The organism is Hymenobacter monticola, from assembly GCF_022811645.1.
GTDB classification, from domain to species: domain Bacteria; phylum Bacteroidota; class Bacteroidia; order Cytophagales; family Hymenobacteraceae; genus Hymenobacter; species Hymenobacter monticola.
The window spans coordinates 2,869,030-2,926,110 of the sequence record NZ_CP094534.1; the positions used below are offsets into that span (position 1 = coordinate 2,869,030).

The following is a 57,081-nucleotide window of genomic DNA, read 5'->3' on the forward strand; positions in this document are numbered from 1 at the left end:
GAGCATTCTTTCCATGCCCCAAACTACCAATCACTGTTAACACTTCCTAGTACATTGGTTTCTCGTCTCCAGCAGCTTTGGCAGCAAAACCTGCGCGCCCTGCGGCAGCCCGGTTCGTTTACCCGAAACCTGGCCGTCACGTTTTCAGGCTCGGCGGCGGTGACGGTCATTGGCTTTATGCTGACGCCGGTGATGACGCGCATCTACCTACCGGAGGCGTACGGACTATTTGCCCTCTTTGGCTTCGCCGTCAGCAACATTGCGCTGATAGCCACGCTCGTTTATCCAGCGGCATTTGTGTTGCCTCGCGAGCGTCCCGACTTCCTGGCCCTGGTTCAGCTCACGCTGGTATTGGCGCTGGGTACATTGGTGCTAAGCAGCGTGATAGTAGGCATTTGGGCCGATGAGCTGATGGGCTGGCTGCATGCCGAAAAGCTGGGCCGCTGGTTCTACTTTGTGCCGCTGCTGGGCTTCGTCGTTAGCCTCAATGGCATCATGGCCAGTTGGTACCTGCGCACCAAGGAGTTTGGCAAGCGTGTGAAAGTGGACGTGGCTACCAACCTAGCCGGCCGGGGCCTCACCATCGGCTACGGCCTGCTGACAAGCGGCTCGGCTACGGGCCTGTTGCTGGGCGACATTTTTGGCAAGCTGGTCAACTTTGCCGGTTTGCTGCGCGGGGGCATGTACAATTCGCTGGGCGAGTTGTGGCGTACTTTCAATTGGAGCCGCATCAAGGCGCTGGCCTACGAGTACCGGGAGTACCCGTTCTATCAGCTGCCCACGTCTTACATCGGCATCGTGGCCGCACAGGCCCCCATTCTTATTCTGACCACCAAGTTTGATGCCGGCGTGGCCGGGCTACTGGCCTTTTGTGCAGGAGTAATTGCCCTGCCCAGCACCCTGATGGGCAACGCCATTGGGCCGGTATTCCTGCAAAAAGCCAGCGAAACCGACATTGAGCAGCCCGAACGAGTGCCGGGTATGGTCGTAGACCTGTATTACAAGCTGTTCTACGTTGGGTTGCTGCCGTTCACCTTCCTAACCGTGTTCGGCGATGTGCTGTTCCGGTACGTATTCAGCGCCCGCTGGGACGAGGCCGGCATATATGCGGGCTATATGGCTTATGGCTACTTGTTTCAGTTCATGGCCAGCGCCACGGCTCCGGTATTTGCCATCCGGCGTCGGCAGAACATGTACCTGCTCGTCATTGTGGTGGCCTCGGCGGTGCGGGTAGGGGGGCTGGCCCTGGGGGCGCTAACGTTCAGTAACGCCCGGCTGGGCATTCTGCTCATGTCGGTTGGCGGTACTGTGGTTATGTTCTTGTTCGACATGTACTTGCTGCGCTTGGTGCGGGTGGCTGTACTGCCCGTTATTGTGCGCGTGGTGGTACTTTGCGCGGTAGCGCTGGTGCTGTTTTACGGCCTGCGCCTGGGGCTGGAATCCTACTGGCCGCTGTTCAGGCCACGGGTGCCCGGCCTGCTTTTCTAAGCCTTCGCTTCAACCTGCTTTTATTTTTTTACGATGAAGGCCACCTTTTATGTCTCCGACGACGGACCGGACTACCTGAACAACAACGTTTTTACGGCCACCCATTTCAGCAATGGCCTGAAAAACTACCTGTTCATGTTTGCTGACTTGCGCCAGCAGCTAGCGGCCGCCGGCATCGACCTGGCTACGCAGGACATTCATCCGGTCGAGGAGTCGGAATTAGTTATTGCGATTGACCAGGTAGCTTTTTTTCAAACCTACGCGCGACGCCCGGGCCAACGGCTTTATTTGATTATCAACGAGCCCGCGACTTACTTCCCGGAAGTGTGGCGGCGTGAAAACCACACCGTATTCGACCGGGTGTTCACGTACGACTATACTCTGGCAGACGGGCACAAGTACATCCACCATTACTTTGCGCTCGACCTAGCCGATTATCCCCCTTTCGAACCCGTTTCAGCGGCTGAGTTTGAACAACGCAAGTTACTGGTTCTCATGGCCGGTATGTTGGAATTGAACAAGCCCCGGGCGGGGTCACCTTCTCTGCTCTATCCCCGCTACCGCACGCTGGCATGGTTTGGGAGGCACTGGCCCGACCGTTTTGACTTTTTTAGCCGGGGCATTGAAGACAAAATATACCGCAGTTTTCCTGGATTGGGGTTATTACAACGGGTATTGCCCGCCAGCATCGCTGGCCTTATAGCCGATAAGGTGGCCAGTCGGCGCCGTCGCTTTGTGGAAAGCCTGAACCGTGGCCCCGTTCCGGCCAATGCCAAGCTGCGCACCATCAGGCAGTACCGCTTTGCCGTGTGCTATGAAAACAGTCGCTTGCCGGGCTACCTGTCCGAAAAAATATTTGATTGCTTATTTGCCGGTTGCGTTCCCGTTTACTTAGGTGAGCCCGATGTCGGGCGGTTTATTCCGGAAGGGTGTCTGGTAAACCGGGAAGCGTTTAGCAGCGATGCCGAACTGGCCGATTTTCTAGAACGCATGCCGTACGCACAGTACCAGAAATACATGGTGGCCATCGAGCAGTTTTTGCAAAGTCCGGAAATAGAGAAATTTAGTTCAGCCGCTAATGCCCAGATAATTACGTCGGCTATATTGAAAGACGCCGGGATTGAAGGAAACAGCTAGGTGCGCATCAGGAGGTTGGAAGTGGTATCAACTCCGGGTAAATCGAGAGTTATAGTTGTAGGGGCCTCACCGATTCGTCCTAGGAGTTATTGTGCGGAAAATAGCAAGGCCTTTATCGTTTATAGGCATATAGTGTCTTTTACTTGACTTATTCCCGGCTTTGGCTGGATGCTCGTTTGCTTTGCTAGGTGAATACCTGTATTATCTGTACTTTTGCCCTTATTAACGGAGAGAAACCAGCGTCTAATCAGAACACGCAGATTAAATACCACATTTATGAAAGTTGCCCTTATTACGGGAATCACGGGTCAAGATGGCGCGTATCTAGCCGAATTGCTGCTTGAGAAAGGATATCAAGTCCACGGTCTGAAGCGTCGCTCGTCGTTGTTCAACACCGACCGCATTGACCACCTGTACCAAGACCCGCACGAGAAGAATGTACGCTTCAAGCTTCATTATGGCGACTTGAATGATTCAACCAACCTGATTCGCATCATTCAGGAAATTCAGCCCGACGAGATTTATAATCTTGGGGCGATGTCGCACGTGAAAGTGTCGTTCGATACGCCCGAATACACGGCTAATGCCGACGGAATAGGCACCTTGCGCCTGCTCGAAGCCATTCGCATCCTGGGCCTTACCAAGAAGACGCGCATTTACCAGGCCAGCACCTCGGAACTGTATGGCTTGGTGCAGCAGGTGCCCCAGAGTGAGACTACGCCTTTCTACCCGCGCTCGCCCTACGCCGTGGCCAAGATGTATGCCTACTGGATTACGGTGAATTACCGGGAGGCTTACGGTATGTTTGCCTGCAACGGCATTCTCTTCAACCACGAAAGCCCCCTGCGCGGCGAAACCTTTGTGACGCGCAAAATCACCCGCGGGGTGGCTCGCATTGCGCTGGGCCTGCAAAACAAGATTTTTCTGGGCAACATCGACGCGAAGCGTGACTGGGGCCACGCACAAGACTACGTAGAAGCCATGTGGCGCATCCTGCAGCAGGACGAGCCCGAAGATTTTGTTATTGCCACGGGTGTAACCACCACCGTGCGGGACTTTATCAAGATGGCCTTCGCGGAGGTTGGCATTGTGGTAGAGTTTACGGGCGAAGGTGTTGACGAAAAAGGCCATGTTGCCAGCTTCACCAACCCCGACTGCAAATTGGCCGTGGGCGACGTAGTAGTGGAAATTGACCCCCGCTACTTCCGCCCCACGGAAGTGGAACTGTTGATTGGCGACCCCACCAAGGCCAAAACCAAGCTGGGTTGGCAGCCCAAGCACGACTTGGCTTCGCTGGTGAAAGACATGATGCACGCCGACGTGGAACTGTTCCGCCGCGATGCCTACCTGCTCGAAGGTGGCCACAAGGTGTATAACTACCACGAATAACGAGCCAGTTACCCCAAACAACATCAATAGGTAATTGGGGGCGATATGAAAGGGCGGGGCCAGAGGCTCCGCCTTCTTTTTACGTCCCATTTGCCCTTTGCTTCTTTTCCTGATGGACATCATCATCAAGTCGTTCAACCGGCCTTATTACCTCGAACGATGCTTGCGTAGTATCTACCAGTTCATCCAGGGTGACTTTCGCGTCCGGGTGCTCGATGATGGCACCCCGCCAAAGTATCTGGACCGCATCCGGGAATTGTTTCCGCAGGCTGCCATTTTTACTTCAGCACTTTATGAGGCAAAGGTGGCGGCTTTGCAGGCCCACGTGGCCGGTGAGCGCCCGTTTGACCAGCGCACCATCCCCACTGCTCTTTGGCACAAGCACGTAGCCGAGGGGTCAGAGGTGTTTCTGTTGTTGGAGGACGATATTTGGCTCACAGGCCCGATACAGCTTGATGAGATAGCGCGGCACATGATTAGCCAGCACCTGGACTTGGTGAAAATAAGCTGGCTGGGAAATGACCAAGTCATTACCGGAAAAAAGGTGCCGCTGAATGAGCAACTGGAAGAAATCATCCCGCACATTCCGCTGGCTTCCGAGTTGCTGGTGCTGAACCGGTTTGGGGTGCGCTCGACCTTGCAGCGACTGGGCCTGATGCGGCTGGTGCGCCGCGACTTTCAGTTGCAGTTGCCCGTTTACACGCTCTACGGCGTGGCCTCGGCCTTTTTCAGCCGCGCCTATTGGTTGTACTTGTGGGATGACAAGCAGGCCCGTGCAGATGAACTACAGCAGTTGCAAAAGGCTGGCCAATGGTATCAGAACCAGGGCGGGCGCTATGCGAAAAGCCGGGTAGAGCTAACCAAAACGTCCTTCATTACATCGACCACCAACATGTATAAAGGCGTAAACCTGGATATTTTCGCGTTCAACCAGCACCTTAACGATGCTTGGCTCAGCGGAAAATTAGACTCGATGGAAAATTTCCCCAAGGATTTTAGCCAATCGTATCTGGGTGGGTTTTTAACAGCTGCTAACGACCCCCGCACCACCGTGGAAGAATGGGCAAAATGGATTGACCGGTTTAAAGCCCAGTACATCGGCTTCGGCTGCGAAGTGGAATAGCCCGTGAGTCTGGTAATTATGCCTGGTGCCTTGCCCAGCCTCATTTAGTGTTACTGCTCCGTAGAAAGAACCCGTCTTGCCATGCGTCAGTTTAGTACTGAATTCGATGGCATAGTAAAGAGCTTGTGCAATGGCAAGCACTGTGTCGGTATTGGAAGCACGGGTAGTAAGAACCAAAAGCTGAAGCGGTGAAACTATACGCGAGTGGCTTTCGATTCACTATCAACCCGAAGAAAATGCTGAACGCAGCGCACGCGTGCTTACGGCATAGCATGCGCTAACAGAATGCTGAGGCTTGTCGGGATGAACTTGGGATATAGACAACCATCGCTCTAAAGCGTGTTTGCATCATTATGAGGACGAGGGGTTTATCGGACTCACTTACTGTAAATTAACGTAGGCTATGGCTAAGATTGATGCTGTGTTGCCTGCCTCAAATGCCGCTACGTTGCTGACCGACAAAGCCATTTCAATGTTTGCCACATTTGTGCACCCCACTGCCTCGCAGCGGGTGGGAGCAGTGCTGGCCAGTGGCTTTCTGAGTGAAGGCAAGTTGGTGAAAGATTTTGAAGCACAGTTGGCGGCTGAGTTGGGAATGGTGCATCCGACTGCGCTCAATTCGGGCACCAGCGCCTTACATCTGGCCCTAGAGGTGGCGGGGGTGGGCACGGGCGATGAAGTTATTATGGCGCCCCAAACCTTTGTGGCGTCGGCCACCACGGTGATACAGGCCGGGGCGCGGCCCGTCTTTGCCGATATTGAATACAACACCGGCAACCTCGACCCGGCCGATGTGGAGCACCGCATTACGCCCCGCACCAAAGCCATTATGGCCGTACACTGGGCGGGGTACCCCTGCGACATGGCCGCCATTCAGGCCATCGCCGACCGCCACAGGCTGGTGGTTATTGAAGATGCGGCGCACGCCCTGGGCGCCTCCTATCAGGGTCGGGCCATTGGCTCGTTGTCGGATTACACTTGTTTTTCCTTTCAGGCCATTAAGCATCTGACCACGGGCGACGGCGGCGCTCTTTGCGCCCGCGACCCGGAAAAGGCCCGAGCGGTCCGTCGCCGACGCTGGTTTGGCATCGACCGGGAGGCCACTGCGGTGTCGGAAGAAGGGGAGCGGGATTACGACTTGGTCGAAGCCGGATACAAGTACCACCTGTCGGACTATGCAGCGGCCCTGGGGCTGGCCAACCTGGAAGGCTTGGGCCAGCGCTTGGCCACGCGGCGTGTTTGGGCCCAGCGGTACCGCGCGGAACTGCAGCAGGTTCCCGGCCTCACGCACTTCGAGCCCCGGGCCGACCGGGAAAGTGCGCACTGGTTGTTTGGCTTTCATGTTGAAAACCGGCTCGGTTTTGTGCGGGCGCTAAAAGCACGGGGCATTGCCGCGTCGGTCGTGCACCGCGGCATCGACCGCAATACGCTTTTCGGCGGCCTGCGGTCCGACCTGTACCAGCAGCGCCGGTTCGATGAAACCCAAATCCACATCCCCATGCACGATGCCCTGACGGATGAGCAGGTTGGCTATGTTATTGATGCAATCAGACAGGGATGGTAGTTGCTGATATAAAAGCCGTCGTGCTCGGGGCCACCGGGTTTGTAGGGCAAAGCGTGACGCAAGTGCTGCGTCGGCAGGGCGTCGCGTACGTTGGTGCCTCGCGCGCCTTGGGGGTGGATTTGCGCGACCCCGCTGCTACGGCCGCTTTATTGCGTCGCGAGCAGCCCACACACATCGTTAACTGCGCGGCCAACGTGGGCAGCCTCAACTACGTAACCGAGCAGGCCGGCACGGTTATTGCCGATAACGTGCGCATGGCCCTGAGCCTGTACGAGGCCGTGGCCCGTGAGTGCCCGCAGGCGATAGTTATCAACCCCATTGCCAACTGCGCCTACCCCGCCGAGGCCGACGTTTTTCGCGAAGAAGACTGGCTGGAAGGGCCGGTTCATCGCTCAGTGCTGAGCTACGGGGCCAGCCGCCGCCTGCTCTGGAATACGGCCGAGTGCTTTGCTATGCAACACGGCGTGAAGAGCATTCATTTGCTCACGCCCAACATGTACGGCCCCTACGACTCGACCGACCCCAACAAGACCCACGCGCTGAACGCGTTGGTGGCCAAGTTTGTGAAAGCCCGGCTGGCTTGCCAGCCGCAACTCGTCGTTTGGGGCACCGGCGCACCCATTCGCGAGTGGCTCTACGCCCCCGATTTTGGCCGGCTGGTGTGGGAGGTGATGCAACACCCGGACCGACCGGGCCTGGAACAGCCCACCAACCTGGCGCAAAACAGTGGCCTGAGCGTGCGGGAACTGGTAACTCTTATGCAGCGCACGTTCAACTACCAGGGACAGATAATCTGGGATGCTGCCAAGCCCGACGGCGCCTTAAAAAAAGTGATGAACAATGCGAGGTTCCGGTGCATCTTTCCAGCGTTTCAGTTCACGCCCATCGACGACGGCATTGCGGCCACGGCCCGGTATTACGAGTCCATTTACCCTTATTAACTTGTAATGAGTTCGGTTGCACCCCTGCATTCGCCCCGCTACGACACTGCCCGGCTGCAGGCCTGTGGCGACGATGTATTCATCAGCGCCAACGTCGAAATCCGGCGGCCGCAGCTGGTGCGGGTGGGCAGCCACGTGGCCATCGACTCGGGCTTGTACCTGACCACGGCCGCTACCATCGGCGATTACACCCACCTGGGGCCCTACCTGACTGTGATTGGGGGGGCGCAGAGCACGTTGCTGGTCGAAGATTTCGTGACCATCGCGGCGGGCAGCCGGCTCATCTGCGGGTCCGACCGTTTTGGAGGCGAGGGGCTGACGAGCGTGACGGTACCTGAGGCGTTTCGCGATGCTGTTGAATTAGGCACGATTCGGTGTGCGCGTTTTGCCGGCATCGGCACCAATGCCGTGGTGCTGCCCAATGTAACCATTGGCGAGGGCAGCGTCATCGGCGCGTGCGCGCTTGTGACGGCAGACACCGAGCCATGGACTATTTATGTAGGAGTGCCAGCGCGGCCGGTTAAGGCACGGCCCCGCGCCAAAATGCAGGAATACGCCCGCCGGCTGGGTTACCTGATAGAGTAACTGCCGCGCTTAAAGGCCATGTCCGATATCTCCCTTTCTTACGTGCTGACGACGTACAACAAGCTTCCCTACCTGCGGCAGGTACTGGAGCGGCTGGTGTTGGCCCGGCAAACCGACGAGGAGATTGTGGTGGCCGACGGCGGTAGCCAGGACGGCACCTGCGAATATCTGCAGGGCTTGTTCGACGCGGGCCTGATTCAACAGTATGCTTCGGAGCGCGATAAAGGCGAAGCTCACGGCTTCAACAAAGCCATGTTGCGCGCCCGCGGTGAACTGCTGAAGCTCATCACCGACGACGATGCTTTCTGCTACCCCGCCATTCAGGAAGCCAAGGCCTTCATGCTGAACCGTCCCGAATTGGACGTGCTCACCGGCCACGCTGCGCTGATGCATGTGGAAGAGCTTGAAAAAGCCACTTTTTACGACGATGTAGCCGATAACTTTCGCCGCTGGCTGACCGACAGGGAGGTGGTTTGGCTGATTGGGTTGCCGCTGATGATTCGGCGCAGTTCGCTGGCCCTGACGGGCTTGTTTCATACCGGCGTGGTGCAAGTAGACGCCGAGTTCACGTATCGCATCACCAGCCTGGGGGTGAACTTGGCCTGGAGCAGCGCATTGCTGAGCGTGCGGCTTGAAAATCCGCAAAGCAACCTCCGGCGCATGAACCAAGGCCCCGGGGGGGATGCCAGCCGTCGGGAAGGCGACCGGATGCGCTTTTACTACGACCCGCGCATTGGCAACGGCCTGTGGGATTATTTTTTCCATAAGTCGGGATGGGTAGACCAGGTGAAGAAGCCCCTGCGTCCGGCTTGGCGGGCCTTGCTCACCGCCCTGAAACGCCCGGTATACCACGGCAACTCCTCCCAACCCACGGGCTATGTGCCCGGTGCCGGGCCGCTGGACCCCTCCACCCGCTTGGCTACCGCCTTTGCCGTCGCCCACCAGCTGATGACCGATTATAACGCGGCGCGGCCCACCCAATTTTTGTTCCGCCAAAACAGCCTCACCAAAACCCTGGGCTGACCCCTGGGCAGCAGCGCATGCCGCGTTGCGCACCTCGCCGGCCCACGGCGACCGGATAAGGCAATACATTTGGCGGCACTGTTGCCGTCCTGGCTTCGCTGCTCACGGGGCGGGGCCACGATTGTTGCTACTGGCAGCGCCGGACGGTACTTTTGTTGAAACTAACCAACTTGAAGCAACGCATTTTCCGGTTCGCGCAGCAGTACCTGCAGCCTTTACGGCAAAACGGCTCCTTCGCCCGGAACTTCGTCCTGACCTTGTCGGGGTCGGCTGCCGTAACGATGCTGGGTTTTTTGCTGACGCCGGTGATGGTGCGCCTCTACGCTCCGGCGGCTTATGGTCAGTTTGCGGTGTTTACTTCGGTGGTGAGCACGCTAAGCACCGTCACCATGCTAAGCTACCCGGCGGCGTTGCTGCTGCCCGAGTCGCCCGGACAGTTCCGGGCCTTGGTGCAGCTGGCCGTGGTGCTTGCCTGCGGGGGCGCGCTGCTGGTGTTGCTGAGCGTGGCGCTGGGCGGTTCGTGGCTGTTGCGGCAGTTGCCGCCGGCCGCCGGCACGGGCGGGCTGTTGTACGCCCTGCCGCTGTTGCTGCTGTTGGCCAATCTGAACATCATCCTAGGGGGGTGGTATGTGCGTACCAAGCGGTTTGGGTCGCGCAGTTCCATCGAGGTAGCGGCGGCGCTGGGGGGGCGGAGCGTCACCATTGGCTGGGGCTGGTGGGGGGGGGGCTCGGTAGGCGGCCTGTTGCTGGGCGAAGTCACCAATCGGTTGGCCGCTACAGTAAGCATGACGCTGGGGCCGTTGCGACGAGAGTTTAAGACTCTATGGGAGGCTTTTTCCTGGAGGCAGCTGCGGAGTGTGGCGCGCGAATACGCAGAATTTCCGCTCTACGTGCTGCCTTCCAACCTGATTAGCCTGCTATCGGCGCAATTGCCGGTGTACCTGCTCGGCCTGGGATTCGGCGCCACCTCCGTCGGGCTGTACGCATTCTCGGCGGGACTGCTGGAAATCCCCGTCAACTTGCTGGGCGGGGCCGTGCTGCCGGTATTTTGGCAGAAAGCCAGCGAAATGCAGCGGCAGGACCCCGGGCGGCTACCGGCCCTAACCCTGCGCCTCTACTACCAATTATTGTACCTGGGGGTGCTGCCGTTCGGCATCATCACCGTTTTTGGAGATGTAATCTTTAAATTTGCCTTTGGAGTACGCTGGGAATTAGCGGGTGTTTACACCGGTTACCTGGGCTACTACTACGTATTCAAACTCATGTCGCAGGCGACTTCGCCCATCTACAACGTCATCGGCAAGCAGCGCTATTTGCTCCTGTCGAACGTATGCCTGCTTCTGGCACGGGCGGTGGCCTTGGGACTAGGGCTGTGGCGACACAACTTAAACCTGGCGTTGCTGCTCTTTGGAGTTGGCAGCCTGACTGCCACCTTCCTCACCGACCTGCACATCTTGTCGTTGTTGAAACTACCGGTAGGGCGCATCGCAGGGCACAGCCTGCTGTTACTGGCCACCGCCTTGGCTGTGTTGGTGGCCAGTCGTTGGGGGCTGGAGCAGTTGTTTCCTGCTTTAGTCGGCCACAGTACTCTCCGTTTTCTCTGTTTCTAATTTTACTATGGTGCCCTTCTTTTCCATCATTATTCCTACCTACAACCGAGCGGCCCTCATTGGCCGCACCATCGACTCTGTATTGGCGCAGAGTTTTACAAACTTTGAAATATTGGTGGTAGACGACGGCAGCCGCGACAATACCGCCGAAGTAATGGCTCGGTACACCGATTCCCGGTTTCATTACCTGCCCAAAATCAACGGCGAACGCGGGGCCGCCCGCAACTATGGCTTGGCCCACGCCACGGGCGATTTCTGCCTGTTTCTGGACTCAGACGATTTCTTTTACCCAAACCATCTGGCAACCATTCACGCTGCCATTCAAGCAGAAGCTACCTTGCCCAACTTTGTGGCGACCAAATATGATGTGGAGCGTGATAATCACCGGCGCCCCTGCGACATTGCGGCGCTGCCGGGGGGGTATTACGGGCTGGATTTTTTCTTGAATGGCAACGGCTTGGCGTGTAACATTTGCGTCCGCCGCAACAATCCCGGCCTCCATCGCTTCGAAGAGGACCGCCGCTACGCCTCAGTAGAGGACTGGATGTTTATGCTGCAAAATATGCAGCACGACCGCCTGCTGCTGATTGATGCCGTGACGCTGACCATGGACGACCACGACGCCCGCTCGATGCGGGTCGACAACCAAGCCTTGGTTCAACGCTTGGAATTAGCCGCAGGCTGGATAACGCAGCACGTCCAGTTATCGAATGCGCAGCGGCGACGGCTACTTGGGCGGCTCTACCACTTATGTGCAATCCATATGCACGTTGATGGACATTGGAGAAAGGCTTTGGGGTACGCGCAACGAGCCGTTGGAGGACTGCCGGCCCGTAGTGCGACCACCCTGCTGATGCGCACGCTGCTGCCGCCAAAGGTTGTGCGCCTGCTCAAACGACGGCTTAATTAGTTGCGCTTCAGCAAGCAGTAATACATCATTGCCTGCCGATAATAAGCTTCTACGCCTCGGCCTCAGGATAAAATTACAGGGCGTCGTTGTCGTAGGCATTGATGGCCCAGGCATTGGCATTGCCAATGTCGTCCATGGTGGCCGTGTCGGCATACAAAATAAAGGGGATGGTTTCGCGCAAAGGACCTTTCGAAAAAGTGTTGCGAACGAACCAGTTGCGAGTCAAGCTTTGAGAAAAACGCTGCCCGGGCTGGCACAGGCTCACGATGCCGCGCAGCGAGCCATCGGCCCGCAACAACGCTTTGAGGGCGCCAAACAGCGCCCGCTCGGCCTGCCTCGATTCGGCAAAGCCATCAAACAGGAAGACCTTCTGGTCCTCTACATAATACACCACGTAGCCAGTGAATTTGCCGCTTGCATCGGCGTAGGCCAATGTCTGGTAAGCGTGGCGGGGGTTGGCGAGCCGCCACGAAAATTGAGCCACTTCCTTTAGCGCATGCACCGCCGTGCCCCGGTTGCTCTTGAGCAGCAAGTCGGCAAGCTGCGCATGGTCGTGCACCGGAACTACCTTGTTAGCGTTTGCAAATAGCTGAGGCAGGTCTAACAAGCGCATTTGGCGCGGGTAGAAATAGTAGGCAATATCAAAAATGTGCCGCCAGCCAAACTTGATGAAGCCGGGTGTGGACTGTCCTCCTCCAAAACCGTACACAAAAAGCTGCCCGTGCGCGCGCAGGTAGTTATAGCAATGCACGGCCAGCAACTGAAATAACCCGCGTCGGCGGTGCCGCGAGTGCGTCATCGTATCGCAGGACTGGTAGATGACCTGGCGCTTCCCTTGCACACTGAACAGCTCAGGAATCACTCCGTAGTAGGCCCCAATTTCGCCCGTAGAATCGGCCACCGCCACAAAGCCAATGAAGTTGCCTGCCGGATTTTGAGTATACTTCCAGTGGAAATACGACACGTTGGTGTCGATACCGAAACAGTCTTGCATGAGCGGCAGCAACACATCGAAGTTTTCAGGCGCTACCTGCTGGATGGTGTAGGTTTCAGTCGTACTCATTTGTGAGACAAGGATTGGGGTAGGTTTTTTTTCATGGCCAGCACTTCCAGCCGCAATTGGGCCAGCGACGGAAGTTCATCCACAATATTGATGCGGTGCAGGCATGGCGGTGCGGTTGCGGATGCCAGCGGCAACGCATTGCCACGGTCGCCTACTTCCAACACACACGTGTAGCCCGCTTCGCGGATGCTGGCCTGCAGGTGGGGGCTGTTCTGCCCATTTGGCAAACCCAACACGTCAATGGGTTGCTGAAGGCGCTCAGCCAGAACCCGGCGCGAATCGACCAACTCCTGATGCAGTTGCGCCGGGTCGTGAATAGTGGAAACGACGTCGTGGTAATAGGTGTGGCTGCCCACTTCAATGTTGTGGTTGGCCAAGGAGCGGGCATCGGCCCAAGTCATCATGCGCGGTGCGGGCGGGCGCCCTACAAGCGTTTCCAGCTCGGTCAAAACTTCCTCACGCATCAACCTAGGACGTTGGAGCAGGGCTTTGAATACCGCCAAGTAAAACGGCATCCACTGGTTGTTGTAACGCTGTAAGTCATACCGCGCTTCACCAATCGTCAACTGCAGGTGCACTTGCTGTTGGCGGGCCTGATTGAAGGCGGCGTTCAGCCGCTGCGTCCAGATGGTGTAGTCCCCATTCAGGCAGGCCACTACCAGGTTATGGTTGGCCGGTAAATTATGCCGCACCAAGACAGGAAGTGCAAATTCCATAAAGTCTTGGTAACCATCGTCAAAGCTTAGTACCAACTGGGGCCGTTGGGGAGCCGCCAGTAAATTCAGGTCGCGAAGGTTGACTACCTCGTAATGACGCTTTACGTAGAGGCACAGAGCCTCAAAACGGTCGGGGTGAAGCGGCTGCCAGAAGTAGTCTTCTTCGGCTGAAACGCGGTGTAATGACAAAATCGTAAGCGACTGAGGCCCCCGTAAATGTCGTAACACCGCTGGCACGCCAGCCATTGAGAGAAAAGTTGCAAGCGCTTTAATCATGGACCGCTAGCAGCCTGAAAAAAGAGGCCCCTGCAACAGCAAATGTACACGGCTGATGTGGATTCGGCCCAATACTCACTGATTGACCAGCGGGCCACATAGCCTTCTGGCTTTGAAGTGCAGCAGTTGGCGGCTGAAGTTATTGCCGAGGCCGAAAAGAGGCGCGTGATGAAGACGCGGTTTGCGACGCGGAAAGGCAATACAGTGACGACAATGCCGAAGCGTTGAGCATCGACGACAAAGGGCAAGCGTTTCCACGGGTTTATCTTTGCAAGACTGCCGTTTTCTTACACAATACTATCGCTGTGATGCGCATTCTTTTTCTGGGTTATTGGGGCTTGAACGATGGCCTGACCGCCAGCACCGTTTTCCCGCACCTGCAGATTTTACAAGCGCGCCCCGATGTAGCCGCCATTCGGCTGGTGACCATTGAGCGCGGGGCGGAAGCACAGGCCGACCTGCGGTTTGCCCCGGGCTTTGAAACCGATAAAATCAGTTTTGAGCCGTTGCGGTCCAAGCCTTCCGGCAACATTATTCTAAATAAGATTGAAGATTTCACGCGCTTCCCGAACGAACTGGTGAAGCAGGTGGCGGAATTTCGGCCGGACTTCATCTTGGCGCGGGGCGCCCCGGCGGGTGCGCTGGCGTACTTGGTGTGGAAGAAAATCAAGCTGCCTTTTTACGTCGAGTCCTTCGAGCCGCACGCCGACTACATGCTGGAGTCTGGCGTATGGCGGCGCTACGACCCGCGCTACCTGTTTCAAAAGCACTGGGAGCGGCGGCAAAAACAGCTGGCATTGGGCCTGATGCCGGTGGCCGAAAACTACCGGCAGCAACTGGTGCAGGAAGGGGTGCCGGCCGGCCGCGTCGTGACGGTGCCCTGTTCGGTGAATGCCCGTGATTTCGCCTTTAGCGCCGAAGCACGGGCGCGGGTAAGGCAGCGCCTGAATTGGGCTGCCGAGGCCGTGGTAGGGGTCTACGTGGGCAAGTTCGGCGGCATTTATTACGACGCGGAGGCCTTCGGGGTGTTTCGGGCCGCAGCCGACCATTTCGGACCGGGTTTCCGCCTGCTCGTTCTCACGCCCGACCCCGTGGCCGAAGTGCAGCGCAAGGCGGCGGCGGCCGGAATAGCGGCCGGTGCGGTGTTCGTCATCAAGGCGCCGCATCACGAAGTGCCGGACTACCTGGCGGCGGCCGATTTTGCCTTCGCCACCATCAAGCCAGCGCCATGCCGCCGGTTTTGTTCGGCCATTAAAATTGGCGAGTACTGGGCCAGCGGCCTGCCGGTGTTGGTGCCGCCTGGTGTGGGCGACGATTCGGCCATCGCCGAGGCCGAAGGCGGCGGAGCCGTGTTCGACCTGGGTTTGCCCGCCAGCTTGCCCGCGGCATTGGGCCGCATCGGCGCGGTGCTGGTGCGGCCTGGTTATCGTGCGGCCATCCATGAACTGGCCGTGCGGCATCGGAGTGTAGACCGGGCGCGAATTGCTTACGCGGACTTGCTGCCAGTAGTGTAACTTTGCAGCCATTCAACGCCCGAATTAACCGCTCCTTTCTTGCCGGATTCTCTCCCTGTCTTTTCCATCGTAAGCCCCGTATACAAGGCCGAAAACCTGATTGCGGAGCTGGTGCGCCGTATTCAGAACAGCATGGTCGCGCTCACCGACAACTACGAAATTATTCTGGTCGACGACCGGGGACCGGATAACTCCTGGGACCGCATTGCCGAGCAAGCCGCGCTGGACCCACGAGTCCGCGGCGTGCGCCTCTCGCGCAACTTTGGGCAACACAAAGCCATCACAGCTGGGTTGGAGCAAGCCCGGGGCGAATGGGTGGTGGTGATGGACTGCGATTTGCAGGACCAACCTGAGGAGATTCCGGTCTTATACCGCTACGCCATAGCAGAGAAGTACGACCTTGTCTTTGCCCGGCGCGTGGAGCGTCAGGATTCGTGGCTGAAGCGGGCGGGGTCGCGGGCATTCTACCAAATGCTGGCTTACCTAACCGACACCAAGCAGGACCCCGCCATTGCCAACTTCGGTATCTATCACCGCAAAGTGATAAATGCGGTGCTGTCCATGCGCGAGAGCATTCGTTACTTTCCCACCATGCTACGCTGGGTAGGTTTCCGAGCTGGCGCGGTGGCGGTGGCCCACGCCGAACGCCAAGAAGGCAGTAGCAGTTACAACCTGCGCCGCCTGATTAATCTGGCCTTAGATATCATCCTTGCTTATTCAGACAAGCCGCTGCGTCTGACCGTTAAGTTGGGGCTTCTGGTATCAGCTTCGGCGTTTCTGATGGTCCTCGTTACGTGCTTCCGCTTTTTGATGGGAGAAATTCTGGTGCTAGGTTATACCAGCCTCATTATTTCGGTGTGGTTTTTTTCGGGTTTGATACTTTCCGTGCTTGGCATGGTCGGCTTGTATTTGGGCAAAACCTTTGAACAAGTAAAAAACCGCCCCATCTACTTAGTAGATGTTGATACCGCTCAATGAGTTCGCACGCCAACATCTGCCAGCCCCTGGCCTGGGATAGCGACTATTTGGGCTTTGAAGTTGCCCGGCTCGAACTGAGTAGCATCGCCCCCGAGGAATTGGCCCAATGCGTGGCGCAAGCCCGCGGCAAGGGCCTGCGCCTGCTCTACTTGATTGCAGCACCTGATGATGCCGTTAGCAACGCAAGTGCCCGACGTGCCGGCGCATGGCTGGCCGACCGCAAGGTGACTTTTGCCATGCCCGTGGCACCCGCCGAGCAGGCCGCTCCCATTAGCCCGGCCATTCGCCCGACCACAACCTGGATGCCGCAACTCGAAAGCTTGGCTTTGCAAAGTGGGGAGTATTCGCGCTTCCGACTCGATAGCAACTTTGCGCCCACGGTCTTCACCGGTCTTTATAAGCGTTGGCTGCAAAACTCCTTGAGCCACCAGATTGCGCGCGAGGTATTGGCGTTTGATGCCGAAGGCAATGCACAAGCTCAGGGCCTGCTTACGCTGGGCCTGAAAAACGGCCGCGCCGATATTGGCCTGCTGGCCGTGGATGCGCAGGCTCGCGGGCAGCGCATTGGACAACAGCTGGTAGCGGCTGCCCGGCAACGCACCGCCGCGTGGGGTTTGGCCGAGCTGCAAGTCGTCACGCAGCTCGACAATGAGCCGGCTTGTGGCTTCTACCGGCGCTGCGGCTTTAGCGAGTGGCAGGTCGAGCACATCTACCATCTCTGGCTGTAAGCAGGCGGTACCCGCCGCGCTTGCGTACCTTTGCCCCCGCGTTTCGACCGCCTACAACTTCTCATGACTATTTCCACGGCTATTCCGTTCAATAAGCCTTACCTCTCGGGCAAGGAAACTACCTACATCGAAGAAGCGGTTCGCTCCGGCAAAATCTCGGGCGATGGCCTGTTCACCAAGCGATGCCACAAGTTTTTTGAGGAGCGGTTCGGCTTTCGCAAAGTGCTGCTGACCACCAGCTGCACCGATGCGCTGGAAATGGCCGCCATCCTGCTCGACCTGCAGCCTGGCGACGAAGTCATCGTGCCGTCTTACACGTTTGTCTCGACGCCTAACGCCTTCGTGCTGCGCGGTGCCAAAATCGTGTTTGCCGACAGCACGGCCCTGAACCCCAACATCGACGCCGCTTCCATCGAAGCCCTTGTGACGCCGCGCACCCGGGCCATCGTGCCGGTGCACTACGCCGGCATTGCCTGCGACATGGACGCCATTCAGGCGGTGGCCACCCGCCATGGGCTGGCTGTGGTCGAAGATGCCGCGCAGGCCATCGACTCGTATTACAACGGCAAGCCATTGGGCAGCCTCGGCGAGCTGGCGGCTTTCTCCTTCCACGAAACCAAGAACATTATCTCGGGCGAAGGCGGCATGTTGGCCATCAACGACCCGCGTTTCGCGCAACGCGCAGAAATTATCCGCGAGAAGGGCACCAACCGGTCCTCATTCTTCCGGGGCGAAGTGGATAAGTACGGCTGGGTAGACATGGGCTCGTCCTTCCTGCCGTCCGACATTATTGCGGCCTTCCTGTACGCGCAGCTTGAAAACCTCGACCAGATTCAGGACCAGCGCAAAGCCCTGTGGCAGGTGTACTACACGGCCCTGAGTAGCCTGAGCAAGTACGGCGTGGGCGTGCCCAACCTGCCGGACTACGCCACCAACAACGGCCACATGTTCTACCTCACTTGCACGAGCCTGGACGAGCGCACCGCCCTGATTGAGCACCTGCGCGAACAGCAGATTCTGCCGGTGTTCCACTACCTGTCGTTGCACAAGAGCCCCTTTTACGTCGACAAGCACGACGGTCGCGAACTGCCCTGGGCCGACTTCTACACCGACTGCCTGGTGCGACTGCCGCTCTACTACGAGCTGACGCCTGCTTTGCAGCAACGCGTTATAGGCGCTATACTGAATTTTTACCACAGCCGCTAGGCTGCCCGTTGCGGGCGGTCCGGCGGTGCAACACGCTACCGTGCGCATCCTTTTCCTTGTTCCTTACCCGCCCGGCCGGGCCCCTTCGCAGCGGTTTCGCTTCGAGCAGTACCTGGACATTCTGACCGCCGCCGGTCACCAGTACCAGCTAGCGCCCTTCATCTCGGTTGCTACCTGGAACATTCTTTACAAGCCCGGCCAAGCGGCAGCCAAGGCCTGGGGCATTCTGAGCGGCTTTGCACGCCGCATTGGGCTGTTGTTCCAGTTGCCGGCCTACGACTTTGTGTTCATTCACCGCGAGGCCGCGCCTTTGGGGCCGCCGGTGCTGGAATGGATAATTAGCAGGCTGCTGCGAAAGAAGGTCATCTACGATTTTGACGACGCCATTTGGCTGGCCAATACCTCGGAGGTGAACAAAGTAGCGGCGGGCCTGAAGTGGCACCACAAAACGGCCAGCATCTGCGGCTGGGCCCGGCGCAACAGCTGCGGCAACAACTACCTGGCCGCCTACGCCCGGCAGTTTAATCCCGACGTCGTGGTGAATCCCACCACCATCGACACCGTGCATCTGCACAACCAGGTGCGCGACCAAAGCGTCCCCGGTCGCCTCGTCATTGGCTGGACGGGCACGCACTCCACCCTCAAGTACCTAGACCAAGTAGTTCCGGTGCTGGCCAAGCTGGAGGCCGAAGGACTGGACTTTGAGTTTCGCGTCATATCCAATCAGCCACCCCAGTTTCCGCTGCGCTCGTTGGTCTTTTTGCCCTGGCGCAAAGAAACCGAAATTGCCGACCTCCTGGGCTTCCACGTGGGGCTGATGCCGCTGGAAGACGACCCCTGGGCCAAAGGCAAATGCGCGTTTAAAGCGTTGCAGTACATGGCTTTGGGCGTGCCGGCCCTGGTGTCGCCGGTAGGCATGAACACCGAAGTGGTGCAGCATGGCCACAATGGCTTTGTGTGCGCGACGGCCGCCGAATGGGAAGCCAGCCTGCGGGCCCTTCTCGCCGACGCCGGCCTGCGCCAGCGCCTCGGGCAGGCCGCCCGTGCTACCATCGAAGCACGCTACTCTGTGACATCCAATACCGCCAACTTTTTGGGCCTCTTCCGATAGCCGGTAAGAGAATGGAAGTGACCCTTCGCGACTGTCGCCAGCTGTTTAATAGCTAGCCCACTAGTTGAGGCCGGGGCCGCGCGGCGGCCCGACCCGCTGGGGTAGCCGCGCCGGATGCCCGTGCCGTTGCCATGTTCTGGAGAATGTATAGCCCACTGAGGTAGAAGGGAATCATCGGAATTTTGTAACGCACCAGCGTACCGAAGTTGGCGCTGGTAATGCCTACTGAAGCGGCAAACACCAGTGAGAACATGAAGCAGAGGAGCAGAATCGGGTTTTTGCCGATGACGCCTAACGTGCGGAACACCCCCGTGCGCCAAAAAATACGCAAGGTGAAAAACAGGAAGAATCCCGCTTCCAGTGCCGACAGCAGCATAACCGGGTTGTGCGCTTCCCAGATGAAGGGCCGGTAGAGGGACGTGGCAATGGCCTGCGGGGCCAGCTTCACCATGCTGCCAATGCTGCCGTCGAGCTCGCCCAGATGGTAACCCGAGCCTTCTTGCTTCACACTTTGTTGGTAGAGGTAATCAGCCGTAATCTTGCTGCGTTCCCCAATTTTGTCCACGTCGTACTTAGCATCGCCCTTTGTGAGGTTAGTAGCCGCGAAAACAGCAACAACGACACCCAGACCCAGGAACAGTGGACGAGCTACCAAACGCAGCCCCTTGCTTTTGATGCGGTCGTTGGTTTCGTTGAATATCCAAAGCAGGGCCGCCGGCAGGAAGCACAGCAAAATGTATACTTTGATGGATAGCAACGCATAGACGGCGATTGTACCAATGAGCAGGCATTTAATCAGCGCCTGCCGCTGAATGATGCCCCGGTACATGGCGTAAAAGAGCCAGCCCAAGGCCCCAAGGCAGAGCGAGTCTTTGAGCAGGCCTGACCCCCAGAAAAACATGGAAGGCACATAAAACATTGCCCAACCCAACTGTTTGTAAACGTGCGGCCTGATTTTAGCAAAGGCAATGAACATAGCCCAGATGCCACTAAAGCTGATGACGGCAAAAAAGAGCGAAATCACCGTGTAGCTGTTGAAGCACAGCAAGCCTAAAAAGGCAGCAATGCGGCATACTAGGTATTCCGTGGAACCCGGCTCGTGCCAAAACATTTTGGCTACATACGGCGCCGTCGCGGGCGAATTATCGCCGCCGTTGTCGAGAATCAGCTGAAAGCCGGTCGAGAAGGATTTGGCAAAGGCCTCATGGATGATGGTGGAATGCCAGTAGTAGTTAAAGGTGTCGCCTCCCTTGTAGTAAAACTGATAAATCAGTCCCAAGCTGATAGCACCCACGAACTTAAGGGTAAGCGCCGGAATGAAGAACGGCTTGGTGAACTGGTTGGTCACCGACGGGCGAATGGCATACGCCAGCCCATAAAGAATGGCCAGGTAAAGGGGGGCGAGGAAAAGGTCACTGAGTTCCATGCTTAGGCTTTTCCGTTCTTTTTAAGCCAGGTTTTGGCCTCTTTGTATTGCTCCGATTTGTGGTCGGCCTTGTCGGCCACCACGGCGTAGTAGCGCTTCGCGGCGGGCACGTCTTTGTCCTTCACGGCCAGCCGGGCCAGGTTCACGTTGGCAAACAAATAAAAACCGCCGGAAGTGTCGCCGGTGCTCTCCGCAAACACAATGCACCGCTGGTAGTAGTCCTTGGCCTTGGCCATGTCGCGGTAGCGGTTCTGCATCAGGTAGCCCAGGAAATAGCTGGCGTAGCGCCCGCTGATGCCCTCGTAGCCCGGCATGCCCTTGTTAATCTTATCAAGAATTTCGCGGCTCACCCGCTCGCAGTCGGCAAACTCGCCCTGGTCGTAAGCCAGCAGCGCATAGAAACGCTGGAAATAGCCGTTGTCGGGGTAGGTGGTGGCCAGGTAGCGGGCCACTGGAATAGCCTCTTCGGCGTTGTTTTCCTCATTCTTGAGGATGCGCATGAGGAATACCCGCGCCTCGGTACCGGTGTAGAAGCCGTTGGCCGCCACGCTACGCAGCTGCTGCAGCCCCAGCTTTTTATCGCCCTTCGGGAAGAAGAGCAGCACCGGCTTCAGCAACGGGTAGTTGTCGGGAATCCAGACGGCGTAGTAGTTGAACAGTGCCTGGCCAAACTGAAACTCCGGGCTCAAACCATTAGCCTCCTGGCTCTTCTTTAGATAGTTGAGCGCGCGCCGGGCGCCCACGGTAGCTTTGCGCCAGTCGTGGCGCTCGGCGTGCAGGCGGGCATCGAAGCCGTAGGCCGCCGAAAGGAAGAAGCTGGCTTCGTAGTTATTGTTGTCGGCGTCGAAGAGCTTCTGGGCCTTGGTGGCCGCCGTGTCCATGTAGGCGAAAAAGGCCTTGTCGTACTGCTGCGTCTGGAAGTTGGTGGGCATGATTTTCCACCATGTGCTCAAACCCAGCAGAAAGTAGGGCATGGGGTGGTTGGGGTAGCGCCGCCGCAGCGAGCGAAACTGCTTCTCGGCCCGGTCGTACTTGAAATTGTAGATGTTGCGCACGGCGCCGTCCAGTTCTAGCTGAATGTCCTTGTCAAGAAGCAGCCAGCCTTTGGTGTCTACGGCCGAGGGCAGCACGCCCACGGTGTCGAGTTCCACCGTTTTTATCGGCGGAGGGGTGCGAATTGTATCGGACTTCTGGGCCCTGGCCAGGTGTGGCAGCAGGAGCAGGCCCCAACAGATACAAAACAGCGAACGCAGCATAGATAGAAAGTCGAAGGCGGGCCTGAAGCAGGGCTCGGGCAGAAGTTGGCCAAAGCTAAGCGGTCTGCTAAAGTACGGACTTTGGCCTAGCTTTGGTCGAAATCCTCTTCTCTTATGCAACTGCTGCACTCGCTTTGCCGCATCGCGGCCCCGGCCGGCCACGAAGCCCCCCTGTCCCGTTTTGTACTCGACTACGTGCGCCAGCACCAAAGCGGCTGGCGTCACCAGCCCCAAATCATCGCCGACGACCGGTTTCAGGACTGCATCCTGCTGGTGTTTGGGCAGCCGCGCACGGCCGTGTTTGCCCACCTCGACAGCATTGGCTTCACCGTGCGCTACGGCCGGCAGCTGGTGCGCATTGGCGGGCCCCAGGCCGAAGCTGGCTACCGCTTGGTGGGGCACGATTCGCAAGGAGAGATAGACTGCACGCTGACCATAGACGACGAAACCGGCGAACTGGGCTACGCGTTCCACCGCGACATCGACCGTGGCACGGAGCTCACCTTCTACTGCGACTTCCGCGAAACCGAAACCACCGTGCAAAGCTGCTACCTCGACAACCGCCTCGGGGTATGGAACGCCCTGCGCCTGTGCGAGACGCTGGAGCACGGCATCGTGGCCTTCTCGTGCTGGGAGGAGCACGGCGGCGGCTCGGTGGCCTATCTGGCCAAGTACATCAATGAGACTTATGGCGTGCGCCAGGCCCTCATTTCGGACATAACCTGGGTGACCGAGGGCGTACATGCTGGCCAAGGCTGCGCCATTTCGCTGCGCGATTCGCTCATCCCGCGCCGCAGCTACGTCGACCGCATCCGGGCCATTGCCGCGGCATCAGGTATTCCGCACCAGCTCGAAGTGGAAGGCAGCGGCGGCTCCGATGCCAAGGAACTGCAGCACGCCGCCGCGCCCTGGGACTGGTGCTTTGTGGGCGCCCCCGAAGACCACGTGCATTCGCCCGACGAGCTGGTGGACAAGCGCGACATCGAGAGTATGCTGGCGCTGTACCAAGTGCTGATGCGCGAGCTGTAAGCCAGCGGGGCCTGCGTGGGGCCGACGGCAGGTTAAACTGCCTGTCGCTCTGCGAAAAGGAATGGAAAGGAGACGGAAAAAGCCGAATAAGCGGTGGCCAAATGCCGGAAACTTGGATTCGCTCCAATTTCCGCTATTTTGCGAGCCGAAAACCGCTTAACTCACTTTTTCCCACCCATTCACGCCTTATGACGAATTACCTCTACGCAGTGCCCGCGTTGGGCATTTTTGCCTTGCTCTACACTTGGCTGCGCGCCGGTTGGGTGGCCCGGCAAGACGCCGGCGACGCCCGCATGACCACCATCGCCGGCTACATCGCCGACGGCGCCATTGCCTTCCTTAAGGCCGAATACAAGGTACTGGCCTTATTCGGCCTCATCGCCGGCGCCTTCCTGTTCTACCTGGGCAGCACCAGCGGCAATTCCAGCCCCGTCATCGTCATTGCCTTCATCATCGGTGCGGTATTCTCGGCCTTGGCCGGCTTCATCGGGATGAAGATTGCTACCAAAGCCAACGTGCGCACCGCGCAGGCGGCCAAAACCAGCCTCAGCGGCGCCCTGAACGTGTCGTTTTCGGGCGGCTCGGTGATGGGCATGGGCGTGGCCGGCCTGGCCGTGCTCGGCTTGGGCTCCTTGTTTATAGTGTTCTATAAGATGTTCGTGCCCAGTGGCCTCGCCAACGGGCAGGAAATGGAGAAAGCGCTCGAAGTACTCACCGGCTTCTCGCTGGGTGCTGAAAGCATTGCCTTGTTTGCCCGCGTGGGCGGCGGCATCTACACCAAAGCGGCCGACGTGGGCGCCGACCTCGTGGGCAAAGTGGAAGCCGGCATCCCCGAGGACGACCCCCGCAACCCCGCCACCATCGCCGACAACGTGGGCGACAATGTGGGCGACGTGGCCGGCATGGGCGCCGACTTGTTCGGCTCTTACGTAGCTACCATCCTGGCTACCATGGTGCTGGGCCGCGAAGTGACCGTGACCAACGACCAGTTTGGCGGCCTGTCGCCCATCTTCCTGCCGATGGCTATTGCGGGCATGGGCATCATCGCCTCGCTCATCGGCATTCTCTGCGTGCGAGTGAAGGAAGGCGGCAACGTGCAAGGCGCGCTCAACCTGGGCAACTACATTTCGGTCATTGTTTCGGCTTTTGGCGCTTATGGCCTCATCATGTGGATTTTGCCGGCCGGCACCTTCACCATTCGTGGCATCAGCTTCGATGCCATGCACGTATTCTACGCCGTGGTGGTGGGCCTGATTGTGGGCACGCTGATGAGCATCATCACCGAATATTACACGGCCATGGGCAAGCGCCCGGTGATGAGCATTGTGCAGCAAAGCAGCACCGGCCACGCCACCACCGTCATCGGCGGCTTGGCCGTGGGCATGGAATCGACGGTACTGCCCATTCTGGTGCTGGCGGCGGGCATTGTGCTCAGCTTTAAGGCTGCCGGCCTCTACGGCGTGGCCATTGCCGCCGCCGGCATGATGGCGACCACCGCCATGCAGCTGGCCATCGACGCCTTCGGCCCCATTGCCGACAACGCCGGCGGCATCGCCGAAATGAGCGAGCTGCCCAAGGAAGTGCGCGAGCGCACCGACATTCTCGACGCCGTGGGCAACACCACCGCCGCCACTGGCAAAGGCTTCGCTATTGCCTCGGCCGCCCTCACCTCGCTGGCGCTATTTGCTGCTTTCATGGGCACGGCCCACATCGACACCATCGACATTTCGAACGCCGACGTGCTGGCCGGCCTGTTTGTGGGCGCCATGATTCCGTTTATCTTCTCGGCGCTGGCCATTGCGGCCGTGGGCCGCGCGGCCATGGCCATGGTGCAGGAAGTGCGCCGCCAGTTCCGCGAGATTCCGGGCATCATGGAAGGCACCGGCCGGCCCGAGTACGAGAAGTGCGTGGCCATTTCGACCCAAGCCGCCATTCGGGAGATGATTCTGCCGGGCGCCATTGCCTTGCTCACGCCCATCATCATTGGCTTCCTGTTCGGCCCCAAGGTGCTGGGCGGCCTGCTGGCCGGCGTTACTGTTTCGGGTGTGCTCATGGCCATGTTCCAGAGCAACGCCGGCGGCGCCTGGGACAACGCTAAAAAGTCTTTCGAAAAGGGCGTAATGGTAAACGGCAAGATGGAGTACAAGGGCTCCGATGCGCACAAAGCTTCCGTGACCGGCGACACCGTGGGCGACCCCTTCAAAGACACCTCGGGCCCGAGCATGAACATTCTCATCAAGCTGATGAGCATCGTGTCGCTGGTTATTGCGCCCCACATTGCCGCCAAAGACGGCGAGCGGGGCATGGCCCCGGTGCAGTTGGAAAAGGACCGGGCCGAGCTGGTAGCACGCCCCCACGTGCGCTACGCCTTCGCTAACGCTGCGCCGGCCGCCGCGCGCTTCATCTACACGGTGCTGGTGAAGTAATCTGAACCGCAGATTTAATAGATGAAACGGATTGAACGGATTCAACGGTGCTGGCTATTTCCGGCTTCATAAAACGGAAAGGCTGCTGCTCATCGAGCAGCAGCCTTTTTATTGGTATAGCCTCTGCCCAAAAAGTGAGAGCAAGCGGGGGCGTTCGAATCCGTTCAATCCGTTTCATCCGTTAAATCTGCGGTTCAGACATTCCGGCCGTAGCTTTGTACCCAAATCACACCCCTTCGCGCCGCATGGCCCACGCCAACGTTACCATCCATAACAAAGAATTTCAGCCGTATCTGTCGGCTGCTCAACTGGATGAGGCCGTGACCGGGCTGGCCGCCCGCCTGAGCGCCGACTATGCCGGGCGCCGGCCGCTGTTTGTGGTAGTCCTTACCGGGGGCTTCATGTTTGCCGCCGATTTGCTGAAGCACTACCAGGGTGAATGCGAGATTGTGTTCATCCGCGTGGCCTCCTACGAGGGCACGGGCAGCACCGGCGTGGTGCAGGAAGTGCTGGGCCTGCGCGAAGAAGTTGAGGGCCGCGACATCATCCTCGTCGAAGACATTGTGGACACCGGTACCACCATGCACCACCTGCTGCCCACGCTGCAAAGCAAAGGCCTGGCGTCGGTGGAGATTGCCACGCTGTTTTTCAAGCCCGAAAGCCTGCGCCACGAACTGAGCATCCGCTACGTAGCCAAAGAAATTCCCAACGATTTTGTGGTCGGCTACGGCCTCGATTACGACGGGCTGGGCCGCAACTTGCCCGACGTGTACGTGGCCGTATAGCAACAATTCTGCCTTTGATTGCTTAACTTGCCCAACCCACCTTACCACTTGCCATCGCGCAACTCTTCCCGTTCATGTTGAATATCGTGCTGTTCGGCCCCCCCGGCGCCGGCAAAGGAACCCAGAGCCAGAAGCTCATCGCCAAGTACAACCTCGTGCACCTGAGCACCGGCGACCTGCTGCGCGCCCAGATTACCCAAGGCACCGAGTTGGGCTTGCGCGCCAAAAAGCTGATGGACGAAGGCCTGCTCGTACCCGATGAAGTCGTCATCGGCATGATTGACTCGGCCCTCCAAACCCACAAGGCCACCGCCGGCGGCTTCATCTTCGACGGTTTCCCGCGCACCGTGCCCCAGGCCGAAAGCCTTGACCAACTGATGAGTGTGCACGACAGCGGCATCAACTGCATGATTGCGCTGGAAGTGCAGGAAGAAGAACTGGTGAAACGCCTGCTGGAGCGCGGCAAAACCAGCGGCCGCCCCGACGACCAGGACGAAAGCAAAATCCGCCGCCGCGTAACGGTGTACAACACCGAAACCGCCCAGGTGGCCGGTTATTACGCTGCCCAAAAGAAATTTCACGCCCTCAACGGCATCGGCCCGATTGAAAGCATCTTCGGCCAGATTTGCAGCATCATCGACCAGCACCAGGCCACTGCCCCTGAAACGCCGGCCGAAGCAACCAAAGAAGTAAAAGCTTAGGAAGTGTTGAATGTTGAGTTTTAAGTGTTGAATAAACACTGACGAGTTGCCGGGAAGGAGTCTTTGGCTCATTTCCGGCAACTCGTTTTTTAACTACATTCTGCAACTGATGACTCTCTAATCATTCAACACTCAAAATTTAACACTCAAAATCTCAATCCCCCGTGGCTTCTAATAACTTCATCGACTACGTCAAACTCATCTGCCGCTCGGGCAAAGGAGGCGCGGGCTCGCGCCACTACTTCCGGGCCAAGGGCCTGCCCAACGGCGGCCCCGATGGCGGCGACGGCGGCCGCGGCGGCCACATCATCCTCGAAGGAAACTCGCAACTTTGGACGCTGCTGCACCTGCAATACCAGAAGCACGTGTTTGCCAAAGACGGCGAGGGTGGGGGCGAGAACCTGCGCTCCGGAGCCCAGGGCGACGACATTGTGCTGCAAGTGCCACTGGGCACCATTGCGCGCAATGCCGAAACCCAGGAGAAGATGCTCGAAATCACGGAGCACGGCCAGCGGGCCATTCTGGTGCCGGGCGGGCGCGGTGGCTGGGGCAACGACCATTTCAAGAACTCCATCAACCAGGCTCCTGAGTACGCCCAGCCCGGCGAGCCCGCCGTGGAGGCCGTTGTCATCCTGGAGCTGAAGCTGCTGGCCGACGTGGGCCTCGTGGGCTTCCCCAACGCGGGCAAGAGTACGCTCCTTTCGGTGGTGAGCGCGGCCAAGCCCAAAATTGCCGACTACGCCTTCACCACCCTCGTGCCCAACCTGGGCGTGGTGGCCTACCGCGACTACAAGTCATTCGTGATGGCCGACATTCCCGGCATCATCGAGGGCGCGGCCGAGGGCAAGGGCCTGGGCACCCGCTTCCTGCGCCACATTGAGCGCAACTCCATGCTACTCTTCATGATAAGCTGCGACAGTCCCGACATCGCGGCCGAATACCAGATTTTGGTGAACGAGCTGGAGCAGTTCAACCCCGACCTGCTGGACAAGCAGCGCCTGCTGGCCATCACCAAGTCCGACATGATTGACGACGAGCTAGAGGCGGAAATCCGCGCCACGCTCCCGGAAGAGGTGCCGTCCATCTTCATTTCCAGCCTCACGAATAAGAACATCGTGCCGCTGAAGGACATGATTTGGAAAGCGCTGGAAGAAACCCGCCGCGACGCTGCCCCCGTCAAACGTGCGGGATTCGGCGAAGAGGAGGGCAATGAAGAATGGCCGTCCTAGCGTATTAGTAGATTCAAGGGAGAAAATGAAACGCCTTACGGCCTTGCTCTTTCACCCATGAATCAAGCCTTTTCTGTGCATAGCCAGCAACATAAAGATTGGAATTAGCTGCAAGAAGCTTCAGTTTCGCATATGCTTCTTCGTTTCCAATATCAGCCAATGCCCATGTGCATTTCCTTGCCAAACCAGAGTACTCATCATACTCCAAATATGAGTGGTATTCCAATGCAGCTTCGTAAACAGCATCAACTGCGCGAGCGTCTTTAATTCGTTGCAATATGCCAATTATGTCCTCGTGATAATAATGGCCAGGCATTGCCAATAAAGCCAAAAGCCAAGGAACCGCCCGTTTGCCAAAATCTTTATCGCTTTTGAAGCCATTTGCAATTCCTATAGCTTCATCAGCTTCTTCTGCTTTTTCAGAAGCAACAGCACTCTCAAAAAGCGCAATGAGCAAGCTCGGAGTGTCAAGCGGAATAGGGCCCAAGGCTACCTCCAACTCATCGGAAAGGATGTTGCCTTCAATAAATTCGAGAACCAGCTTTTGCTGCTCTTTAGTCAATATTCTCATGGCAATAGGCTTTGAGTAAATGTACTGCAAGCTGTGCCACTATGGCAGCCCGCGCCCCTTTGGCCCACTCCTTGCGCCCGCCACGTGACTAACCGGCTAACCCCGTGAAAAACCCCTTCCGACGAATATTTCCGCAAATGGCTAACGAGAATAACCTGCCGCAGGACGACAACCTGACCGCCGACCCCAACCACGTAGCTGGCGAAATGGCCGATGCCGACGGCGAAACCACCGACCCGAACATGACGGCCACCGGTGCCCCGCAGCCCGAAGCCTCGCGCACCGACGCCGAACTGTCCGACCTCAAAGACAAATACCTGCGCCTGGCCGCTGAGTTTGAGAACTACAAGCGCCGCACCACCAAGGAGCGCATCGAGCTGTTCAAAACCGCCAACCAAGAGCTGATGACGGCCCTGCTGCCGGTGCTCGATGACTTCGAGCGCGCCCGCGCCGCCACGGCCAGCACCACCGACGCCAACGCCGTGCGCGAAAGCATCGACATTATTCAGAACAAGCTGAACAAAACCCTGCAACAAAAGGGTTTGACCCAAATGGAAGCCAAGGGCGGCGACTTCGATGCCGAGCTGCACGAGGCCATCACCCAGATTCCCGCGCCCAGCGACGACCTGAAAGGGAAAATCGTGGACGTGGTTGAGCAGGGTTATTATTTAGGTGACAAAGTAATTCGCCACGCCAAAGTGGTGCTGGGGCAGTAATTTTGTTGATTACAGATAGACGGTATTAAGTAGTCGGTAGTCAGATGAACGTCTGTTGTAGGCGATGAAGAACTGTCTGACTACCGACTACCAATTACCGAATACTAGAAGAAAAAATGGCTACGAAGCGCGATTATTACGAGGTATTAGGAGTTGCCAAAAATGCGGAGGGCGACGTTATCAAGTCGGCCTACCGCAAGATGGCCATCAAGTACCACCCCGATAAAAACCCCGACGACCCCACCGCCGAGGACAAGTTTAAGGAGGCGGCCGAGGCGTACGAGGTGCTCAGCAACGCCGACAAGCGTGCGCGCTACGACCGGTACGGCCACCAGGGCATGGGCGGCGGTGGCGGCGGCGGCCCGCAGAACATGGAGGACATCTTCTCGCAATTCGGCGACATCTTCGGTGGCGGCGGCGGCTTCGAAGGCTTCTTCGGGGGCGGGCGCCAGGGCGGCGGCCGGCGCCAGAAGAAGGGCTCGAACCTGCGCATCAAGTTGAAGCTTGATTTGGAGGAAATCGCCAACGGCGTCGAGAAGAAAATTAAGGTGAAGCGCTACGTGGCCTGCCAGCCGTGCAGCGGCACCGGCGCCAAAAACGGCACCGACCTCAAAACCTGCCCCACCTGCCAGGGCCAGGGCCAAACCAAGCGCGTGGTGAACACCATGCTGGGCCAGATGGTGAGCAGCAGCACCTGCCCCACCTGCCACGGCGAGGGCAAAACCATTGTGAGCACCTGTGACGTGTGCAAAGGCGAAGGCCGCCAGTTGCACGAGGAAGTGATTCCCATCAACATCCCCGCCGGCGTGGCCAACGACATGCAACTGAGCATGAACGGCAAAGGCAACTTCCCCGAGCGCGGCGGTGTGCCCGGCGACCTGCTCATCCAGATTGAGGAAGAGCCGCACGAGTTCCTGAAGCGCGACGGCAACAACATCATGTTCGAACAGTACATCTCGTTCGTGGATGCTGCCTTGGGCGCCAACCTGGAAGTACCCACCATCGAGGGCAAGGTGAAAATCAAGGTGGACCCCGGCACCCAACCGGGCAAAATCCTGCGCCTGCGCGGCAAAGGCATCAAGGACATCAACGGCTACGGCCGCGGCGACCAGCTCATTCACCTGAACGTATGGACGCCTAAGAACGTGAGCAGCCAGGAGCGCGAGTTGCTGGAGAAGCTGCGCGATTCGGACAATTTCACGCCGCACCCCGGCAAGAACGAGAAAGGCTTCTTCGAGAAGGTGAAGGAGTATTTCCAGTAGGCCGCAAGCCTGACCGTTTAAATACAAAAAAGCCCGTGCTGACAGTCAGCACGGGCTTTTTTGTGTCTGAAATAGAGCGATGTAGGGGCGGGGCTTGCCCCCGCCCATCGTTGAACGGTATTGTTGCAGCGGCGCAAACAGCCGGGCGGGGGCAAGCCCCCTCCCTACACCGTTCTAGCCTGCCTTTAGTGGCTCAGGTGATTGACGGCCTGATGCAAGGCCTGGCCAATCTCGACGCCAAACAGGGTGATGGCGGTGCACACCAGCAGCCACGAGCTGTCGCGCCGCCAAGCGGGGAGCGACGAGGCGCCGGGGTGGCTGACCAGGGCGAGGTCGGCGGCGCTGGCCTGACCGGCGAGGGCAAAACCGGCTGCGGCAGTGGCAAACGCCGCGGCTGCTACCCAGTTGCCGGAAAGCAGGGCGGCAATGCCGGCGAAGGAAAAAACAAAAACGAGCGTGGTGGGAGAGGTGAGTTTCATGAAGGAGAAAGTTACTTGATTGCAGAAGCACTGGTTGAATCGCGCCGAATGGGCGGGCATTACGGCGGGTGGCCGGTATTTTTCGTGCGTTTTTTCCTGAATAGGCTGTAATGCCCCGCCGTTGCGGCCGATTCAATCTCCGAAACCCTTACCCGCCGCATGGCCTCCGCTGCCCCTTCTGCTGATTTTGTTGCCACGCTCCACGAGTACCAACCGCTGCTGCGGCGCGTGGCCCGCCTCTACTGCCAGGATTCCGACGACCGGCAGGACCTGTTTCAGGAGATGGTGCTCCAGCTGTGGCGGGCGTGGCCGCGCTACGTGCCGCAGGCCAACGCCAAGCTCAGCACCTGGCTCTACCGCATTGCCCTGAACGTGGCCATCTCGAACCTGCGCCAGCGCACCCGCCGTCCCGCCCCGGTGGAACTCGATGCCGAGGCGCTGGCCGTGGCCCAGGCCCCGGAAACGGGTTTCGACGCCGACGACCGCGCCCAGCTCTACCGGGCCATTGCCCGGCTGTCGGAGGTCGATAAGGCCTTTATTCTGCTTTACCTCGAAGACCGGCCCTATGAGGAAATGGCCGATATTCTGGGTATTACCCAAAACAATGTGCGCGTGAAAATGCACCGCGTGCAGGAAAAACTCCGCGCCCTTTTAGTCCCCACCGCCCGATGATGGAACTCGATGACCTCCGCCGCCAGTGGCAGCGGCCCGAAACCGCTCCGCTACCTGTAAGCGCCGCCGAAATCGGCGGGATGCTCGCAGCCACTTCCCATAACCTGATTGAGAAGATGCGCCGCAATACCTGGTACGAAGCCGGCTTGACGCTGCTCATCATAATAGCCGCTCCCCTTTACGCCTGGCACAGCGGGGCGAAGGCGCTGCAACTGCTACTAATGGCCTCGCTGCTTTTGCTTTCGGGCATTCTGCTGGTGAACTACTACCAGCAATTGCAGCTGCTGCGGCGCATGGAGCAGCCCGAAATACAGGTACGGGCGCACCTGGGGGCATTGTGCGCAGGGTTGCGGCAGCGGCTGCGCTTCTACTACCGTCTTACGCTGGCCACCGCCCCCCTGATGCTGCTGCTGCTGTTGGGCTTTCAGGTGGGCAAGGAGCTGGCGCACCCGGGGCCTTTTCACTGGAAGTATATCCTGCTGCTGGCAGCCGCCTACGCCGCCATGGGCGCTCTGGTGCAGGTGGGCGTGGCGCGCCTGACGCGCTGGTACCTGCAGCGCCTCTACGGCCAGCACCTCGACCGCCTCGAAACCAGTCTGCGCGAGCTCGACGAGCCCGAACAGGTCCCTGCTGGCTAAGGGCACTCTCCATTCATCCGCCTTATTTGCCGTTTGGGGTGGGCTTTGCCGCCGCTCCACGCCAGATTGCTGGCGACTGCTGCAAGCAGCCCATACTTTTACTGCGCGACAATCTCCTACATTTAACCTGCCAATCAACCCTTCTTTCTGTGAAACCAATTCTGGAAGCCATCGACGTGCGCAAGGCGTATGCCAACCACGTGGCCCTTTCGGGCGTGAGCCTCGCCATTCCCGAGGGCAGCATCTTCGGCCTGCTGGGCCCCAACGGCGCGGGCAAAACCTCGCTCATCCGCATCATCACCCAGATTACGGGCGCCGACGAGGGCGAAATCCGCTTCCGCGGCGAGCGGCTGAACCCCGCCCACACGGCCGAAATAGGCTATCTGCCTGAAGAGCGGGGGCTCTATAAAAAGATGAAAGTGGGCGAGCAACTGCTCTACCTGGCCCAGTTGCGCGGCCTGAGCCGCAGCGACGCCACGGCGCGCATCAAGAACTGGCTGAACCGCTTCGAGATAAAAGAGTGGGCCGGCAAAAACGTGGAAGACCTCAGCAAGGGCATGCAGCAGAAGGTGCAGTTCATTGCCACGGTGCTGCACGACCCCAAGCTGATTATCCTGGACGAGCCGTTCTCGGGCTTCGACCCGATTAACGCCAACCTCATCAAAGACGAGATTCTGGAGCTGCGCCGGCAGGGCGCCACCATCATTTTCTCGACGCACCGTATGGAATCGGTGGAGGAGATGTGCGACAACATCGCCCTCATCAACCGTTCGCGCAAGGTGCTGGACGGGCCGGTGGGGCTGATTCGGGACCAGTTTAAAACCAATACCTACGAGGTGGAAGGCAAGGGTAAGCTACTGCTGGTGCACCCCGATTTTGAGGTGCTGGAACAAAAGGAGCGCGAAAATGGCCATTTCTACGCCCGGGTGCAGCTACACGATGGCGTGCGGCCTAACGACCTGCTGCGCTACCTCATCGGGGCGGTGGAGGTGGAAGCCTTCCGTGAGAAAATTCCGAGCATCAACGAGATTTTCATCCGGCGCGTGCGCGAAACCATGCCCGAAACCCTGGTGGAGGAAACCGCCTAGCCAGCGGTGGGCAGCCACCGTTCATGCTTCGCTACGCGCGGCATGAAATTCCTTTTTCTGCATTATTGAACAGCAACCAACATGGCTTCTAAATTTTTACTCGTTGCCCAGCGCGAATACCTGACGCGGGTGCGCAAAAAAGCATTCATCGTCCTCACGCTGGCCGTGCCGCTGCTGCTGGCGGCGTTCGGCTTCATCATTATCAAAGTGGCAAGCTCCGACAACGACACCACCGATGTGGTGGAGGTGCGCGATGACTCCGGCCTCGGCGTGGCCGCTCGCCTCGTGAGCACGCCGCAGCTGCGCTTCGTGCCCGCCACCGGCACGCTGGCGGAAGCCAAAAAGGGCTTCCTAAAAGCGAAGCACGACGGCCTGCTGGTGCTGCCCGCTGGCCTCGATGTAGAAAAACCTGAAGGCGTGCAGTTTTTCGGCAAGGGCAACATCAGCCTCAAAAAGGAGAATGCCGTGAAAAGCGCCCTCGACAAGGCGTTTTCGGACCTGAAAATGCAGAAATCCGGCCTCACGCAGGACCAGCTTGACCGCCTACGCTCGAAGGTGAGTATGCAGGCCGTGAGCCTCGACGAAACCGGTAAGGAGGCCAACAGCAACGCGCTGGCTACCTCGGGCATGGCCTATGCGCTGGCGCTGGCTATCTACATGTTCATTTTCATCTACGGGGTGCAGATTATGCGTGGGGTGGGGGAGGAGAAATCGAGCCGCATCATGGAAGTGATGCTGTCGTCGGTGAAGCCCTATGATTTGATGATGGGCAAGATTATGGGCATCGCGGCGGTGGGCCTTACGCAGTTTCTGCTGTGGGGCGTGCTCTCGTTCGGCGTGAGCTCGGTGGTGATGCCGCTGCTGACGGGCAAGGACAAGCCCAAAAACGAAGTGGCGGTGGGCATCGCAGCTCCCGGCGCCGCGGCCGACAACGACGAGCCCCAAAGCGCTGGCGAACGGTTCGACAAAAGCCTGGAGTCGCAGAAGCAGCAACCCGTGATGACCGGGCGTATCAAGGCTTTCGAGATGCTGGCAGCACTGCCGCTGGGTGCCATCCTGTTCGGTTTCATCGCCTATTTCCTGGGCGGCTACCTCCTGTACGGGGCGCTGTTTGGGGCCGTGGGTGCGGCCGTGGACGACCAGACCGATACCCAGCAGTTCATGTTTCCCATCACGATGCCGCTCATTCTGAGCTACATCGTGGGCGTGTCGGTCATTCTGCGCAACCCCGACGGACCGGTGGCTTTCTGGATGTCGATGTTCCCGCTCACCTCGCCCATTGCCATGGTCATTCGCCTGCCATTCGGGGTGCCGATGTGGCAGCTGGCGCTGTCCATCTTCCTGCTCATCCTGGGCTTCATCGGCACGGTGTGGGTGGCGGCCCGCATCTACCGCGTGGGCATCCTGATGTATGGCAAAAAGGTGACGTATAAGGAGCTGGGCAAGTGGATGTTCTATAAGGGCTAGGAAGCAGTAGAAAAATAAGAACGTCATGCCGAGCGGAGCCGATGCATCTCGCGTGTGGTAGTAATCCTGACATGAGGGTTTACTCCTGCACGCGAGGTGCCTCGGCTCCGCTCGGCATGACGTTCTTTGTCTTTGTTACCATCGCCAGTTTCCATGCGCTTCCTCCGTCTCCTCAGCTTCTTTCTGTTGCTTATTAGCCTCGCCAGCTTCACGCGTGGCGACCGGCCTGCCTACCGCCTCTTCACCGCCACCGGACAGCCGGCCGACTACGACCAGATGCTGCAGGAATTGGCTCAGGCCGACGTAGTGCTTTTCGGCGAGCAGCACAACGACGCCCTCGCGCACTGGCTGGAGCTGCAAGTAGCCAGGGACCTGCTGAAGCTGAAGAAGCCCGGCCAACTGGTGTTAGGCATGGAGATGTTTGAGCGCGATGTGCAGCCCCTGGTGACCCAGTACGCCGCCGGCACGCTGGCCGATACAGCTTTTGAGCGCCAGGCCCGCCCCTGGCCCAACTACGGCACCGACTACCGTCCGCTGCTGCAGCTGGCCCGCGAAAACCACCTGCCCGTCATCGGCACCAATGCCCCGCGCCCCTTCGCCAAAGTGGTGGCCCAGCGTAGCCTCACGGCCCTCGACAAGCTGCCCGCTGTGGACCGCACCCTGCTGGCCCCGCTGCCGCTGAAAGTCGATTATGAGCTGCCCGGCTACAAAAACATGGCCGCCATGTTTGGCGGTAGCGCCCACGGCGGCGGGGCCCAGAACATCATCCAAGCCCAGGCGCTGAAGGATGCCACCATGGCCCACTTCATCCAGGCCAGCCGCCAGCCCGGTCAAACGCTGCTGCATTTCAACGGCAGCTACCACTCCGACCACCACGACGGCATTGTGGCCTACCTGCGCCAGTACGCGCCCAAGCTGCGCGTGCGCACCCTGAGCGTGGTGACGCAGGAGCAGCTGCAGACGCTGGAGAAGGAGCAAGTGAATATTGCCGATTTTGTGGTGGTGGTGCCGGCCGATGCGCCGAAGACGTACTAAGGGTTTCTTTCCTCGTTTCGTATGATTTCCACACAAGACTATAGCGTCCTGCCCGATGCGGCGACTCTGAAAACCCTTTGCAAGGCCCTGGCCGCGCTCGATGCCATCAATTCGCCGGACTGGGAGTACCGCTACTATTCCTACAATGCCGATTGGGCGGAGGGCGAAGAAGTGCTGACCATGCGCGACGGCGAAGGCGACGAGATGCTGATACTATTCCGCGCCGAAGGCTGCGTGATAAACGGCTTCCTGCACGAATACGACCAGCCCGACAAAGCCCGGATTACCCGCGGCCTCCCCACGTATTTCGACGATTTTATTTTCGGCGAGCCCGTCAATTCCATTGGCAGCACGTTTTGCCTGTGGTATACGCCCGCCCACGGCTGGCAAACCGGCGTGCTGGAAGACGAGGAAGACGGTTCGGAAGAGCTGCTGTCCATCTTCGATGGCAACCCCGAAACCTACGCCGAGTGGGCCGACGAATACTACGGCGACGAAACCGACCGCTCGCCGATGGACGTGGCGGCCGTGGCACAGGTGTACCAGGGCGCCACCCTGACCAAGGAGTTAGCATTGTGCATTGTGGACAAGGTGGAAGACTGGCAGCAGCTGGCCGAGGACCTGCAGGCCATCGGCTATCCCTATGATTTCGGCTAGCCACGGCCAGCGTCTGGGCAATGATGGGCTAAATCAGTGCCCTGTTTTAGCCCCAACTTATTTTCCCTTCCATGCGCATCCGACAAGCCCATATCGACGACATTCCGCGCCTGTCAGAAATTCGGCTGGCGGTGCGGGAAAACCCGCTCAACAACCCCGCGCTGGTAACTTATGCCGACTACGTGGACTACCTCACCCGCCGCGGCCGGGGCTGGCTGGCGGAAGTCGAGGGGCAGGCGGTTGGCTTCGCTATCGCCGATTTGCAGGGCCACAGCATCTGGGCCTTGTTCGTGCACCCTGGCTACGACCACCGCGGCATTGGCCGCGCCCTGCACGACACCATGCTGCGTTGGTACTTCAGTCAAACCACCGAACCCGTGTGGCTGAGCACCGCGCCGGGTACGCGGGCCGAGGGCTTCTACCGCCACGCGGGTTGGCAGGAAACTGGCCGCACCAAGAGCGGCGAGGTGCGGTTTGAGCTGGCTGAATGGCCCGGTCCGGCTTAAAAGATGCGAAGTGCCCGCATTGCGTATTTTTGCCCGCTTAAGAAACCCTAAAATTTATGTCCGAAACCGATTCTCAAAAGCGCGCGCTGTTCCAGCGAGTGGCCGCTACCCTCAAGCAGCAAGGCTTCACCATTGCCAAAGAAGACCCGACGCGCCCCTGGGGCGGCTTTTTCGTGATTGACGAAGACCAGGCCCAGCAGTTTGCCGACACGTACTTCAACGGCTTGTCGGTTGATAACCTGCGCATTTCGGGCAAGCTCAGCCCCAAGGTGCTCCTAGTGGCGCCGCACCAGCGCCTGAGCTGGCAGTACCACCACCGCCGCGCCGAAATCTGGCAGGTGGTGCAGGGCCCCGTGGGCGTGGCCACCAGCGACACCGATGAGCAGGGCGAAGTAAAAAGCTACCAGGTGGGCGAGCGCATCGTGCTCAAGCAAGGCGAGCGCCACCGCCTCGTGGGCCTGAAAGACTGGGGCGTGCTGGCCGAAATCTGGCAGCATACCGACGCCAACAACCCTTCTGACGAAGACGACATCGTGCGCGTGCAAGACGATTTTGGGCGCTAACATCACCACTTACTGCGCCTCGCGCTCCGCCCATGACTCCCTCCGACGCCAGCGCCGCTTCGGCCTTCGATAAGGCCCGCACCGGCCTCTGGACCAGCCTGCAAAAGCACTTGGCCAGCGTGTATGAGGCCGAAACGGCCTTCGCCCGGGCCACGGCCTTCGCCGAGGCGTTTCCATTCGCCGTATCGACGGCCAGCGCCGAGCAATTGGCTGATTATCAGGCTGCGCGCAACGCATTGCGCGACTTGTTCACTGACGAAACCAACCAGCTCGATACGCTAAACAAGGCCATCCGTACCAAGGGCTACGCCGAGGCCGATAAGAAACAGCTTTACCTGTTGCTGCTGGGCTACATGGACATTGCCGGCGCTGCTTTCGAGCGCCTGCACACCGAAGTGCCAAACGCCCTGCTGCCGGATGAGGAACTGGCCGAAACCACCGCCCGCTTCGACCGGGTGCGCAAATTTGCCCGCCTCAACGTGAAAGGCATGGCCGGGCTGCTGACGCTGCCGACTAAGTAGGCTGCAGTTAGAAGGAAAAGAAAAAGCGAAGCCGGAGTAGCTAATACCTATTCCGGCTTCGCCTTTTTCAGCGCCTCGGCCAGCGACTGCTGCAGCTTGGCGCCCGAGTCGGCCGGGGCCTGCTCGGTGATGTTGTACTGCTTTTGCAGCCGTTCCCATTCCTCAATCGGAATGAAAACGCCAGTGATTTTGCCTTTGTCGTCGGAAAGATATTTGATGTCCATACGGGGGTTGTGCTTACTTAAATTGGAACGTCATCCTTACTAAACCGTCATGCCGAGCGCAGCCGAGGCATCTCGCTCGCTTCGTTGTGTTGGCATTGATTACTACCACACGCGAGATGCCTCGGCTGCGCTCGGCATGACGTACTATACGTGCGGAGTGAGTTATTGCCCCGGCTGATACGTCTTTTCGGCGTGCGCTTTCACGTCTTCCGGATAAAAGCGTACTTCTTTGAAGCGGCCGTTGCAGTAAAAATCGGCTTGGTCGGTGAAATGCGGCGTGCCCGGGCGGCTGCTTTGCCCGCCCGTGACGACGGAGCGCGCCACGATGCGCGGGCCGAACTCCACCACCGCCACGAAGCTATTGCCCACGTTGCCGTAGCGCTTCTTGGTGCCTGGGTAGGCCCGCGCCCCAAAGGCGGCCAATGAGCCCCAGGCCGATGACGTGAAGGCCACCGGCAGGCTGGGCTGCTGGTCGTCGTACCGTTCCTCGATGCGGCCGGTGAGGCGCTGGTAGCGGTTCACCTCGCCCCAGGGCTTTTTCCAGGTACCGAAGTCGCGGGTCAGGTCATCGAGCGTTTCGGCCAGGGTAGCCATTTTTTCGGTGGGCGAGGTATTGGCCAGCGCAAAGCGCACGAAGCTGATGTAGTCGAGTTGCGGCTGGGCGGCAGGCACGCGGGCCCGGGCCTTGGCCAGCAGCCGCTCGGCCCAGTAGATGGCCACAGTTTGGGCAATGGAAGTTTGGGCGTAGTTGTGGTTCCAGGCGCGTAGCACCTCAATGGCTTCGGTCACGGCGGGGGCGGCGGCTTTTTCGGCCGAGTTGGGCTGGTAGGCGGCCAGCAGCGGCGGCAACAGTTCATCGAAGGCGGTGAGGTGCGGGTCGTCGGCCGCGGCAATCAGCGTGTCGAGGTTGAATACGGGTTTGCGGCTGAGTACGCGCACGGCGTTCAGGCCGCGGTAGTTCTCGGCGTCGGGCGCTTCGTATTTGGGAAATTTGGCCGGGTCGGGGCTACTGGGGCCGCTCACGGTGTAGGGAGTGGAGTTGCAGTTCTGAATGAAGCCGCTGGCGGGGTTATGCACCTGCACCAGCTCGCTCACCGGGTGGAAGCCCTGCCACTCGGTGGCCGAGGTGCTGCCGTCCACGAGCTGGCTCCAGTCGAATTTGAGGTTGCGGCGGGGCATAAAATTGCCGTGCCAGTAGGCAATGCTGCCCTTAGTATCGGCAAAAACGGTGTTGTTCGAGGCGTTGCCGTTCAGTTTCATCACCTGCTGGAAGCTGGCGTAGTCGGTGGCTTTGGTGCGCAGGTACGACTGCTGCAACGCGGCCAGCGGCGCGTTCATCATGCGCACCGCCACCCACTGCCCGTCCGTTTTCTGGCCCACGATGGGGCCGTGGTGCGTGCGGTAGATGGTGAATGTTTTGCGCAGCATTTTATCGCCCGACTTGTAGGGCAACGACACTTTCTGCGTGGTCACGGCGCGCAGCTTGTCGTCGTATTTATAAAAAAGCTTGCCGTCCTTTTCCTCAATGGTTTCTATATATTCGTCCATCGAGTCGGCTTGGCTGGAAGTGTGCATCCAGCCGCAGTGTTCATTGAAGCCCTGGTAAATGAAGAACTGTCCCCAGGTCACGGCGCCGTAGGCGTTTAGGCCCTGCTGGCTCACCATCTGCACTTCAGAACGGAAATAGAAGGAGGTGTGCGGGTTAATCAACAGCAGCGCGTGGCCATTGGCGCTTTTGCCCGGGGCAATGGCGAAGCCGTTGGAGCCCACCGGCTCGCGGTCGGTACGCCCGAAATCGGTGTCAATCCAGGAAGTTGATTTTTTGGCGCTATAAAATGCTTTGAGCCGCTCCAAACTCACCACGCTGATGTTGCCGCCAATGCTGCCTTCGCTAAACATCAGCGGCATCCAGGGCTGGAAGCGTCGCAGCAAGCGCGGCTGCACGGTGGGGTGGGTGGCCAGGTAGTAGTTGGTGCCGGCCGCGAAGGCATCAAGCAACAGCTTCATGTCGGCCGGGCTCTTTTTGTAGATGCTGATGGCCTGGGTGCTGTCCAGAAAAAGGCGGGCGCGCAGGTCGTGGTAGAGCTGGGCTTCGCCTTCCACCTCGGCCAGCCGGCCAATGGCGTCGAGGTAGTTGGTTTCGACGCGGTTGAAATCGTCCTCGCACTGCGAGTAGAGCAGCCCAAAAACCGCGTCGGCATCGGTCTTGCCGTAGATGTGGGGCACGCCGTAAGTGTCGCGCGTGATGCTTATTTGCTTTGCTTGTTGCTGCCAGCGCGCCAATTCGGCTGGGCTGAATTTCTGGGCTTGAACCGTTAGCACAGGAACAAGAAGGAGCAGCGAGAGAAGCAGGCGCATCAGCGGCGGAAGTTGGTGGAGCGGCAGCCGCGAAAGTAAATGAAAAAGCCCCGGCCGGTGGGCCAGGGCTTTTTTACCAATGTCATCCTGAGCACAGCGAAAGACCTTATCGCATCAGGACCGTCGTCTAAGCGTGATAAGGGCCTTCGCTGCGCTCAGGATGACAAAGACTTCGTTATGCCGAGAACGACGAGCCGCAGCCGCAGGTGCTCTTGGCCTGGGGGTTGTTGAAAACGAAGCCGCGGGCGTTGAGGCCGTCCTGGAAGTCGACTTCCATGCCCAGCACGTACATAGCGTGCTTTTTATCCATGATGAGCTTCAGGCCGTCGAGGTCGTAGGTTTCGTCGGCGTCTTTGGCTTTGTCGAAGCCGAGCAGGTAGCTCATGCCCGAGCAGCCGCCGCCCTGCACGCCGATGCGCAGCCCATAGTCGTCGGGCACGTTCTTTTCGATGATGATATTTTTCACCTCCTGCACGGCGCGCTCGGTGAGGGAGATGGGGGCGAGGGTGGCAACAGCAGCCATAGTGAAAGGCGATTTAAAAGGGATGGATAACAAAGATACTGCCGCCGTCGATGTTACCGTTAGTAGGCAGCAGGAAGGAAACAGCAGTTGGGGCCCGGCGGTTCACGGCGTAAGTTTGCGCGCCGTGTGGTTTGCTATACAATCACCAGGTACGTCATGTTTTGCTGCGCGCGGTATGACGTTCAACGACTTAATCGGTTTCTATCAAAATGGATTCAACCACCTATTTCTACGACCTGCTCAAAATTATTCTGCCCGCCCTCATCGTGGCCGGGGCCATCTACCTGCTTTTCAAACAATTTCTGGAAAAAGAGCAGCAGCGCCGCTTGATTGAGCTACGCCTCGAAACCAACAAAACCACGCTGCCCCTGCGGCTGCAAGCCTATGAGCGGGTGGTGCTTTTCCTGGAGCGCATCTCGCCCAACAACATCCTCGTGCGCCTGAGCAGCGCCGGTTCCACGGCGCCGGAGTTTCACCGCTTGCTGCAACAGGAAATCCGGGCCGAGTACGAGCACAACCTCTCGCAGCAGCTCTACATCTCGGCCGATGCTTGGACGCTGGTGAAAGAAGCCAAAGAAAACGTGCTCACGATGGTAAACCGCGCCTTTCACGGCATCCAGAACCCGGCCCAGGCCCGCGGCACCGAACTGGCCAAGCGCATCCTCGAAGGCCTGATGATGGACGGCGCCGAGCCCACCGCGCAGGCGCTGGCCGTGGTGAAGAACGAGGCGATTGGGTTGTTTTAAAGCTTGGCTGTCGTCTGTCATTGCGAGTGGAGCGCAGCGCAACGCGGCAATCCGTCCTGTCAATGCCAGACACTTCCTTTTACCAGAAAGCCCCGGTACCTCAATGGCACCGGGGCTTTCTGATTATAAAGAAAGAGCTTCATCACAACTCGGGGCTTGTAGCGAAGAGAGGACGGATTGCCGCGCTTCGCTCGCAATGACAAAAGATTATACCGCCGTTGCTACCGCTTCAATGGCCCGCTGGTAGCAGTCCTCGTAGCGCGGCACAATGTTTTCCACCGCAAACTCTTTGGCTCGGGCCAGGGCAGCAGCTTTGAAGCGGGGCAGGTTCTCGTCGTCCAGCACGTACAGGGCATTTTTGACCATGTCGGCCACGTCGCCAATGTCGCTAATCATGCCGGTCACGCCGTGCACGTTCAGCTCCGGAATGCCGCCGGCGTTGGTGCTCACCACGGGCACTTCGCAGGCCATGGCTTCGAGGGCGGCGAGGCCGAAGCTCTCGTTTTCGGAAGGCATCAGGAACAGGTCGCCCACGCTGAGCACTTCTTCCACGGCTTCGAGCTTGCCCAGGAAGCGCAGGTCGCGGTGCACATCGAGGTCGCGGGCCAGCTTTTCCATGCGGTTGCGGTCGGGGCCGTCGCCCACCAGCAGCAGCTTGGCCGGAATCTGTTCCCGCACGCCCACGAAAATGCGCAGCACGTCTTCCACCCGCTTCACGGTGCGGAAGTTGCTGGTGTGGATGAGCAGCTTCTCGCCCTCGGGCGCAATGGCGGCCCGGAAGTGGCTCTTTTCCTGTTTCTTGAAACGGTGCAGGTCGATGAAGTTGGGAATGACGGTGATGTCTTTCTCAACGGCGAAATATTCGTAGGTTTCGCGCTTCAAATCGTCCGAAACTGACGTTACCCCGTCGCTCTGGTTGATGCTGAACGTGACCACCGGCTCGAAGCTGGAGTCCTTGCCTACCAGCGTGATGTCGGTGCCGTGCAGGGTCGTTACCACCGGAATGTGAATGCCGCGCGAGCGCAGAATCTGCTTGGCCATGAAGGCGGCCGAGGCGTGCGGAATGGCGTAGTGCACGTGCAGCACGTCGAGCTTCTCATTTTGCACGATGTCGACCATCTTGCTGGTCAGCGCCAGCTCATAGGGCGGAAACTGGAACAGTGGGTAGGCCGGCACATACACCTCGTGGTAAAAGAGGTTCTCGTTGAAGAAGTCGAGCCGTACCGGCTGGCTGTAGGTGATGAAGTGCACGCGGTGCCCGCGCTGGGCCAAGGCCTTGCCCAGTTCCGTGGCCACCACGCCAGAGCCGCCGAAGGTAGGGTAACAAACGATACCGATGTTCATAGAAGATGCTGTTGCGCTTAGCCAACCAAGAAAGGCGGGGTTTGTTGCAGTATACTCAAACTAGCTCGGCTCGCCTGAATACAGTAGTTTTACCTCCCCTCAATACGGCCACAGTAAAATGGAAAATAAACTAACTCAACAACTCGAAGCAGTCATGGTGGCAGGGGTAACTGTGCCGTTGCCAGTAAAACAACTATACGAGTGGATAGAGGCCAAGGGGTTCTACGTCGATAACGCCGACGGCAGAATCGGCTTTCTCTACCCTGAAGCGGACATGCGGGAAAGCTGGACTGATGAGGGCCGACGCGGTGGAACCAATATTGAATTTGCTGCTTCCGGAAATGCAAACCTGAAATACTGGTTTGGCGCCGAGCACGAGGAGGTGAACCGACGGCTTTGCGTCTTTGGCAAAACCGGTGGTGAAGGCTCGGAATGTGCCTTTTGGCTGAGCGAAGGCGGCGAGCTGAAAATAGTGCACATGGGCTCGGGTTCCGGTTCGGTGCTGAACTGCGTACTGGCCGACAACGCCGTGGACTTCCTGCGCCTGCTGGCCATTGGCTACGACGAAATCTGCTGGTCAGAGGAGTTTACAGCCCCGCCGAACGAACTGAATGACGATTTTAAAGTCGAGCCCAACGTGGAATTTCAAGAATGGGTGAGAAGCACGTTTAAAGTAGAAATCCCAAGAACGGCGCTGGAAATTGTGAAACACCCATCCGATATGGACGACGAAGATTCCGAGGATGAGTTCTGCCGTTGGTGCCAGCAGTTCACCGCCTAAAAAGCTAGAGGCGCAACGGTTACGTTGCGCCTCTAGCTTTTTAGCAAATAATCTAACAAGAATTACTTCTGCGCCGCACTGGCCGAAGCCAGCTTCTTGGCATTTTCCGCCGCCAACGACTTATAAATTACTTCGTGAATGCGCGTGCGGATGTTATACTGGCGCAGCTTGTTGTTGCCGGCGTCGGGGTACACGCGGTTGGAGAGGAAGACGTAGAGAATCTGGTTGTCCGGGTCCATCCACACGCAGGTGCCCGTGAAGCCGGTGTGGCCAAAGGTGCTGGCCGGCGAGAGGTTGCTGGTTGGGCCTTCGTGCTTTGTGGGGTCGCCGTGGTCCCAGCCCAGGCCGCGCCTGCCGCCGTTTTGCGGGCGGGCAAACTCTGATACCACCGGGTTCTGGAAGTAGCGGGCGCCCCCGTAGCTGCCGTTTTGCAGGTTCATCTGCATGAGCACGGCTAGGTCGTTGGCGGTGGCGAAGAGGCCGGCGTGGCCGCCCACGCCGCCCACCAGGGCCGCAGTTTGGTCGTGTACAGTGCCTTGCAGCTGTTCGCGGCGGTAATAGGTGTCGTTTTCGGTGGGCGCGATGCAGCTTTTGGGGAAGCGCTGCAGTGGGTTGTAAGTCATGCTGCCCAAGCCCAGCGGGCGGTAGAAATTCGCTTCCAGAAAATCCTCAATCGGCTGCTTCAGAATCTTTTCGCACACCCGCTTCATCACAATGAAGCTCAGGTCGGAATATTCCGTTGGGTATTTGCCCTTCACCTTCGGCAGCAGGCCCGAGCGCATGGTCCAGGCCCACACCGAGTCGTCGGCGGCTTTGGTGCTGTACTCGCCGGGCGCCACCTCGTTGGGGAAGTCGTCGGAGCGGATGCTGGCGTAGAAAGCGGGCTTGAGTTGGCCGTCGCGCATGGTACGCTCCCAGGTGGGGATGCCCGGTTTGAGACCGGCTTGGTGCAGCAGCACGTCGCGAATGGTCATGTCGCGCTTGTTGGTGCGGGCCAGCTCGGGCAAGTAGGCGGCTACTTTCTCCTCAATGTTCAGCTTGCCCTGGTCCTTGAGGTACATCACGGCCTGCAGCGTGCCGGCCACCTTCGTCACCGACGCCAGGTCGTATAAGGTGCTGCTGGTCACGGGCTGACTTTGGTCGTAGGTGCAGTAGCCGTAGCTCTGGTCGAACACCACGGTGCCGTTTTTGGCCACCAGCACCTGGCAGCCGGGGGCGGCGGCGTAGGTCTGGCTTTCGAGGGCGATGTTGTCAATCTGGGCCAGCACGCGCGAGCTCAGGCCCTGGCTTTCGGGCACGGCGTAGCGCAGGCGGTGCAGGTCGGGGGTGGCAATGCCGGTGGCCACCTTCAGGGTGGGCGACACCGTGACGGGCAGCTTGCCCCGCGCTGGCAGCGCCCCAAACAGCACCTGCGGCACCACAATCTGGGCGGCGTAATGGTCTTCGTAGCCGCACACCAGCGTGCGGGCGCCCTCCAGAAATTTCAGCGAGTAGGCGTTGCCCATGGCCACCACCACCGTCTTAACTCGTTTGTTAGCCTGCAGTTGCTTGATGAATTTCAGCGCCCCGTCGCCGATGCCGTAATTGTGGCTGGGCGTGTTGTTCATCTGGTGCAGGCTCACCACCACCACGTTGTACCCGTTCAGCCGGCTGCTGATGCGGGCAAACGTGCTGTCGGGCGCGTAGCGGTCTGTCACGGCGTACACCGGGCCGGGCTGGTACTTGTTGAAAATGGTGGCATACGGCCCCTCGGGCTGCGTGCCGATGGTGATGGCCGCAATGCGCAGCGTATCGAGCCGCTGGAAGGGGAGGAGCTGGTCGTCGTTCTTGGCCACCGTCACGGCGTGCTCGAAAATCTCCTGGGCCAGCACCTTCGACTGCGGCAGATTGAGGCTGTCGCGCAGGGTGCGCAGGTTAGCCGGCCGGTAGTTGTTGAGCCCGGCCCAGTACTTGGCCCGCAGAATCTTTTTCACCCGCAGGTCCAGGTCCTCCTGCCGCAGCTTGCCGGCCGTCACCGCCTCCCGAATACGGAGCAGGGCCGAGGGTACATCTTCCGAAAACAGCAGGATGTCGTTGCCGGCGGCCAGGGCCATGGCGTCCAGCTCGCCGTCCTTGTACAGCTTGCTTACGCTCTTCATGTTGAGCGCATCGGTGAAAACCAGGCCCTTAAATCCCATCTTGTCCTTCAGCAGGTCCGTGACGAGGGCACGCGAAAGCGTGGTGCTTTGCGCGTGCGTAGTGTCGAACAGCGGCATGTACAAGTGGGCCACCATCACGCCCATAATGCCGTCCTCGAACGACTTCTGGAACGGCACCAGGTCCACCTTCGTCAGCCGGGCCAGGTCGGTGTTGATGACCGGCAGGGCCACGTGCGAGTCGGTGTCGGTGTCGCCGTGGCCGGGGAAGTGCTTGGCCACGGCCATCACCTTGTTGTCCTGCAAGCCTTTGAGGTAATGCGAGCCCAGCGTGGCCACGCGGTCCTGGTCTTCGCCAAACGAGCGGTTGCCAATCACGGGGTTGCCGGGGTTAGAGTTCACGTCGAGTACCGGGGCGAAGTCGATGTGCACGCCCAGGTTGCGCATCTTGCGGGCAATGTCCTGGCCCATCTGGTACACGTACTTGGGGTCGTCCATGGCGCCCAGCGTCATCTGCTTGGCGAAGTGGGCCGAGGAATCGAGGCGCATGTCGAGGCCCCATTCGGCGTCCATGGCCACGAGCAGCGGCACCCGGGCGGCGGCCTGCAGGCGGTTGCCCATGATGGCCTGGCGCTTGGGGCCGCCTTGCATAAACATCACGCCCCCGATATTTTGATTACGCACCAGCCGCTCGATGCGCTCAAAGTGGCTGCGGTCCTTGTTGGAATACGCCGCCACCATGAAAAACTGGCCCAGGCGCTGCTCCGGCGTGAGCGAGTTGAACACGCTATCCACCCAGGCCACTTCGGCCGGCGAGTTGGTGAACGGGTCGGCGGGCAGCTTTTTGACCTCCGAAAACGACAGCAGCAAACCCGCCGTCAGCAGCAGGGCCGCCGTGCTCAGCAGGAAAGGGATGCGCATCAGCCCCTTGGGGTTGGTGGGTTGGTTCAATGGGCAAACGGGCCGCGGAGGCCGTACTTTTGTCGTGGGTAGCAGCGGAACCCCCGGGCCGGGTTTGGAGGTTCCACTGCTAGCAAAAGGGAGTCGGTGCTTGGTAGGCAGTAGTCGGAAGAAGAAGCTCTTTATCTGACTACTAACCAGCAAACACCGATTACGTGCAGTCGGTCATTTTGGCCGCAAAGGTACGCAAAAACTCCCGCTACGGGTTTATAACGCGGCCGATTTTTGCTTATTGCAGGGTACGGTTTCGCTTGTCTCCGTGCCGATTAGCTTTTCAAGTTCTTTGGGCGCAAGCTGAAGCGTGCGCTACCTCCTATGCCTGATATTATTCACCTGCTTCCCGAATACCTCGCCAACCAGATTGCGGCCGGCGAGGTGGTGCAGCGCCCCGCCTCGGTGGTGAAGGAGCTGCTGGAAAACGCCGTCGACGCCGGCGCCACTCAGGTTCAACTCATTGTGAAAGAGGCCGGCAAGCAGCTCGTGCAAGTGGTCGACAACGGCGCCGGCATGAGCCCCACCGACGCCCGCATGAGCCTGGAGCGCCACGCCACCAGCAAAATCCGCAGCACCGAAGACCTGTTCAAAATTCGCACGCTCGGCTTTCGGGGCGAGGCGCTGGCCAGCATCGCGGCCGTGGCCCAGGTCGAAATCCGCACCAAGCAGCGCGAGCACGACACCGGCACCCTGCTGCTGGTGGAAGGCTCACAAATCACCAACCAGCAGCCCACCGCCTGCCCCGACGGCACCAGTATTGCGGTGAAAAATCTGTTCTTCAACGTGCCGGCCCGGCGCAACTTCCTCAAGAGCAACGCCGTGGAAATGCGCCATATCCTCGACGAGTTTCAGCACGTGGCGCTGGCCAACCCGCAGATTGCCTTTTCGCTCTACCAGAATGACTTGGAGGTGTTTGGCCTGCCGGCGGGCAAGCTCAGCCAGCGCATCGTGGCCTTGCTGGGCAATGGCTACAAAGAGCAGCTGGCGGCCTGTGAGGAGGTGACGCACTCCATCTCGGTGCGCGGCTTCGTGGGCAAGCCGGAATCGAGCAAGAAAAGCCGGGGCGACCAGTTCTTCTTCGTCAACAACCGCTTCATCCGTTCGGCCTACCTCAACCACGCCGTGCTGGCGGCCTACGAAGGCCTGCTGGCCCGCGACACGCACCCGTTCTACGTGCTGTTTCTGGAGCTCGACCCCAAGGCCATCGACATCAACGTGCACCCCACGAAGACGGAAATAAAGTTTGAGGACGAGAAAACCGTCTACGCCGTGGTGCGCGCCGCCGTGAAACAAAGCCTGGGCATCCACAACATCGCGCCGTCGCTGGACTTCGACGGGGACGTGAACTTCGCGCCCATCCGGCCGCTGCGGGCCGGCAAGGGCACCGGCGACGCCCCTACCACCCCCAACGACCACCTGCCCGCCGCCTCTCCCGCGGCCCGGGCCGCCAGCGCCGCCGATACCTTCCGCCCCGATGCCCTGGCCGCCGCTGCCTCGGCCGCTACCCGGGGCCCCGCCGCCAACCATTCGGGCTTTTCCAGCTTCGCGCCCGAAACCCGACGCGACGGCTACGAGCGCCAGCTGCCCCCGCGCCCCACCGAGCAGGCCCGCCGCGAACTCGAAGCCTTCTACCGCGAGTTGGGCCAGCCCGTGCGCGAAGACCGCACCGTGGGCGCCGACAACCCCATTGTCCGCAGCTTCGAGGCCGACGTGCCGGCAGTACCCGCCGAGTTGCCCGTGCCCCCGGCGCCGGCCGTCCCCACTGAATTTTCGCTAGGCCTGACAGGCCCCGAAGCACCGGCCACGTCGTCGGTGCCTGCGCGTGAGGGAGGGGCGGGAACCCGGGCCGTGCAGGTGCAGCAGCGCTACGTGCTGGTGCCGGTGAAGTCGGGCGTGCTCCTGATTGACCAGGAAGCGGCGCGCGAGCGCATTCTCTACGAGCAGTACCGGCAGGAGCTGGGGCGGGCCGTGGGCTCGTCGCAAACGCTGCTGTTTCCGCGCACGGTCACGTTTTCGCCCGCCGATTTTGCGGTGCTGCGCGAGCTAACCGAGCCGTTGCACGCGCTGGGCTTCATCTTCGTGGAGTTTGGGCCGAATACGATTGCCGTGGAAGCCATTCCGGCCGGCATGCCGCCCCAAAACGAGAAAGAACTGCTCGAAAGCCTCATTGAGCAGTTCCGCACCACCGCCGGCCCGCTCAAACTCGACCAGAGCGAGAGCCTGGCGCGGGCGCTGGCCCGCCGCGTGGCCGCCGGCACGGCCGGCACCCGCCTGCCCGAAGCCGAGCTCAGCGCCCTAGCCGACCGCCTTTTTGCCTGCCAAACGCCCGGCTACACCCCCGACGGCCGCAAAACCTTGGTGTTGCTGGACGGGCAGCAACTGGCTGATTTTTTCCGTAAGTGACCCGCCGGCCGTGCGGTTTTCGCGGCGCCTTACCTTCGCTTCATGTTCAACCTCACCCCCACCGTTCGCAACTTGCTGATTGCGAATGTGATTTTCCTGGTTGCCCAAAACAGCTTGCTGCCTTTGCTCTCGCAGGTGGGCAGCCTGTACCCCATTGGCTCGCCCTACTTTTTTCCCTGGCAGTTTTTTACCTACATGTTTTTGCATGCCGGCTGGGGACACTTGATTTCCAATATGTTCGGCCTCATCTCGTTCGGGCCCATGCTGGAGATGCGCTGGGGCGCCTCGCGCTTTCTCACCTTCTGGCTGATTTGCGGGGTAGGGGCAGGCCTGCTCTACGAAGGCGTGCGCGGCTACGAGCTGCACAAGATGGAGCAGGCGCGGCAGGAGTTTCACCAAGCGCCCAACGGGGCTGACTTTGCCGATTTCTTCCGCAATTTCGGAGAAGGCTATACCGGCTACGAAACCCTGGCCCGCAACCTGCAGCTGCACCCCGCCGACCCGCAATTGCTGCAAGCCGCCACGCAAACCGTGGATGAACTGGCCCGGGAAATCGTCACTTCGCCCCGCGGCGGCATGGTGGGCGCGTCGGGGGCGTTGTTTGGCCTGCTGTTCGCCTTCGCCTACCTGTTTCCGAACACCGAGCTGATGCTGCTGTTCTTCCCCTTTCCCATCAAGGCCAAGTATTTCGTGTTTTTCTATGCGTTGTACGAGCTGTACGCGGGCGTGCACCGCACCCCCGGCGACAACGTGGCCCACTTCGCCCACCTCGGTGGCCTGCTCATTGGCTTCCTGGTGGTGAAATATTGGGAAGGCGGCCGGGAACGGTTTTACTAGAACGCGGTTGATGCAATAGCATGCCGTGCCACCCCTGGCCCGCTACATTTGTTGCCCCTGATTTAATCCCGACACGAGCCATGAGCATCGTTCAAGACATCCGTACCGCCTTCAGCCGCCGCGACAACGCCCTCATGCAGCTCATCATGCTGAATGTGCTGGTGTTTGCGGGGTTAATTGTGCTCCGCGCGGTTCTCACCATCAGCAGCGCCAGCGGCTACTACCCCACGGTGATGCGGCAGTTTGAGCTGTCGTCGGCCCTGCCCATGATGCTGCGGCATCCCTGGACGTTGCTCACCTACGCCTTCACCCACGAAGGGTTCTTTCATATTTTGTTTAACATGCTGAACCTGTACTGGTTTGGGCAGCTTGTCCGCGAATACCTCGGCGACCGCCGGCTGGTGAGCCTCTATGTACTGGGGGCCCTGGCCGGGGCGGCTATTTTCCTGTTGAGCTACAATCTGGTGCCGGCGTTTCAACCCGCGGTGGGCACGCCCATGGTGGGCGCTTCGGCGGCCGTCACGGCCATCATCGTGGCCGGGGCCACGCTGCTGCCCGACTACACTTTCATGCTGATTCTCATCGGCCCGGTCAAGATTAAGTGGATTGCGGCCGTAGTGGTGCTTATTTCCCTGGCCGGTGTGAACGGCGGCAACCCCGGCGGCGAAATCGCCCATCTCGGCGGCGCCTTGCTGGGCTTCGTGTTCATCAAGCAACTGCAAGCCGGGCGCGACCTGGGCCGCCCCGTGCAGGCCGTGGGCAATTTCTTTAGCCGCCTCACCAGCAGCCAACCCGCCATGCGCGTGAGCAGCACCAGCCGTCGCCCCGAACCCGTAACGGCTGCCTCGGCCAGCGGCCCGCGCAAGCCCGCTGCCCCCGGCCAGCCCCTGCAAGACGAAATCGACACTATTTTGGACAAGATTTCGCGCTCCGGCTACGAGAGCCTGAGCAAGGAAGAAAAGCAGAAGCTGTTCCGGGCCAGCCAGCATTAGGACCGTCGAAGGCAATGAAAAAGCGTGGTTGGTGGCTGCTTCTGCTGTGCTTGGGGCTGCACGTTGGCCCGGCCCGGGCCTGCCTCAACGACCATGCCGCCACCAAGCTGGACGGCACGTGGCAAAGCTCAGACGATGAAAGCATGGTCATGGGCCCGGTTCCGGTAGGGCGAAACCTGGCGGCCGAAGCCCTGGCCAACCGGCGTCGCCTGCAACAGTTCGACAGCCTCTGGCGCACCCGCCACCGGTTGGCCGATTACGCCGGCTACGGCCTGACGCTGGTTTACCTGGGGCGCTACGCTGAGGCGCGCAAAGTGTTTGAGCAACTGGACACCTGGCGGCCCAACCAGTACGAAACTGCTGCCAACCTGGGCACCGTGTACGAGCTGCTGGGCAACCCTTATTTGGCGCTGAAATGGATACAGAAATCCATTCAACTCAATCCCCGTTCGCACCAGGGCACGGAGTGGCTGCACGTCAATATTTTGCAGGCCAAGCTGCGCGGGGCGCGGGCCATCAACTCCGAGTACCTGCTGGGGGTTGATTTCGGCGAGGGCGCGGCCCCGGTGCCGGGCCTGCGTGGCAGCCGGCCGCTCGATTCCATTCAACACGCGCTTTACTACCAATTATCGGAGCGCCTGAGCTTTGTGCGCCCGCCCGACCCCATTGTGGCGCAGTTGCTGTTCAACCTCGGCAACGTTTATGCGCTGACCAGCAACCTGGAATCATCGGAGCGGGTGTATGCCGAAGCTGAGCGCTATGGCTACCACGGCCAGTTGCTGCGGAAGCGGAAGGCCTACTTCTGGTGGCTGCGGGCCGGAACAGACATTATTCCCCAGCTTATCTTGGTGGCGCTGCTTGGCTTGGTCGGATTTGGCTGCTGGCGGCTGGGCAAAGTCCTGCGCCGCCGCTTTGTCCGGCCGGCCTAGCCCGGAGTTGTGCCTGAGCACCTGAAGTGTGCATGCGCGCCGCTTCGGACAGCCGCCAGCCCGCTGCAGAACCGTGTGAGGTGCTATTTTAGCAACCCCAACGCCATTCGTCGCTCATGTTTTCGGCCGCCCGTATTCAAGCCCTGCGCAAAAGCAAAGGTTATTCGCAAGAGCTGCTGGCCGAGCAGTCCGGAGTGAGCTTGCGCACCATTCAGCGGGTGGAGCAGGGCGAAACCGTGCCGCGTGGCCACACCGTGCAGGCCCTGGCCGCAGCCCTGGACGTACCGCTGGAGGCGCTGCTGGCTTTGCCGAAGCCAGTGGCAGAAGCCACAATGGAGCCGTCGGGTTCGGTACCCGTGCCCGGGGCGCCGGCAGTTTCGCGGCTGCCTGACGCGCCCGCTCCACTATTGACGCCTGCCGCCCCTGCGCCGCCCGCAAGTTCCGCCTTGCCCTCCGACCCGCAAGCCCTGGAGCTGCTCAACCTGAGTGCGCTCTGCCTGCTGGTGTTTCCATTCCTCAACCTGCTGGCGCCCTACCTGCTTTGGCGCAAGCACCGCCACGACACGGCCCACGCCGCCGAAGTGGGCCGCCGGGTGCTCGGGTTTCAGGTGCTGTGGCAGGTGGCCAGCTTCTTCAGCTACCTGATGGTGCTGCTGCTGCAAGCCGCCATGTTCTTCTACTTCGGGGTGGTGCTGAAGGGCGTCTTTCTCGGCGTTTTCGTGCTCACTTATTTGGTCAATGTCGTGACGGTGGGCTACAACCAGCTGCTGTTGCGGCGCGGCCAACTCGATATTTACCCCATTCGGCTTTAACTGGAGGTGAAATTATAGTGATTGCAGGACAATAAGTTATGGCAAGTGGCGGCAAAATGTCGCCACAATGGCGCCGGGAGTGGGGGAGGTAGCCGGGTAGGTTTGACCCGTCAACCACCGCTCATTTCTGCACCCATGAAAACCCTCTCCAAAATCCTGCTGGCCATCTTCGCGCTGTTTGTGCTCAGCGGCATCGGTGGCTATTTCTACTTCCGCAAGCAGTTCCAGGCGCCGGCCAATCAGCTCACGGTTTCGCAGCTGCCCGCCACTTCCCGCTTCGCATGGCGGGCCGATACCACCGGCTCGCACATCACGCCCCACGCCGTGCTGCTGGTGCCCGTGACGCTGCCCAACTGCCCGCGCACCTGCTACCTGCAGTTCGACACCGGCGCGCCCTACTCGTTGCTCTACTCGCACGCGCTGGCCGCCCTCCAGGCCCGCTACCCCGCCACCGGCCCGGCCCTAAAACCCCAGGCCGACGCCCTCCAGAACTTTCAGTTCGCCATCGGCCAAGGCCAGGTAGCGGCGCGCACCATTCGGGTGCGTGAAATGGGTGCCCGCACGTTGCCCGCCGACAGCGCTGCGCCTTTCGTCATTGGTACCCTGGGCACCGACGTGCTGGAAGGCCGCGTGCTCATCATCGACTACGCCCGCCAGCGCTTCGAACTGCGCACCAACGTGCCCGATAGCCTAGCCCGTCAGGCCGTATTTGCTCCCATGACTTTTGAGCAGCGCCGCCTGCTGCTCAACGCCGGCCTGAAGGAGGCCGACAAACAGCTGTATTTCGACTCTGGAAGCAGCGCCTTCGCCTTGCTTACCTCGCAGGCTACCTGGCAGGAAATGGCACGGCCGGGCGCACCCGACCAAGTCACGCCGGTCAATTCCTGGGGCAAAACCCTGACAGCCCACACCGTGCCCACTGCCGCCAGCCTGCAGATTGGCACCAGGACCCTCCCGCTGGGTACCGTCACCTACATCGACGGCACCAGCTTCATGGAGCGCATGCTGATGCAGTTTTCCGGCATGGGCGGTATGCTCGGCAACGAAGTTTTCAGCCAACACACCCTGATTCTGGACGTGAAGGGCCGTCGGTACGGATTGGTGTCCCGCTAGCCATAGGCCAACTCAATCAGTAGATGTCGTATTTGATATCAGGCCGGTCATGGGTATAGAAGTAGGCATAGTTCGAGCACATCTCTTCCCAGCCCGCTTCGGTGGTGAACTTCTCCTTCATCACATCCTCCCAGGCCAGGCGCATTTGCCGGGCGCACACCAGGGGGCGAACCTGGCCCACGCCCGTGCCCAGCCCCGGCACAGCCAGCGTTTTTACCACGTCGCTTACAGCCTGGCCGGAAGCCAGCTTGCCGTAGCGCACCAGCGTCAGGATGGCTTTCATGGCCAGGTACACATTGGGGCCGCGCGTGATGGTCATGGGCGTACGCATGGTTGGCGCCGCTATCAGGTAGGGGAAGTTGGCGTGGCCAGTCGGAATGATTTCCGCCTGGCCCACCAGTAACTCTCCGTAATATTTCTCGCGGATAATGCGCTGCAGGTCCTTTTCCAGGTGCCAGCCCAGGTTTTTGGAGATGGCAAAATCCAGCCCGCCGTTCATGTAGCCGAAGCTGTTGGCCGGGCTGATGAGCGCATCGGCGGGGTAATCGAAAATGGAGCCGAGGCGAACGGTAACTTGCGGTACGTCGGCAAAAACTTTTTCCCAGGCGTCAGTAATTTCTGGGTTGGTGGCAATCAGGTTTAGGTGCATGAATAAGATTTAGCCCGCAAGATACTGGCTGCTAGCCGCATTCAAACAGAAAGGCCGCCCCGCACAATGCGAAGCGGCCTTTCAGCTTAAGCAAATGCTTCAAAAACTACGCCGGCTGGGCAGCGCTCATTTTGTCGAGGGCGTCCATCACCTCTTTCACGTGGCCGCGCGAGGTTTCGAGCAGGGCTTTCTCTTCGTCGTTTAGTTGCAGCTCAATCACCTTCTCGATGCCGTTTTTGCCCAGGATAACCGGGGCGCCCAGGTACACGCCGTCGATGCCGTACTCGCCTTCCAGCTTGATGCACACCGGGAACACGCGGCGCTGGTCGCGCACGATGGCTTCCACCATCTGGGCCGCGGCCGCGCCGGGGGCGTACCAGGCCGAGGTGCCCATCAGCTTCACCAGTTCGCCGCCGCCGTTGGTGGTGCGGGCCACAATGGCGTCCAGCTCTTCTTTGCCAATGAGTTCCGTTACGGGGATGCCGCCCACGGTGGTGTAGCGGGGCAGGGGCACCATGGTGTCGCCGTGGCCGCCCATGAGCACGGCCTGAATGTCTTTCGGGCTCACGTTCAGGGCCTCGGCCAGGAAGGCGCGGTAGCGGGCCGTGTCCAGAATGCCGGCCATGCCGAACACCTTGGTGCGGTCGAGGCCGGAGGTGAGGTGGGCCTGGTAAGTCATCACGTCGAGCGGGTTGCTCACGATGATGATGATGGCGTTGGGCGAGTACTTCACCACCTGCTCGGTCACCGATTTCACGATGCCGGCGTTGGTCGAAATTAGGTCGTCGCGAGTCATGCCGGGCTTGCGGGGCAGGCCCGAGGTAATCACTACCACATCAGAACCGGCCGTACGGCTGTAGTCGCCGGTCACGCCCACCGTGCGCGAGTCGTAGCCGATGATGGGCGCTTTTTGCCAGATGTCGAGGGCTTTGCCTTCGGCGAAACCTTCCTTGATGTCAACCAGAACAATTTCGTTGGCGATTTCACGCGTGGCGAGCACATCGGCGCAGGTTGCGCCCACGTTGCCGGCTCCGACTACGGTAACTTTCATTGGGATGGGAGTTGGATGAGAAAACGATGTCGGCCGTAAAAGTAAGGCCGAATGCAAATTGTGCGGGCAGAAAATCCGGGTTTTTACTGGGACGGTTGATACATCGCTCCGCGTCCGCTACATCCGCTGCACCGTAAGCACCCGCTCGGTAGCGTCCTCCACCTTGAATCGGTCGTCGACGCGCCAGCCCACCACCCAGCAGATTTTGCCGTCGGCCGAGGTGAGCACGCGCACCTCATCTTTCAAATTGAGCGGCACTTTCTGGTCAATTAAAAAGTCGCTGAGCAGCTTCTTGCCCTTCATGCCCAGCGGCATAAACCAGTCGCCTTCCTGCCAGCGGCGCAAGGTGAGCGGGAATTTCAGCTTGTCGGCATCCAGCGCCGCCGTGCTTTTCGAGCGCGGGATGATGAAGTGCTTTGCGTCATCGTGTAGCTCAGCCTTGAGGCGCATGCCGTCGGCCAGCAAATCGGTTTGGCCCGCCACCAGCTGGAAGGTGCCGTATTGCGACGTGCGCCGCGGGGTGATGACCAGATGCTCCCGGTCCTTCACCAGCCGGTGCGTGGGCGAGTCAAACCGCCGACCGCTCTCGCCGCCAAACGCCGCTACAATGTCCTTCACCACCGGCCACGAAAAGCCGAAAGGCCGCAGCAACTCGTGCAGTACCAACGTAGTAGCCGCCGTTTTTTGCAGCGTGCTGATGTTTAAATAGGTCACCTCGTCCTCGTCGCGGCGGGCCTGGGCGGCGGTATCCTCCACGTAGCGGCGCACAATTTCTTCGGCTCCACCCACGCGCTCGGCGGTGGCGGCCATGGTTTGGTCGAGGTTGGGGTTGATTTCGCGC

The 57,081-nt window shown here is 59.6% G+C and carries 54 protein-coding genes (2 of these 54 cut by a window edge); 39 read left to right on the forward strand and 15 right to left on the reverse strand.

Annotated elements, in window-relative coordinates:
• Positions 1–15 (reverse strand): IS5 family transposase gene (locus tag MTP16_RS11975; protein WP_243508759.1) (it extends 740 nt beyond the left edge of the window). Within the gene, positions 1–15 belong to an annotated coding region that runs on past the window's edge; the region does not span the whole gene.
• A 39-nt stretch (positions 16–54) separates the two neighbouring features.
• Between MTP16_RS11975 and MTP16_RS11980 the strand changes: the two genes are divergently transcribed.
• The 10 genes from MTP16_RS11980 to MTP16_RS12025 all read left to right on the forward strand — a co-directional run bounded on the left by MTP16_RS11980 (position 55) and on the right by MTP16_RS12025 (position 11,770).
• Positions 55–1,488, forward strand: a complete 1,434-nt coding sequence (locus MTP16_RS11980) for a lipopolysaccharide biosynthesis protein (RefSeq protein WP_243508761.1) — start codon at positions 55–57, stop codon at positions 1,486–1,488.
• A gap of 33 nt (positions 1,489–1,521) precedes the next feature.
• Entirely contained in the window at positions 1,522–2,625 is a 1,104-nt protein-coding gene (locus tag MTP16_RS11985) for a glycosyltransferase family 10 domain-containing protein (protein ID WP_243508763.1), read from the forward strand.
• 276 nt (positions 2,626–2,901) lie between these two features.
• Positions 2,902–4,014, forward strand: coding sequence for a GDP-mannose 4,6-dehydratase (gmd, locus tag MTP16_RS11990; RefSeq protein WP_243508765.1), 1,113 nt, complete (start codon positions 2,902–2,904; stop codon positions 4,012–4,014).
• Between the two features lie 97 nt (positions 4,015–4,111).
• Positions 4,112–5,137 (forward strand): glycosyltransferase family protein, encoded by a 1,026-nt coding sequence (locus tag MTP16_RS11995; protein ID WP_243508767.1) that lies wholly within the window; start codon positions 4,112–4,114, stop codon positions 5,135–5,137.
• A gap of 403 nt (positions 5,138–5,540) precedes the next feature.
• Positions 5,541–6,701 carry a DegT/DnrJ/EryC1/StrS family aminotransferase gene (locus MTP16_RS12000; protein ID WP_243508769.1) on the forward strand — a complete coding sequence of 387 codons (1,161 nt, stop codon included), beginning with the start codon at positions 5,541–5,543 and terminating at the stop codon, positions 6,699–6,701.
• Entirely contained in the window at positions 6,695–7,642 is a 948-nt protein-coding gene (locus MTP16_RS12005; protein ID WP_243508771.1) for an NAD-dependent epimerase/dehydratase family protein, read from the forward strand. Before MTP16_RS12000 ends, MTP16_RS12005 begins: the two co-directional genes overlap by 7 nt.
• Positions 7,643–7,648: 6 nt before the next feature.
• Complete coding sequence (locus MTP16_RS12010) at positions 7,649–8,227, forward strand: acyltransferase (protein WP_243508774.1); 579 nt, start codon at positions 7,649–7,651, stop codon at positions 8,225–8,227.
• A gap of 18 nt (positions 8,228–8,245) precedes the next feature.
• Positions 8,246–9,250: a glycosyltransferase family A protein gene (locus MTP16_RS12015; protein ID WP_243508776.1), complete on the forward strand. Its 1,005-nt coding sequence runs from the start codon at positions 8,246–8,248 to the stop codon at positions 9,248–9,250.
• A gap of 170 nt (positions 9,251–9,420) precedes the next feature.
• Positions 9,421–10,860, forward strand: a complete 1,440-nt coding sequence (locus tag MTP16_RS12020) for a lipopolysaccharide biosynthesis protein (RefSeq protein ID WP_243508778.1) — start codon at positions 9,421–9,423, stop codon at positions 10,858–10,860.
• A 7-nt stretch (positions 10,861–10,867) separates the two neighbouring features.
• Positions 10,868–11,770 (forward strand): glycosyltransferase family 2 protein, encoded by a 903-nt coding sequence (locus MTP16_RS12025; RefSeq protein WP_243508780.1) that lies wholly within the window; start codon positions 10,868–10,870, stop codon positions 11,768–11,770.
• A 73-nt stretch (positions 11,771–11,843) separates the two neighbouring features.
• Here the strand turns inward: MTP16_RS12025 and MTP16_RS12030 are convergent, their stop codons facing one another.
• Both MTP16_RS12030 and MTP16_RS12035 read right to left on the reverse strand, forming a co-directional pair.
• A complete protein-coding gene (locus tag MTP16_RS12030; protein ID WP_243508782.1) occupies positions 11,844–12,833 on the reverse strand; it encodes a GNAT family N-acetyltransferase in 990 nt (329 codons plus the stop codon).
• The gene (locus tag MTP16_RS12035) at positions 12,830–13,825 is read right to left on the reverse strand and encodes a polysaccharide deacetylase family protein (RefSeq protein ID WP_243508784.1); all 996 of its coding nucleotides are present in this window, start codon (positions 13,823–13,825) and stop codon (positions 12,830–12,832) included. The genes MTP16_RS12030 and MTP16_RS12035 overlap by 4 nt, the downstream gene beginning before the upstream one ends.
• A 308-nt stretch (positions 13,826–14,133) precedes the next feature.
• Between MTP16_RS12035 and MTP16_RS12040 the strand changes: the two genes are divergently transcribed.
• The 5 genes from MTP16_RS12040 to MTP16_RS12060 all read left to right on the forward strand — a co-directional run bounded on the left by MTP16_RS12040 (position 14,134) and on the right by MTP16_RS12060 (position 19,362).
• Positions 14,134–15,339: a glycosyltransferase gene (locus MTP16_RS12040; protein WP_243508785.1), complete on the forward strand. Its 1,206-nt coding sequence runs from the start codon at positions 14,134–14,136 to the stop codon at positions 15,337–15,339.
• Positions 15,340–15,378: 39 nt separating this feature from the next.
• Complete coding sequence (locus MTP16_RS12045) at positions 15,379–16,317, forward strand: glycosyltransferase family 2 protein (RefSeq protein WP_243508787.1); 939 nt, start codon at positions 15,379–15,381, stop codon at positions 16,315–16,317.
• Positions 16,314–17,045: a GNAT family N-acetyltransferase gene (locus MTP16_RS12050; RefSeq protein WP_243508789.1), complete on the forward strand. Its 732-nt coding sequence runs from the start codon at positions 16,314–16,316 to the stop codon at positions 17,043–17,045. The genes MTP16_RS12045 and MTP16_RS12050 overlap by 4 nt, the downstream gene beginning before the upstream one ends.
• A gap of 63 nt (positions 17,046–17,108) precedes the next feature.
• Positions 17,109–18,251: a dTDP-4-amino-4,6-dideoxygalactose transaminase gene (rffA, locus tag MTP16_RS12055; RefSeq protein WP_243508791.1), complete on the forward strand. Its 1,143-nt coding sequence runs from the start codon at positions 17,109–17,111 to the stop codon at positions 18,249–18,251.
• A 25-nt stretch (positions 18,252–18,276) separates the two neighbouring features.
• The gene (locus tag MTP16_RS12060; RefSeq protein ID WP_243508793.1) at positions 18,277–19,362 is read left to right on the forward strand and encodes a glycosyltransferase family 4 protein; all 1,086 of its coding nucleotides are present in this window, start codon (positions 18,277–18,279) and stop codon (positions 19,360–19,362) included.
• Positions 19,363–19,414: 52 nt separating this feature from the next.
• Here the strand turns inward: MTP16_RS12060 and MTP16_RS12065 are convergent, their stop codons facing one another.
• Positions 19,415–20,788 carry a hypothetical protein gene (locus tag MTP16_RS12065; protein ID WP_243508795.1) on the reverse strand — a complete coding sequence of 458 codons (1,374 nt, stop codon included), beginning with the start codon at positions 20,786–20,788 and terminating at the stop codon, positions 19,415–19,417.
• A 2-nt stretch (positions 20,789–20,790) separates the two neighbouring features.
• Positions 20,791–22,044, reverse strand: coding sequence for a tetratricopeptide repeat protein (locus MTP16_RS12070; RefSeq protein ID WP_243508797.1), 1,254 nt, complete (start codon positions 22,042–22,044; stop codon positions 20,791–20,793).
• 114 nt (positions 22,045–22,158) lie between these two features.
• On the opposite strand from MTP16_RS12070, the gene MTP16_RS12075 reads away from it, so the two are divergent.
• The 5 genes from MTP16_RS12075 to obgE all read left to right on the forward strand — a co-directional run bounded on the left by MTP16_RS12075 (position 22,159) and on the right by obgE (position 28,214).
• Entirely contained in the window at positions 22,159–23,073 is a 915-nt protein-coding gene (locus MTP16_RS12075; protein WP_243508799.1) for a M20/M25/M40 family metallo-hydrolase, read from the forward strand.
• Between the two features lie 188 nt (positions 23,074–23,261).
• Positions 23,262–25,499: a sodium-translocating pyrophosphatase gene (locus tag MTP16_RS12080; protein ID WP_243508802.1), complete on the forward strand. Its 2,238-nt coding sequence runs from the start codon at positions 23,262–23,264 to the stop codon at positions 25,497–25,499.
• A gap of 245 nt (positions 25,500–25,744) precedes the next feature.
• Positions 25,745–26,284 carry a phosphoribosyltransferase gene (locus tag MTP16_RS12085; RefSeq protein ID WP_243508804.1) on the forward strand — a complete coding sequence of 180 codons (540 nt, stop codon included), beginning with the start codon at positions 25,745–25,747 and terminating at the stop codon, positions 26,282–26,284.
• Positions 26,285–26,358: 74 nt separating this feature from the next.
• Positions 26,359–26,985 carry an adenylate kinase gene (locus MTP16_RS12090; protein ID WP_243508806.1) on the forward strand — a complete coding sequence of 209 codons (627 nt, stop codon included), beginning with the start codon at positions 26,359–26,361 and terminating at the stop codon, positions 26,983–26,985.
• A gap of 164 nt (positions 26,986–27,149) precedes the next feature.
• Positions 27,150–28,214 carry a GTPase ObgE gene (gene obgE, locus MTP16_RS12095; RefSeq protein WP_243508808.1) on the forward strand — a complete coding sequence of 355 codons (1,065 nt, stop codon included), beginning with the start codon at positions 27,150–27,152 and terminating at the stop codon, positions 28,212–28,214.
• 13 nt (positions 28,215–28,227) lie between these two features.
• On the opposite strand, the gene MTP16_RS12100 is transcribed toward obgE, so the two are convergent.
• Positions 28,228–28,785, reverse strand: coding sequence for a HEAT repeat domain-containing protein (locus MTP16_RS12100; protein WP_243508810.1), 558 nt, complete (start codon positions 28,783–28,785; stop codon positions 28,228–28,230).
• Positions 28,786–28,922: 137 nt separating this feature from the next.
• Here MTP16_RS12100 and MTP16_RS12105 point away from each other — a divergent pair, with 137 nt between their 5' ends.
• Together MTP16_RS12105 and dnaJ are read left to right on the forward strand one after the other, a co-directional pair.
• A complete protein-coding gene (locus MTP16_RS12105) occupies positions 28,923–29,501 on the forward strand; it encodes a nucleotide exchange factor GrpE (protein WP_243508812.1) in 579 nt (192 codons plus the stop codon).
• Between the two features lie 116 nt (positions 29,502–29,617).
• The gene (gene dnaJ / locus MTP16_RS12110) at positions 29,618–30,763 is read left to right on the forward strand and encodes a molecular chaperone DnaJ (RefSeq protein ID WP_243508814.1); all 1,146 of its coding nucleotides are present in this window, start codon (positions 29,618–29,620) and stop codon (positions 30,761–30,763) included.
• Positions 30,764–30,948: 185 nt separating this feature from the next.
• On the opposite strand, the gene MTP16_RS12115 is transcribed toward dnaJ, so the two are convergent.
• The gene (locus MTP16_RS12115; RefSeq protein ID WP_243508816.1) at positions 30,949–31,242 is read right to left on the reverse strand and encodes a hypothetical protein; all 294 of its coding nucleotides are present in this window, start codon (positions 31,240–31,242) and stop codon (positions 30,949–30,951) included.
• Positions 31,243–31,401: 159 nt separating this feature from the next.
• On the opposite strand from MTP16_RS12115, the gene MTP16_RS12120 reads away from it, so the two are divergent.
• The 9 genes from MTP16_RS12120 to MTP16_RS12160 all read left to right on the forward strand — a co-directional run bounded on the left by MTP16_RS12120 (position 31,402) and on the right by MTP16_RS12160 (position 38,389).
• On the forward strand, positions 31,402–31,914 hold the full coding sequence (locus tag MTP16_RS12120; protein ID WP_243508818.1) for an RNA polymerase sigma factor: 513 nt from the start codon (positions 31,402–31,404) through the stop codon (positions 31,912–31,914).
• On the forward strand, positions 31,911–32,552 hold the full coding sequence (locus MTP16_RS12125; RefSeq protein WP_243508820.1) for a hypothetical protein: 642 nt from the start codon (positions 31,911–31,913) through the stop codon (positions 32,550–32,552). Before MTP16_RS12120 ends, MTP16_RS12125 begins: the two co-directional genes overlap by 4 nt.
• Before the next feature lie 149 nt (positions 32,553–32,701).
• Positions 32,702–33,640 (forward strand): ABC transporter ATP-binding protein, encoded by a 939-nt coding sequence (locus MTP16_RS12130; RefSeq protein ID WP_243508822.1) that lies wholly within the window; start codon positions 32,702–32,704, stop codon positions 33,638–33,640.
• An 81-nt stretch (positions 33,641–33,721) separates the two neighbouring features.
• Complete coding sequence (locus MTP16_RS12135; RefSeq protein WP_243508824.1) at positions 33,722–35,107, forward strand: ABC transporter permease; 1,386 nt, start codon at positions 33,722–33,724, stop codon at positions 35,105–35,107.
• A gap of 153 nt (positions 35,108–35,260) precedes the next feature.
• Positions 35,261–36,142, forward strand: a complete 882-nt coding sequence (locus MTP16_RS12140; protein ID WP_243508826.1) for a ChaN family lipoprotein — start codon at positions 35,261–35,263, stop codon at positions 36,140–36,142.
• A gap of 21 nt (positions 36,143–36,163) precedes the next feature.
• A complete protein-coding gene (locus tag MTP16_RS12145) occupies positions 36,164–36,799 on the forward strand; it encodes a hypothetical protein (protein WP_243508829.1) in 636 nt (211 codons plus the stop codon).
• 71 nt (positions 36,800–36,870) lie between these two features.
• Positions 36,871–37,305, forward strand: coding sequence for a GNAT family N-acetyltransferase (locus tag MTP16_RS12150; protein WP_243508831.1), 435 nt, complete (start codon positions 36,871–36,873; stop codon positions 37,303–37,305).
• A gap of 56 nt (positions 37,306–37,361) precedes the next feature.
• Positions 37,362–37,868 (forward strand): cupin domain-containing protein, encoded by a 507-nt coding sequence (locus tag MTP16_RS12155; RefSeq protein WP_243508834.1) that lies wholly within the window; start codon positions 37,362–37,364, stop codon positions 37,866–37,868.
• Between the two features lie 32 nt (positions 37,869–37,900).
• Entirely contained in the window at positions 37,901–38,389 is a 489-nt protein-coding gene (locus MTP16_RS12160; protein WP_243508836.1) for a hypothetical protein, read from the forward strand.
• A 47-nt stretch (positions 38,390–38,436) separates the two neighbouring features.
• Here the strand turns inward: MTP16_RS12160 and MTP16_RS12165 are convergent, their stop codons facing one another.
• The 3 genes from MTP16_RS12165 to MTP16_RS12175 form a co-directional block, all read right to left on the reverse strand.
• Positions 38,437–38,613, reverse strand: coding sequence for a hypothetical protein (locus MTP16_RS12165; protein ID WP_243508838.1), 177 nt, complete (start codon positions 38,611–38,613; stop codon positions 38,437–38,439).
• A 162-nt stretch (positions 38,614–38,775) separates the two neighbouring features.
• Positions 38,776–40,971 (reverse strand): penicillin acylase family protein, encoded by a 2,196-nt coding sequence (locus MTP16_RS12170; protein WP_243508840.1) that lies wholly within the window; start codon positions 40,969–40,971, stop codon positions 38,776–38,778.
• A 175-nt stretch (positions 40,972–41,146) separates the two neighbouring features.
• Positions 41,147–41,494, reverse strand: a complete 348-nt coding sequence (locus MTP16_RS12175) for a HesB/IscA family protein (RefSeq protein WP_243508842.1) — start codon at positions 41,492–41,494, stop codon at positions 41,147–41,149.
• 209 nt (positions 41,495–41,703) lie between these two features.
• Between MTP16_RS12175 and MTP16_RS12180 the strand changes: the two genes are divergently transcribed.
• Positions 41,704–42,240 (forward strand): DUF7935 family protein, encoded by a 537-nt coding sequence (locus MTP16_RS12180; RefSeq protein ID WP_196287757.1) that lies wholly within the window; start codon positions 41,704–41,706, stop codon positions 42,238–42,240.
• A gap of 207 nt (positions 42,241–42,447) precedes the next feature.
• On the opposite strand, the gene bshA is transcribed toward MTP16_RS12180, so the two are convergent.
• Positions 42,448–43,584 carry an N-acetyl-alpha-D-glucosaminyl L-malate synthase BshA gene (bshA, locus tag MTP16_RS12185; protein WP_243508845.1) on the reverse strand — a complete coding sequence of 379 codons (1,137 nt, stop codon included), beginning with the start codon at positions 43,582–43,584 and terminating at the stop codon, positions 42,448–42,450.
• A 118-nt stretch (positions 43,585–43,702) separates the two neighbouring features.
• On the opposite strand from bshA, the gene MTP16_RS12190 reads away from it, so the two are divergent.
• On the forward strand, positions 43,703–44,365 hold the full coding sequence (locus MTP16_RS12190) for a hypothetical protein (RefSeq protein ID WP_243508847.1): 663 nt from the start codon (positions 43,703–43,705) through the stop codon (positions 44,363–44,365).
• Positions 44,366–44,427: 62 nt separating this feature from the next.
• Here the strand turns inward: MTP16_RS12190 and MTP16_RS12195 are convergent, their stop codons facing one another.
• Complete coding sequence (locus tag MTP16_RS12195; protein ID WP_243508849.1) at positions 44,428–47,451, reverse strand: glycoside hydrolase family 3 N-terminal domain-containing protein; 3,024 nt, start codon at positions 47,449–47,451, stop codon at positions 44,428–44,430.
• 324 nt (positions 47,452–47,775) lie between these two features.
• Here MTP16_RS12195 and mutL point away from each other — a divergent pair, with 324 nt between their 5' ends.
• The 6 genes from mutL to MTP16_RS12225 all read left to right on the forward strand — a co-directional run bounded on the left by mutL (position 47,776) and on the right by MTP16_RS12225 (position 54,540).
• The gene (gene mutL / locus MTP16_RS12200; protein WP_243508851.1) at positions 47,776–49,857 is read left to right on the forward strand and encodes a DNA mismatch repair endonuclease MutL; all 2,082 of its coding nucleotides are present in this window, start codon (positions 47,776–47,778) and stop codon (positions 49,855–49,857) included.
• 42 nt (positions 49,858–49,899) lie between these two features.
• Positions 49,900–50,694: a rhomboid family intramembrane serine protease gene (locus MTP16_RS12205; RefSeq protein WP_243508853.1), complete on the forward strand. Its 795-nt coding sequence runs from the start codon at positions 49,900–49,902 to the stop codon at positions 50,692–50,694.
• Between the two features lie 80 nt (positions 50,695–50,774).
• Entirely contained in the window at positions 50,775–51,686 is a 912-nt protein-coding gene (locus tag MTP16_RS12210) for a rhomboid family protein (protein WP_243508855.1), read from the forward strand.
• A gap of 14 nt (positions 51,687–51,700) precedes the next feature.
• Positions 51,701–52,615 (forward strand): tetratricopeptide repeat protein, encoded by a 915-nt coding sequence (locus MTP16_RS12215; RefSeq protein ID WP_243508857.1) that lies wholly within the window; start codon positions 51,701–51,703, stop codon positions 52,613–52,615.
• A gap of 116 nt (positions 52,616–52,731) precedes the next feature.
• Positions 52,732–53,427, forward strand: coding sequence for a helix-turn-helix domain-containing protein (locus tag MTP16_RS12220; RefSeq protein ID WP_243508859.1), 696 nt, complete (start codon positions 52,732–52,734; stop codon positions 53,425–53,427).
• A gap of 135 nt (positions 53,428–53,562) precedes the next feature.
• Complete coding sequence (locus MTP16_RS12225) at positions 53,563–54,540, forward strand: hypothetical protein (protein ID WP_243508861.1); 978 nt, start codon at positions 53,563–53,565, stop codon at positions 54,538–54,540.
• Between the two features lie 16 nt (positions 54,541–54,556).
• Here the strand turns inward: MTP16_RS12225 and MTP16_RS12230 are convergent, their stop codons facing one another.
• The 3 genes from MTP16_RS12230 to tilS form a co-directional block, all read right to left on the reverse strand.
• Positions 54,557–55,189: a macro domain-containing protein gene (locus MTP16_RS12230; protein WP_243508863.1), complete on the reverse strand. Its 633-nt coding sequence runs from the start codon at positions 55,187–55,189 to the stop codon at positions 54,557–54,559.
• A 106-nt stretch (positions 55,190–55,295) separates the two neighbouring features.
• Positions 55,296–56,240: a malate dehydrogenase gene (gene mdh / locus MTP16_RS12235; protein WP_243508865.1), complete on the reverse strand. Its 945-nt coding sequence runs from the start codon at positions 56,238–56,240 to the stop codon at positions 55,296–55,298.
• 117 nt (positions 56,241–56,357) lie between these two features.
• Positions 56,358–57,081: the 3' portion of a tRNA lysidine(34) synthetase TilS gene (tilS, locus tag MTP16_RS12240; protein WP_243508867.1), read on the reverse strand. The gene runs 608 nt beyond the window's last position; the window shows 724 of its 1,332 coding nt (coding positions 609–1,332); its start codon lies off the right edge, out of view; the stop codon is at positions 56,358–56,360.

Coding starts and splice junctions, on each gene's coding strand:
- mutL (WP_243508851.1), top strand. CDS start 47,776: ATGCCTGATATTATTCACCTGCTTCCCGAATACCTCGCCAACCAGATT.
- MTP16_RS12215 (WP_243508857.1), top strand. CDS start 51,701: ATGAAAAAGCGTGGTTGGTGGCTGCTTCTGCTGTGCTTGGGGCTGCAC.
- MTP16_RS12225 (WP_243508861.1), top strand. CDS start 53,563: ATGAAAACCCTCTCCAAAATCCTGCTGGCCATCTTCGCGCTGTTTGTG.
- MTP16_RS12000 (WP_243508769.1), top strand. CDS start 5,541: ATGGCTAAGATTGATGCTGTGTTGCCTGCCTCAAATGCCGCTACGTTG.
- MTP16_RS12230 (WP_243508863.1), bottom strand. CDS start 55,189: ATGCACCTAAACCTGATTGCCACCAACCCAGAAATTACTGACGCCTGG.
- MTP16_RS12140 (WP_243508826.1), top strand. CDS start 35,261: ATGCGCTTCCTCCGTCTCCTCAGCTTCTTTCTGTTGCTTATTAGCCTC.
- MTP16_RS12010 (WP_243508774.1), top strand. CDS start 7,649: ATGAGTTCGGTTGCACCCCTGCATTCGCCCCGCTACGACACTGCCCGG.
- MTP16_RS12085 (WP_243508804.1), top strand. CDS start 25,745: ATGGCCCACGCCAACGTTACCATCCATAACAAAGAATTTCAGCCGTAT.
- MTP16_RS12015 (WP_243508776.1), top strand. CDS start 8,246: ATGTCCGATATCTCCCTTTCTTACGTGCTGACGACGTACAACAAGCTT.
- MTP16_RS12220 (WP_243508859.1), top strand. CDS start 52,732: ATGTTTTCGGCCGCCCGTATTCAAGCCCTGCGCAAAAGCAAAGGTTAT.
- MTP16_RS12005 (WP_243508771.1), top strand. CDS start 6,695: ATGGTAGTTGCTGATATAAAAGCCGTCGTGCTCGGGGCCACCGGGTTT.
- MTP16_RS12065 (WP_243508795.1), bottom strand. CDS start 20,788: ATGGAACTCAGTGACCTTTTCCTCGCCCCCCTTTACCTGGCCATTCTT.
- MTP16_RS12035 (WP_243508784.1), bottom strand. CDS start 13,825: ATGATTAAAGCGCTTGCAACTTTTCTCTCAATGGCTGGCGTGCCAGCG.
- dnaJ (WP_243508814.1), top strand. CDS start 29,618: ATGGCTACGAAGCGCGATTATTACGAGGTATTAGGAGTTGCCAAAAAT.
- MTP16_RS12135 (WP_243508824.1), top strand. CDS start 33,722: ATGGCTTCTAAATTTTTACTCGTTGCCCAGCGCGAATACCTGACGCGG.
- MTP16_RS12175 (WP_243508842.1), bottom strand. CDS start 41,494: ATGGCTGCTGTTGCCACCCTCGCCCCCATCTCCCTCACCGAGCGCGCC.
- MTP16_RS12080 (WP_243508802.1), top strand. CDS start 23,262: ATGACGAATTACCTCTACGCAGTGCCCGCGTTGGGCATTTTTGCCTTG.
- MTP16_RS11985 (WP_243508763.1), top strand. CDS start 1,522: ATGAAGGCCACCTTTTATGTCTCCGACGACGGACCGGACTACCTGAAC.
- MTP16_RS12100 (WP_243508810.1), bottom strand. CDS start 28,785: ATGAGAATATTGACTAAAGAGCAGCAAAAGCTGGTTCTCGAATTTATT.
- MTP16_RS12210 (WP_243508855.1), top strand. CDS start 50,775: ATGAGCATCGTTCAAGACATCCGTACCGCCTTCAGCCGCCGCGACAAC.
- MTP16_RS12165 (WP_243508838.1), bottom strand. CDS start 38,613: ATGGACATCAAATATCTTTCCGACGACAAAGGCAAAATCACTGGCGTT.
- MTP16_RS12120 (WP_243508818.1), top strand. CDS start 31,402: ATGGCCTCCGCTGCCCCTTCTGCTGATTTTGTTGCCACGCTCCACGAG.
- MTP16_RS12070 (WP_243508797.1), bottom strand. CDS start 22,044: ATGCTGCGTTCGCTGTTTTGTATCTGTTGGGGCCTGCTCCTGCTGCCA.
- MTP16_RS12150 (WP_243508831.1), top strand. CDS start 36,871: ATGCGCATCCGACAAGCCCATATCGACGACATTCCGCGCCTGTCAGAA.
- MTP16_RS12125 (WP_243508820.1), top strand. CDS start 31,911: ATGATGGAACTCGATGACCTCCGCCGCCAGTGGCAGCGGCCCGAAACC.
- MTP16_RS12160 (WP_243508836.1), top strand. CDS start 37,901: ATGACTCCCTCCGACGCCAGCGCCGCTTCGGCCTTCGATAAGGCCCGC.
- bshA (WP_243508845.1), bottom strand. CDS start 43,584: ATGAACATCGGTATCGTTTGTTACCCTACCTTCGGCGGCTCTGGCGTG.
- MTP16_RS12075 (WP_243508799.1), top strand. CDS start 22,159: ATGCAACTGCTGCACTCGCTTTGCCGCATCGCGGCCCCGGCCGGCCAC.
- MTP16_RS12050 (WP_243508789.1), top strand. CDS start 16,314: ATGAGTTCGCACGCCAACATCTGCCAGCCCCTGGCCTGGGATAGCGAC.
- MTP16_RS12205 (WP_243508853.1), top strand. CDS start 49,900: ATGTTCAACCTCACCCCCACCGTTCGCAACTTGCTGATTGCGAATGTG.
- MTP16_RS12040 (WP_243508785.1), top strand. CDS start 14,134: ATGCGCATTCTTTTTCTGGGTTATTGGGGCTTGAACGATGGCCTGACC.
- MTP16_RS12190 (WP_243508847.1), top strand. CDS start 43,703: ATGGAAAATAAACTAACTCAACAACTCGAAGCAGTCATGGTGGCAGGG.
- MTP16_RS12090 (WP_243508806.1), top strand. CDS start 26,359: ATGTTGAATATCGTGCTGTTCGGCCCCCCCGGCGCCGGCAAAGGAACC.
- mdh (WP_243508865.1), bottom strand. CDS start 56,240: ATGAAAGTTACCGTAGTCGGAGCCGGCAACGTGGGCGCAACCTGCGCC.
- MTP16_RS12025 (WP_243508780.1), top strand. CDS start 10,868: ATGGTGCCCTTCTTTTCCATCATTATTCCTACCTACAACCGAGCGGCC.
- MTP16_RS12155 (WP_243508834.1), top strand. CDS start 37,362: ATGTCCGAAACCGATTCTCAAAAGCGCGCGCTGTTCCAGCGAGTGGCC.
- MTP16_RS12145 (WP_243508829.1), top strand. CDS start 36,164: ATGATTTCCACACAAGACTATAGCGTCCTGCCCGATGCGGCGACTCTG.
- MTP16_RS12180 (WP_196287757.1), top strand. CDS start 41,704: ATGGATTCAACCACCTATTTCTACGACCTGCTCAAAATTATTCTGCCC.
- MTP16_RS12115 (WP_243508816.1), bottom strand. CDS start 31,242: ATGAAACTCACCTCTCCCACCACGCTCGTTTTTGTTTTTTCCTTCGCC.
- MTP16_RS12030 (WP_243508782.1), bottom strand. CDS start 12,833: ATGAGTACGACTGAAACCTACACCATCCAGCAGGTAGCGCCTGAAAAC.
- MTP16_RS12105 (WP_243508812.1), top strand. CDS start 28,923: ATGGCTAACGAGAATAACCTGCCGCAGGACGACAACCTGACCGCCGAC.
- gmd (WP_243508765.1), top strand. CDS start 2,902: ATGAAAGTTGCCCTTATTACGGGAATCACGGGTCAAGATGGCGCGTAT.
- MTP16_RS12170 (WP_243508840.1), bottom strand. CDS start 40,971: ATGCGCCTGCTTCTCTCGCTGCTCCTTCTTGTTCCTGTGCTAACGGTT.
- rffA (WP_243508791.1), top strand. CDS start 17,109: ATGACTATTTCCACGGCTATTCCGTTCAATAAGCCTTACCTCTCGGGC.